The organism is Chromohalobacter sp. 11-W (genome assembly GCF_029889905.1).
Taxonomy (GTDB): domain Bacteria; phylum Pseudomonadota; class Gammaproteobacteria; order Pseudomonadales; family Halomonadaceae; genus Chromohalobacter.
In genome coordinates, this window is record NZ_JARANZ010000008.1 from 57672 (window position 1) to 113885 (window position 56214).

56 protein-coding genes (2 of these 56 running past the window's edge) are annotated in these 56214 nt (G+C 62.0%); 28 read left to right on the forward strand and 28 right to left on the reverse strand.

What is annotated here, in order from left to right; translation table 11 throughout:
- A protein-coding gene (locus OP494_RS12340) for a glycosyltransferase family 2 protein (protein ID WP_280541145.1) crosses the window boundary here: on the reverse strand, positions 1 to 926 show its 5' portion. It extends 37 nt beyond the left edge of the window; 926 of the gene's 963 nt are visible here — the first part of the coding sequence; its start codon is at positions 924 to 926; its stop codon lies off the left edge, out of view.
- Positions 927 to 1415: 489 nt separating this feature from the next.
- Between OP494_RS12340 and glnA the strand changes: the two genes are divergently transcribed.
- The 10 genes from glnA to OP494_RS12390 all read left to right on the forward strand — a co-directional run bounded on the left by glnA (position 1416) and on the right by OP494_RS12390 (position 12413).
- Positions 1416 to 2825 (forward strand): glutamate--ammonia ligase, encoded by a 1410-nt coding sequence (gene glnA / locus OP494_RS12345; RefSeq protein WP_280541147.1) that lies wholly within the window; start codon positions 1416 to 1418, stop codon positions 2823 to 2825.
- Between the two features lie 198 nt (positions 2826 to 3023).
- Positions 3024 to 3644 (forward strand): DUF4124 domain-containing protein, encoded by a 621-nt coding sequence (locus OP494_RS12350; protein WP_280541148.1) that lies wholly within the window; start codon positions 3024 to 3026, stop codon positions 3642 to 3644.
- Between the two features lie 161 nt (positions 3645 to 3805).
- Positions 3806 to 4900, forward strand: a complete 1095-nt coding sequence (gene glnL, locus OP494_RS12355; RefSeq protein WP_280541149.1) for a nitrogen regulation protein NR(II) — start codon at positions 3806 to 3808, stop codon at positions 4898 to 4900.
- 15 nt (positions 4901 to 4915) lie between these two features.
- The gene (gene ntrC, locus OP494_RS12360; protein ID WP_280541150.1) at positions 4916 to 6325 is read left to right on the forward strand and encodes a nitrogen regulation protein NR(I); all 1410 of its coding nucleotides are present in this window, start codon (positions 4916 to 4918) and stop codon (positions 6323 to 6325) included.
- Between the two features lie 126 nt (positions 6326 to 6451).
- A complete protein-coding gene (gene phnD, locus OP494_RS12365; protein WP_280541152.1) occupies positions 6452 to 7432 on the forward strand; it encodes a phosphate/phosphite/phosphonate ABC transporter substrate-binding protein in 981 nt (326 codons plus the stop codon).
- A 64-nt stretch (positions 7433 to 7496) separates the two neighbouring features.
- A complete protein-coding gene (phnC, locus tag OP494_RS12370; RefSeq protein WP_280541153.1) occupies positions 7497 to 8318 on the forward strand; it encodes a phosphonate ABC transporter ATP-binding protein in 822 nt (273 codons plus the stop codon).
- Positions 8315 to 9124: a phosphonate ABC transporter, permease protein PhnE gene (gene phnE / locus OP494_RS12375; protein ID WP_280541154.1), complete on the forward strand. Its 810-nt coding sequence runs from the start codon at positions 8315 to 8317 to the stop codon at positions 9122 to 9124. Before phnC ends, phnE (OP494_RS12375) begins: the two co-directional genes overlap by 4 nt.
- The gene (gene phnE / locus OP494_RS12380) at positions 9121 to 9954 is read left to right on the forward strand and encodes a phosphonate ABC transporter, permease protein PhnE (protein ID WP_280541158.1); all 834 of its coding nucleotides are present in this window, start codon (positions 9121 to 9123) and stop codon (positions 9952 to 9954) included. Before phnE (OP494_RS12375) ends, phnE (OP494_RS12380) begins: the two co-directional genes overlap by 4 nt.
- Positions 9955 to 10189: 235 nt before the next feature.
- Entirely contained in the window at positions 10190 to 11053 is an 864-nt protein-coding gene (locus OP494_RS12385) for an oxaloacetate decarboxylase (protein WP_178998325.1), read from the forward strand.
- Between the two features lie 22 nt (positions 11054 to 11075).
- Positions 11076 to 12413, forward strand: a complete 1338-nt coding sequence (locus tag OP494_RS12390; protein ID WP_280541161.1) for a deoxyguanosinetriphosphate triphosphohydrolase — start codon at positions 11076 to 11078, stop codon at positions 12411 to 12413.
- Positions 12414 to 12443: 30 nt separating this feature from the next.
- On the opposite strand, the gene OP494_RS12395 is transcribed toward OP494_RS12390, so the two are convergent.
- Both OP494_RS12395 and OP494_RS12400 read right to left on the reverse strand, forming a co-directional pair.
- The gene (locus OP494_RS12395; RefSeq protein WP_280541163.1) at positions 12444 to 13364 is read right to left on the reverse strand and encodes a MalM family protein; all 921 of its coding nucleotides are present in this window, start codon (positions 13362 to 13364) and stop codon (positions 12444 to 12446) included.
- 109 nt (positions 13365 to 13473) lie between these two features.
- The gene (locus tag OP494_RS12400) at positions 13474 to 14835 is read right to left on the reverse strand and encodes a maltoporin (protein ID WP_277811382.1); all 1362 of its coding nucleotides are present in this window, start codon (positions 14833 to 14835) and stop codon (positions 13474 to 13476) included.
- 613 nt (positions 14836 to 15448) lie between these two features.
- Between OP494_RS12400 and OP494_RS12405 the strand changes: the two genes are divergently transcribed.
- Positions 15449 to 17077, forward strand: a complete 1629-nt coding sequence (locus OP494_RS12405; protein ID WP_280541167.1) for a sodium:solute symporter — start codon at positions 15449 to 15451, stop codon at positions 17075 to 17077.
- A 52-nt stretch (positions 17078 to 17129) separates the two neighbouring features.
- Entirely contained in the window at positions 17130 to 17615 is a 486-nt protein-coding gene (locus OP494_RS12410; protein WP_280541168.1) for a hypothetical protein, read from the forward strand.
- Positions 17616 to 17620: 5 nt separating this feature from the next.
- Here the strand turns inward: OP494_RS12410 and OP494_RS12415 are convergent, their stop codons facing one another.
- Positions 17621 to 18544 carry a nuclease-related domain-containing protein gene (locus tag OP494_RS12415; protein ID WP_280541170.1) on the reverse strand — a complete coding sequence of 308 codons (924 nt, stop codon included), beginning with the start codon at positions 18542 to 18544 and terminating at the stop codon, positions 17621 to 17623.
- Positions 18545 to 18692: 148 nt separating this feature from the next.
- Here OP494_RS12415 and OP494_RS12420 point away from each other — a divergent pair, with 148 nt between their 5' ends.
- A complete protein-coding gene (locus OP494_RS12420) occupies positions 18693 to 19574 on the forward strand; it encodes an NAD-dependent protein deacetylase (protein ID WP_280541172.1) in 882 nt (293 codons plus the stop codon).
- A 52-nt stretch (positions 19575 to 19626) separates the two neighbouring features.
- Here the strand turns inward: OP494_RS12420 and OP494_RS12425 are convergent, their stop codons facing one another.
- From OP494_RS12425 to OP494_RS12490, 14 genes are all read right to left on the reverse strand, one after another.
- On the reverse strand, positions 19627 to 20034 hold the full coding sequence (locus OP494_RS12425; protein ID WP_280541174.1) for a YbaY family lipoprotein: 408 nt from the start codon (positions 20032 to 20034) through the stop codon (positions 19627 to 19629).
- Between the two features lie 44 nt (positions 20035 to 20078).
- Positions 20079 to 20453, reverse strand: a complete 375-nt coding sequence (locus OP494_RS12430) for a translation initiation factor Sui1 (RefSeq protein WP_280541176.1) — start codon at positions 20451 to 20453, stop codon at positions 20079 to 20081.
- A gap of 88 nt (positions 20454 to 20541) precedes the next feature.
- On the reverse strand, positions 20542 to 21219 hold the full coding sequence (locus OP494_RS12435) for an HAD family hydrolase (RefSeq protein ID WP_280541178.1): 678 nt from the start codon (positions 21217 to 21219) through the stop codon (positions 20542 to 20544).
- A 181-nt stretch (positions 21220 to 21400) separates the two neighbouring features.
- Complete coding sequence (locus OP494_RS12440) at positions 21401 to 22708, reverse strand: TRAP transporter large permease (protein WP_280541180.1); 1308 nt, start codon at positions 22706 to 22708, stop codon at positions 21401 to 21403.
- Entirely contained in the window at positions 22705 to 23295 is a 591-nt protein-coding gene (locus tag OP494_RS12445; RefSeq protein ID WP_280541182.1) for a TRAP transporter small permease subunit, read from the reverse strand. The genes OP494_RS12440 and OP494_RS12445 overlap by 4 nt, the downstream gene beginning before the upstream one ends.
- 73 nt (positions 23296 to 23368) lie before the next feature.
- Positions 23369 to 24385 (reverse strand): TRAP transporter substrate-binding protein, encoded by a 1017-nt coding sequence (locus tag OP494_RS12450; RefSeq protein ID WP_280541183.1) that lies wholly within the window; start codon positions 24383 to 24385, stop codon positions 23369 to 23371.
- 56 nt (positions 24386 to 24441) lie between these two features.
- Complete coding sequence (locus OP494_RS12455) at positions 24442 to 25551, reverse strand: LacI family DNA-binding transcriptional regulator (protein ID WP_280541184.1); 1110 nt, start codon at positions 25549 to 25551, stop codon at positions 24442 to 24444.
- Positions 25552 to 25816: 265 nt separating this feature from the next.
- Complete coding sequence (locus tag OP494_RS12460; RefSeq protein ID WP_280541185.1) at positions 25817 to 26575, reverse strand: SDR family oxidoreductase; 759 nt, start codon at positions 26573 to 26575, stop codon at positions 25817 to 25819.
- A 160-nt stretch (positions 26576 to 26735) separates the two neighbouring features.
- Positions 26736 to 27713, reverse strand: a complete 978-nt coding sequence (locus OP494_RS12465) for a D-glycerate dehydrogenase (protein ID WP_280541186.1) — start codon at positions 27711 to 27713, stop codon at positions 26736 to 26738.
- Positions 27714 to 27754: 41 nt separating this feature from the next.
- Positions 27755 to 28720 carry a sugar kinase gene (locus OP494_RS12470; RefSeq protein ID WP_280541187.1) on the reverse strand — a complete coding sequence of 322 codons (966 nt, stop codon included), beginning with the start codon at positions 28718 to 28720 and terminating at the stop codon, positions 27755 to 27757.
- Between the two features lie 502 nt (positions 28721 to 29222).
- Entirely contained in the window at positions 29223 to 29933 is a 711-nt protein-coding gene (dctP, locus tag OP494_RS12475; protein ID WP_348521702.1) for a TRAP transporter substrate-binding protein DctP, read from the reverse strand.
- A gap of 19 nt (positions 29934 to 29952) precedes the next feature.
- Positions 29953 to 30273, reverse strand: a complete 321-nt coding sequence (locus tag OP494_RS12480; protein ID WP_280541191.1) for a hypothetical protein — start codon at positions 30271 to 30273, stop codon at positions 29953 to 29955.
- Between the two features lie 55 nt (positions 30274 to 30328).
- A complete protein-coding gene (locus tag OP494_RS12485) occupies positions 30329 to 31777 on the reverse strand; it encodes an aldehyde dehydrogenase (protein WP_280541192.1) in 1449 nt (482 codons plus the stop codon).
- Between the two features lie 116 nt (positions 31778 to 31893).
- Positions 31894 to 32724, reverse strand: a complete 831-nt coding sequence (locus tag OP494_RS12490) for a p-hydroxycinnamoyl CoA hydratase/lyase (RefSeq protein ID WP_280541194.1) — start codon at positions 32722 to 32724, stop codon at positions 31894 to 31896.
- Between the two features lie 91 nt (positions 32725 to 32815).
- On the opposite strand from OP494_RS12490, the gene OP494_RS12495 reads away from it, so the two are divergent.
- A complete protein-coding gene (locus OP494_RS12495; RefSeq protein WP_280541196.1) occupies positions 32816 to 33310 on the forward strand; it encodes a MarR family transcriptional regulator in 495 nt (164 codons plus the stop codon).
- A 34-nt stretch (positions 33311 to 33344) separates the two neighbouring features.
- On the opposite strand, the gene OP494_RS12500 is transcribed toward OP494_RS12495, so the two are convergent.
- The 5 genes from OP494_RS12500 to OP494_RS12520 all read right to left on the reverse strand — a co-directional run bounded on the left by OP494_RS12500 (position 33345) and on the right by OP494_RS12520 (position 37500).
- Positions 33345 to 34406: a TRAP transporter substrate-binding protein gene (locus tag OP494_RS12500; protein WP_280541198.1), complete on the reverse strand. Its 1062-nt coding sequence runs from the start codon at positions 34404 to 34406 to the stop codon at positions 33345 to 33347.
- Between the two features lie 48 nt (positions 34407 to 34454).
- Positions 34455 to 34934, reverse strand: coding sequence for a DUF3237 domain-containing protein (locus OP494_RS12505; protein ID WP_280541200.1), 480 nt, complete (start codon positions 34932 to 34934; stop codon positions 34455 to 34457).
- A 27-nt stretch (positions 34935 to 34961) separates the two neighbouring features.
- Positions 34962 to 36281 (reverse strand): TRAP transporter large permease, encoded by a 1320-nt coding sequence (locus OP494_RS12510; RefSeq protein ID WP_280541202.1) that lies wholly within the window; start codon positions 36279 to 36281, stop codon positions 34962 to 34964.
- A complete protein-coding gene (locus OP494_RS12515) occupies positions 36278 to 36859 on the reverse strand; it encodes a TRAP transporter small permease (RefSeq protein WP_246923869.1) in 582 nt (193 codons plus the stop codon). The genes OP494_RS12510 and OP494_RS12515 overlap by 4 nt, the downstream gene beginning before the upstream one ends.
- Before the next feature lie 137 nt (positions 36860 to 36996).
- Entirely contained in the window at positions 36997 to 37500 is a 504-nt protein-coding gene (locus OP494_RS12520; protein ID WP_246923866.1) for a MarR family winged helix-turn-helix transcriptional regulator, read from the reverse strand.
- A gap of 239 nt (positions 37501 to 37739) precedes the next feature.
- Here OP494_RS12520 and OP494_RS12525 point away from each other — a divergent pair, with 239 nt between their 5' ends.
- Positions 37740 to 39560 (forward strand): feruloyl-CoA synthase, encoded by a 1821-nt coding sequence (locus OP494_RS12525; protein WP_246923863.1) that lies wholly within the window; start codon positions 37740 to 37742, stop codon positions 39558 to 39560.
- 207 nt (positions 39561 to 39767) lie between these two features.
- Complete coding sequence (locus OP494_RS12530; RefSeq protein WP_246923860.1) at positions 39768 to 40715, forward strand: Gfo/Idh/MocA family oxidoreductase; 948 nt, start codon at positions 39768 to 39770, stop codon at positions 40713 to 40715.
- Between the two features lie 81 nt (positions 40716 to 40796).
- Here OP494_RS12530 and OP494_RS12535 read toward each other — a convergent pair whose 3' ends face one another.
- Positions 40797 to 41948 carry a DcaP family trimeric outer membrane transporter gene (locus tag OP494_RS12535; RefSeq protein ID WP_246923858.1) on the reverse strand — a complete coding sequence of 384 codons (1152 nt, stop codon included), beginning with the start codon at positions 41946 to 41948 and terminating at the stop codon, positions 40797 to 40799.
- Between OP494_RS12535 and OP494_RS12540 the strand changes: the two genes are divergently transcribed.
- Positions 41947 to 42159 carry a hypothetical protein gene (locus OP494_RS12540; protein ID WP_246923855.1) on the forward strand — a complete coding sequence of 71 codons (213 nt, stop codon included), beginning with the start codon at positions 41947 to 41949 and terminating at the stop codon, positions 42157 to 42159. The two genes, OP494_RS12535 and OP494_RS12540, sit on opposite strands and share 2 nt — an antisense overlap.
- A 259-nt stretch (positions 42160 to 42418) precedes the next feature.
- On the opposite strand, the gene OP494_RS12545 is transcribed toward OP494_RS12540, so the two are convergent.
- Complete coding sequence (locus OP494_RS12545; protein WP_246923852.1) at positions 42419 to 43204, reverse strand: IclR family transcriptional regulator C-terminal domain-containing protein; 786 nt, start codon at positions 43202 to 43204, stop codon at positions 42419 to 42421.
- A gap of 103 nt (positions 43205 to 43307) precedes the next feature.
- On the opposite strand from OP494_RS12545, the gene OP494_RS12550 reads away from it, so the two are divergent.
- From OP494_RS12550 to pcaG, 11 genes are all read left to right on the forward strand, one after another.
- Positions 43308 to 44645: an adenylosuccinate lyase family protein gene (locus OP494_RS12550; RefSeq protein ID WP_246923849.1), complete on the forward strand. Its 1338-nt coding sequence runs from the start codon at positions 43308 to 43310 to the stop codon at positions 44643 to 44645.
- A 155-nt stretch (positions 44646 to 44800) separates the two neighbouring features.
- Positions 44801 to 45622: a CoA transferase subunit A gene (locus OP494_RS12555; protein WP_035414865.1), complete on the forward strand. Its 822-nt coding sequence runs from the start codon at positions 44801 to 44803 to the stop codon at positions 45620 to 45622.
- Positions 45623 to 45624: 2 nt separating this feature from the next.
- On the forward strand, positions 45625 to 46395 hold the full coding sequence (locus OP494_RS12560) for a CoA-transferase subunit beta (protein WP_301546096.1): 771 nt from the start codon (positions 45625 to 45627) through the stop codon (positions 46393 to 46395).
- A 10-nt stretch (positions 46396 to 46405) separates the two neighbouring features.
- Entirely contained in the window at positions 46406 to 47611 is a 1206-nt protein-coding gene (gene pcaF, locus OP494_RS12565) for a 3-oxoadipyl-CoA thiolase (RefSeq protein WP_246923842.1), read from the forward strand.
- A gap of 10 nt (positions 47612 to 47621) precedes the next feature.
- On the forward strand, positions 47622 to 48791 hold the full coding sequence (locus OP494_RS12570) for an alpha/beta fold hydrolase (RefSeq protein WP_246923839.1): 1170 nt from the start codon (positions 47622 to 47624) through the stop codon (positions 48789 to 48791).
- 95 nt (positions 48792 to 48886) lie between these two features.
- Positions 48887 to 49909, forward strand: a complete 1023-nt coding sequence (locus tag OP494_RS12575) for a TRAP transporter substrate-binding protein (RefSeq protein ID WP_246923837.1) — start codon at positions 48887 to 48889, stop codon at positions 49907 to 49909.
- 18 nt (positions 49910 to 49927) lie between these two features.
- The gene (locus OP494_RS12580; protein ID WP_246923834.1) at positions 49928 to 50452 is read left to right on the forward strand and encodes a TRAP transporter small permease subunit; all 525 of its coding nucleotides are present in this window, start codon (positions 49928 to 49930) and stop codon (positions 50450 to 50452) included.
- A complete protein-coding gene (locus OP494_RS12585; protein ID WP_246923832.1) occupies positions 50445 to 51731 on the forward strand; it encodes a TRAP transporter large permease in 1287 nt (428 codons plus the stop codon). The genes OP494_RS12580 and OP494_RS12585 overlap by 8 nt, the downstream gene beginning before the upstream one ends.
- 180 nt (positions 51732 to 51911) lie before the next feature.
- The gene (pcaQ, locus tag OP494_RS12590) at positions 51912 to 52889 is read left to right on the forward strand and encodes a pca operon transcription factor PcaQ (protein WP_246923829.1); all 978 of its coding nucleotides are present in this window, start codon (positions 51912 to 51914) and stop codon (positions 52887 to 52889) included.
- A gap of 155 nt (positions 52890 to 53044) precedes the next feature.
- The gene (gene pcaH / locus OP494_RS12595) at positions 53045 to 53785 is read left to right on the forward strand and encodes a protocatechuate 3,4-dioxygenase subunit beta (RefSeq protein ID WP_035414860.1); all 741 of its coding nucleotides are present in this window, start codon (positions 53045 to 53047) and stop codon (positions 53783 to 53785) included.
- Between the two features lie 3 nt (positions 53786 to 53788).
- A complete protein-coding gene (gene pcaG / locus OP494_RS12600) occupies positions 53789 to 54421 on the forward strand; it encodes a protocatechuate 3,4-dioxygenase subunit alpha (protein WP_084076006.1) in 633 nt (210 codons plus the stop codon).
- Between the two features lie 48 nt (positions 54422 to 54469).
- Here the strand turns inward: pcaG and OP494_RS12605 are convergent, their stop codons facing one another.
- From OP494_RS12605 to OP494_RS12615, 3 genes are all read right to left on the reverse strand, one after another.
- On the reverse strand, positions 54470 to 55414 hold the full coding sequence (locus OP494_RS12605) for a threonine/serine dehydratase (RefSeq protein ID WP_246923827.1): 945 nt from the start codon (positions 55412 to 55414) through the stop codon (positions 54470 to 54472).
- Complete coding sequence (locus OP494_RS12610; protein ID WP_246923824.1) at positions 55405 to 55953, reverse strand: thioredoxin family protein; 549 nt, start codon at positions 55951 to 55953, stop codon at positions 55405 to 55407. Before OP494_RS12610 ends, OP494_RS12605 begins: the two co-directional genes overlap by 10 nt.
- A 235-nt stretch (positions 55954 to 56188) precedes the next feature.
- Positions 56189 to 56214, reverse strand: partial view of a helix-turn-helix domain-containing protein gene (locus OP494_RS12615; protein WP_280541215.1) — the 3' end only. It continues 859 nt past the right edge of the window; only the last 26 of its 885 coding nucleotides appear in the window; its start codon lies beyond the right edge, outside the window — the gene reads right to left on this strand; it ends in the stop codon at positions 56189 to 56191.

Here is a 56214-nt window from a genome sequence, read left to right on the forward strand (position 1 = left end):
GTCATCATCGCCGCGCCGGTGGCGGTCAACTGCAAAGCGTGCAAGCTCCAGCGGTACCAGTAGACGCGGTACGCCTTGCGCGGCGCCGCGGTGCCGTCGCGCCAAGCCATGAGCCCGGCGGGGAGCGCACTGAAGGTCAGGCCGGCCATCCCGGCCCCTGGCGATAAGGGCAGCCACAGCAGCAAGGCCAGCGGTAAGCTCGTGCCCTGGAGGAGCGCGGCACTGACACGGGGAACGAGAAAACGCGGGTGGCGTGCGATGCTGGGGATATAGAGACAATGCCGCTGGTGGCGATGCTGTCGACGCCACCAGGGGCCGAGGCGTCGCGGGGCCGCATGGTCGATCAGCAAAGGTGCGTCCTGCCAGCAGAGGTGCGCTTGGCAGCGCCACAGGCGCACGAGGATATCCAGGTCGGCGCCTGCCTCGAGGCGGGGGTCATGGCCTCCGAGACGCTCGTACCACTCGCGGGTGATGGCCAGTTGCCCGGTGGGCCAATCCCAAGGGTGGTCGTCGAGGCCGCGTTGCGTGCGGCTGAGATACCAGCTGGCGAGCGGCGGCGGCAACGGGGTGGCTGGGTATTGGGCGCAGACGATGGCGTCGGCGGCCTGGTAGCTGAAGGCGCGGGCGAGCCCGGCAAGCCATTGCTCGGGCACCTCGAGCGCTGCGTCCAAAAAAACCAGCACCTCGCCATTGAGGTAGGTGGCGCCATGGTGACGAAGCGCTCCTTGTCCATGTTGGGGCAGCACGGCGAAGCGGACATCACGTTCAATCAGCAGGCGCTGGGTGGGCTCATCAAGCGTCGTGAGCTGTACCAACGTCTCGGTGTGCCCGCTGAAGCCGGCGATACTGCGTGCCAGGGCGCTCAAGCAGCGCTCCAGGTGCTCGGGGGTATGGCTGGCGTCGATTAGCAGACTGTAAGTGCGCATCGCTGGGAGTGCCTTGGGATCAGAGCCCGTGTCGGGGGTGCTGCTCAACAGACTGGGGGGTAGCGCGAACCCTGGCAATCATCGCCGGGGCTGGTTTTTCTACAGCAATACTGACTACGAGCCTGCGCGTGTTCAGGCCGATATAGTGCGAGGCTCAATCGGCGATCAGAGGCTCGAGCACTCTTTTGCACCAAAGTGGTTCATTAAGGCGGTGTGGTGCACCTTTGTGGGGCTTTAAAGTGTCTCTGCACTTTAATGTGGCGCGCTTGGCGCCAAAGTGGTGCTGACCGGTGCGCAAAGATGGTCTATTTTTTCTCGGTGGATCATGCGTTTATCGAGGGCGCACTTAGATGGCTCAAAGGTTGGCATGCCTTCTGCATTGCAAAACGTAAAGTGCATACCCGTGGGCAGTTGCCGGCGGGCGTGCTACAAACGACGCTGAACACGCAAGCAAACGACCCGAGCCGTGGGCTCATAGTGGAGGAAATCATGTCCGAGAAGACCCTCGCCCTGATCGAAGAACACGATATCAAGTGGGTGGATCTGCGCTTTACCGATACCAAGGGCAAGGAGCAGCACGTCACGATTCCGGCCGGCGCCGTCGATGATGAGTTCTTCGAGGACGGCCAGATGTTCGATGGCTCCTCCATTGAAGGCTGGAAAGGTATCAACGAGTCCGACATGATCCTGCGCCCGGAAGATGGCAGCGGTTATCTCGACCCGTTCACCGAAGACGCTACCCTCGTGCTGCGTTGCGATATCATCGAGCCGGCCACCATGCAGGGCTATGAGCGTGACCCGCGCTCCATCGCCAAGCGCGCCGAGGCGTACCTGAAGTCCACCGGGCTGGGCGACACTGCCTTCTTCGGGCCGGAGCCGGAATTCTTCATTTTCGACGAAGTGCATTGGAACGCCGACATTCAGGGCGCGATGTACAAGATTACTTCCGAGGAAGGCGCCTGGGCGACCGACTCCACCAATGTGGAAGGCGGCAACCTGGGGCACCGTCCGCGCGTCAAGGGCGGTTATTTCCCGGTGCCGCCGGTGGATAGCTTCCACGACATCCGCAGTGCAATGTGCAACACCCTGGAAGCCATCGGCCAGTCGGTCGAGGTGCATCACCATGAGGTGGCCAACGCCGGCCAGAACGAGATCGGCGTCAAGTTCAACACCTTGGTCAAGAAGGCCGACGAAGTTCAGGAAATGAAGTACGTGATCCACAACGTGGCCCACGCGTACGGCAAGACCGCGACCTTCATGCCCAAGCCGCTGGTCGGTGACAACGGCTCCGGCATGCACGTGCACCAGTCTTTCTGGAAAGACGGCGCCAACATGTTCGCTGGCGACGAATACGCCGGGCTGTCCGAAACCGCGCTGTATTATATCGGCGGTGTCATCAAGCATGCGCGCGCCCTGAACGCCTTCACCAACGCTTCGACCAACTCCTACAAGCGCCTGGTGCCGGGCTTCGAAGCGCCGGTAATGCTCGCCTATAGCGCGCGTAACCGCAGTGCGTCGATCCGCATTCCGTATACCGCAAGCCCCAAGGGCAAGCGTGTCGAGTGCCGTTTCCCCGACCCGACCGCCAATCCGTACCTGGCATTCTCCGCGCTGCTGATGGCGGGTATCGACGGCATCAAGAACAAGATCCATCCTGGCGACGCGATGGACAAGAACCTCTATGACCTGCCGCCGGAAGAAGGCAAGGCGATCCCCACCGTGGCCGAGAGCCTCGACCAGGCGCTGGAAGCACTGGATGCCGATCGCGCTTTCTTGACCGAGGGCGAGGTGTTCACCGATAGCATGATCGACGCCTACCTCGAACTTAAGCAGGAAGAAGTCGACCGCCTGCGCATGGCGACGCACCCGATCGAGTTCGACATGTACTACAGCTGCTAATCGCGTACTACAGCTGCTGATCTCGCACGACAGCGACTGATCGCCGCTGACCGAGGCCCCGTCCGATGTGACGGGGCCTTTTACGTTATGGCGTGTGCCTGATGGAAGTGCGTCGCCCCTATGGCGCCGATACCTAGTGTGGTTGAGTAAACAAGGTGCGCTAGACTGAGCGTTCGGTACAGGCACGAGGAGAAAGGCATGCGCCAAGGGTGGGCCACCGCGACATGGTTGAAAGGCGCTGGGGCGTTGCTCGTAGCAGTTGTGATGGGTGTGTCGTCGGCGCAGGCGACACCGGTCTATCGCAGCGTCGATGCGCAAGGCAATGTGACCTTTTCCGATCGCCCGGTAGGAGAGAAGGTCGATGTCGGCACGGTGAACACGGTGCCTGGCCAGCCGCGCGAGACACGCAACCGCCAGGCGCCGCGGGACGCAGCGACCGAGGCGGAAGCGGATGCCGCGGCGTCATTCACCGCTTACGAGCGTCTTGCCATTGCGGCTCCCGGCAACGAGACGACCTTGCCCACCGGCGCGGCGGGCGATACCCAGGTGCGCGTGGCGATCACTCCCGAACTGCGCGAGACGGACAAGCTGCGCATTGTTCTCGATGGTGAGGCGAGCGCCCCGGCACGACATGCAACCACCTTCTCGGTCAGCGGGCTAGTGCGTGGGGAACACACCCTGCGCGTTGAAGTTATCGATGCCGAGGGCCGTGTGCGCCAACGTAGTGCCCCGATCACGCTGTATGTGCAACGTGCCAGCGTGTACTTGCCCGCCAATCCCAACAACCCCCGCAACACCGGTGGCAGCGGCAGCCAGTGAGCCGATTTGGCGCCTGGCGCTGTCTACCGTCCTCTTTTTGCACTATTTTGGTGCGTTACAGGCTCTTGTGCCGATGACTGCACTGCCCTATGCCGGGCGGTGTCAGACTGGCGCGCTTCTTGCACTGATAACGTACATGGACGATGGATAATGGACGGGTCATGCCAGAACCTCCTTTGCCACAATATTCGGCCGAACCACTGCATTCGGTCGAACCCAAGCGCTTGCTGGAACACCTGACGACGGCGGTGGTGCTGCTCGACGGCGCCCTGCATGTACGTTGGATGAATCCGGCCGCCGAGTCGTTGCTGGCGACCAGCCGGTTGCGTGTCATGGGCCAGCGACTGGAAAGCCTGGCGGGCGTCGAGGGCAGTGTCGAAGCGGTGTTGCTCAAGGCGCGTGACGAGTTGCATCCCTTCACTCAGCGCGAGGCATGCCTCGTGTTGCCGTCTGGCGATTCGGCGACGGTGGATTTTACCGTGACGCCGATGTCCGCGGATGAGCTTCTGATCGAGATCGAGCCGCGCGACCGGTTGTTGCGTATTTCTCGCGAGGAGGCGCTGATCGCGCGTCAGGAGACCATCAAGGTGCTTACCCGTGGACTGGCACACGAGGTCAAGAACCCGTTGGGCGGCATCCGTGGTGCGGCGCAGCTACTCGAGCGTGATCTGCCCGACCCGCAGCTCGCCGAGTTCACGCGGGTCATCGTCGAGGAGGCGGACCGCCTGCGCGATCTGGTCGATCGTATGCTGGGACCCAACAGCATGAGTCGCCACGAACCGCTCAACATCCACAAGGTGCTCGAGCGCGTGCGGACCTTGCTGGAGGCCGAGCATCCGCGCATCGAGTACGTGCGCGACTACGACCCCAGCCTGCCGGAGCTGGATGGCGACGAAGCGCAGCTGATTCAGGCGGTGCTCAATGTCGCCCGCAACGCCGTCCAGGCGATGGAAGAGCATGGCATCGACGGCCCGCGCTTGATCTTGCGCACCCGGGCTCGGCGGCAATTCACGCTGGGTGCCGAGCGCCATCGGTTGGTATGCGAGCTGGGCATTCTCGATAACGGCCCCGGCATTCCCGAGACGCTGCGCGAGACGTTGTTCTACCCCATGGTCTCGGGGCGGGCCGAGGGCAGTGGCCTGGGCCTTTCCATCGCGCAATCGATCCTGCATCAGCATCAGGGCCTGATCGAGTGCGACTCGGTGCCCGGGTGTACCGAATTCCGTTTGTTGATTCCGCTTGATAGCCATCATTGAGGCTCGGGAGACCCTATGACTGACGTCGCACGTATTGTGATCGTCGATGATGACCGCGCCATTCGCTGGGTGTTGGAGCGCGCGCTGGCTCAGCCGGATCTCGACGTACAGAGCTTCGAGCGTGCCGATACCGCGCTGGAACAGATCCTGCGGCAACCGCCCGATGTGCTGCTGACCGATATCCGTATGCCGGGGCTCGATGGGTTGGACCTGATGGCGCGGATTCGCGAAAGCCACCCGGATTTGCCGGTCATCGTAATGACCGCGCATTCCGACCTCGACAGCGCCGTGGCGTCGTATCAGGGCGGCGCCTTCGAGTACCTGCCCAAGCCGTTCGATGTCGATGAGGCGCTGGCGTTGGTGCGCCGTGGCGTGGCGCATGCCCGCGAGCGGCGTGCGCCAGCGGCGGTACCGGAAGGCCTGTCGGCGGAGATCATCGGTGAGGCGCCGGCGATGCAGGAGGTCTTCCGCGCCATCGGACGGCTTTCTCAATCGCATATCACGGTGATGATCAACGGCGAATCGGGCACCGGCAAGGAGCGTGTCGCCCAGGCGTTGCATCAACACAGCCCGCGTCGTGGCGGGCCCTTCATCGCGCTGAACATGGCGGCGATTCCCAAGGATCTCATGGAATCCGAACTCTTCGGCCATGAGAAGGGCGCTTTCACCGGGGCGACCTCGCAGCGTCGCGGGCGCTTCGAACAGTCCGATGGCGGCACGCTATTCCTCGACGAGATCGGCGACATGCCCGCCGAGACGCAGACGCGGCTGTTGCGCGTGCTGGCCGATGGCGAGTTCTACCGGGTCGGTGGTCATACGCCGGTCAAGGTCGACGTGCGCATCATCGCCGCGACCCACCAGCATCTGGAGCGCCTGGTCGAGGACGGGCGCTTCCGCGAGGATTTGTTTCATCGCCTCAACGTGATTCGTATCCATCTACCGCGTCTTTCCGAGCGGCGTGAGGACATTCCACGCCTGGCGCAGCACTTCCTGGCCGACGCCGCCAAGGAGCTTTCCACCGAGCCCAAGGTACTGACCCAGGAAGCCGAGCAGCACCTCACGCAGCTGCCGTGGCCGGGCAACGTGCGCCAGCTCGAAAACACCTGCCGCTGGCTGACGGTGATGGCATCGGGCCGTGAGGTGTTGGTCGAGGACCTGCCCCCGGAACTGCGCGATATCGAGGGCACCGAGAGTGCCGGCGGCGATTGGCGCGGCGCCTTTCGCGAATGGGCTGACCGTGCTCTGGCGGCGGGGCATACGCATCTGCTCGAGGAGGCGGTGCCGGATTTCGAGCGCATCCTCATCGAGACCGCGCTCAAGCACACTGGGGGGCGCAAGGGCGAGGCCGCCGAGCTGCTCGGCTGGGGCCGCAATACACTGACACGTAAGCTCAAGGTGCTGCTGCCGGCGCTGGCGGACGATTGAGCGCCGCGCGATTGGCTCGGGCTGTCGCCCGATCGTCATCGTATCGTCATCCACATGTCGCGGGATTGTCATCCATGGGAGCGAACAATGAGGAGGTCCACATTGTTCGCAACCAGGTGATAATTCATGCTTACGCAGACGCTTCCCCTGTCTCGTCCCGTTCTGGGGCTGACGCTGACCATTGCGGCGCTTGCCGCGGGCATTTCCACCGCCCAGGCCGATTTCCGGCTCAGCGATCGCTACACTGACAATGATGGCGATCTCGTCGCAGATATTCCCGAAGATGAAGCCCAGTGGCGCGATCCGGATACTCTGGTTTTCGCCTATACGCCGGTGGAGGATCCTGCCGTGTATGCGGATGTGTGGTCTGGCTTCCTGGATCATATGGAGGAGGTCATCGGCAAGAAGGTGAAGTTCTTCCCGGTGCAGTCCAACGCCGCTCAGATCGAAGCGATGCGCGCCGGACGCTTGCATGTCGCCGGCTTCAATACTGGCTCCAATCCGCTTGCGGTGGCCTGCGCGGGCTTTCGGCCCTTCGCCATGATGGCCGCCGATGATGGCTCCTTCGGCTACGAGATGGAGATCATCACCTATCCCGGCTCCGGCATCGACGAGGTCGAGGACATCAAGGGCAAGACCCTGACCCATACCTCAGAAACGTCCAATTCCGGCTACAAGGCGCCTACCGCGCTCATGGCCTCGGAGTTCGGCATGACCTCCGGCGAGGATTACGAGGTCGAGTTTTCCGGCAAGCACGACAATTCGATTCTCGGTGTCGCCAATCACGATTACGAGGTTGCCACCATCGCCAACTCGGTCAAGGATCGCATGATCGACCGTGGCGTGATCGACGCGGATCAGATCGAGGTCATCTACCAATCGGATACCTTCCCGACCACGGCGTACGGGGTGGCCCACGACCTCGCGCCCGAGCTACAGGAGGCGATCAAGGAAGCCTTCTTCGACTTCGACTGGGAGGGCTCCGCACTGGCCGAGGAATTCGGCAAGAACGGCGAATCTCAATTCATCCCTATCACCTTCAAGAAAGAATGGTCGGTGATCCGGCAGATCGACGCGGCAAACGACGTGCAGTACCAGTGTTCGTGAGCCGTCGGGTGGCGGGCGGCGTCTTGCATGTCGTCGTCTGCCGCCATGGTGCTGGGAGGGTGACATGCTAGAACTCCAGCAACTTTCCAAGACGTATGCCACCGGTGACACGGCGCTGCGGGATGTCTCTTTCGTCGTGCCGCGCGGTCAGGTGATGGGCTTGATCGGGCCTTCAGGCGCCGGCAAGTCGACGCTGATTCGCTGCATCAATCGCCTGGTCGATCCCAGTGCGGGCCGTATCCTGCTCGGCGATACCGATCTCGCTCAGGTTGGGCGCAGTGAATTACGTCGCCAACGGCGGCGCATTGGCATGATCTTTCAGGAATACGCCTTGGTCGAGCGCCTCACCGTCATGGAAAACGTGCTCTCCGGACGCCTGGGTTATGTACCGTTCTGGCGCAGCTTCACGCGGCGTTTTCCAGGGCACGATATCGAGAATGCCTATCGTCTGCTGGATCGCGTGGGATTACTTGAACAGGCCGACAAGCGTGCCGATGCCTTGTCGGGCGGACAGCGCCAGCGGGTGGGCATCGCCCGAGCCCTGGCGCAGGAGCCGGCGTTGCTGCTGGTCGATGAGCCGACCGCGAGCCTGGATCCCAAGACGAGCCGCCAAATCATGCGCTTGATCATCGAGATCTGCGACGAGCGTGAATTGCCGGCCATCGTCAATATTCACGATGTGCCGCTGGCGCAGCAATTCATGCATCGCCTGATCGGCTTGCGCGCGGGCGAGGTGGTCTTCGACGGCACGCCGGCGGCGCTCGATGAAGCGGTACTGGGCGATATCTACGGTGCCGAGGACTGGACGGCGATGCGCCGTGAGCACGAAGAAGACCAGGCGGCCGAGGCGGACGCCACGCGGCGTGTGGCGGAGGTCGCACGATGAGCCTCGAGACGACCTATCCGACGCGCTGGCGGCGCCCGCCGCGGATGTTGCGCGACCGGCGCTGGCGATTCGTCGTACAGGGCGCGGTGCTCGCTTATCTAGTGCTGGCGATGGGCTCGTTGGACATCGAGTGGTCGCGGGTGGTGGAAGGCCTGGCACGCGGGCAGCGCTTCGTGGAGGGCTTCTTGCAGCCCGACTTTACCAGCCGCTGGAGCGATATCCGTCAAGGGCTGATCGAAAGCCTGACCATGACGCTTACCGCGACGGTGGTGGGGGTCTTGATCTCGGTCCCCATCGGTATCGGCGGGGCGCGTAACCTGGTGCCGGCGCCGGTATATGGGATATGTCGCACGATCATTGCCGTCAGCCGCTCGCTGCAGGAGATCATTATCGCGATCTTCCTGGTGGCGATGTTCGGTTTCGGCCCGCTAGCGGGTTTCATGACATTGTCGTTCGCCTCGATCGGCTTCATCGCCAAGCTTCTCGCCGAAGATATCGAAGAATGCGATGTGCACCAGATCGAAGCGGTGCGTGCGGCGGGAGCATCATGGTGGCAGGTGCTGCACTATGCCATCCAGCCGCAAGTCATGCCGCGCCTGATTGGCCTGTCGATGTACCGATTGGACATCAACTTCCGCGAAAGCGCGGTGATCGGCATCGTCGGTGCCGGCGGCATCGGTGCCACGCTCAATACCGCCATCGACCGTTACGAATACGACAGTGCCGGCGCCATCCTGCTGATCGTTATTGTCATCGTCATGCTATCCGAGTATGGCTCCAGCTATTTGAGAAGATTCCTGCAATGAAGCCGACCCTCGTGACCCCCGACGCACCGGCTGCCTACGCTGATGTGTGGACCTTTCGCACGCCACGGACGCGGCTCGCTTTGTGGTGCGGGTGGCTGGCGCTGGTCGCGCTGTTCGTCTACTGCTGGCAGGTCATGAACGCCGATACGATGTGGGTATTCGTGGCCGATGCGCCGACCCAAGCCGTCGATATCGGTTCACGTATGTGGCCACCGAGTTTGAGTTATCTGCCCGAGCTGATGAAGCCGCTGTGGGATACGCTCAATATCGCCACCCTGGGCACGCTGGGCGGAGTGCTCATGGCGGTGCCGGTCGCCTTTCTCGCGGCGCGCAATACCACGCCATCCTCGATCTTGATCAGGCCGCTGGCGTTGTGGGTGATCGTCGCGTCGCGCTCGATCAATTCACTGATCTGGGCCTTGCTGCTGGTGGCTATCATCGGGCCGGGGCTGCTCGCCGGCGTGGTGGCGATTGCGCTGCGTTCCATCGGCTTCGTCGGCAAGTTGCTCTACGAGGCCATCGAGGAAACCGATATCCGCCAGGTCGAGGCGGTCAGCGCCACGGGTGCGAGTTCCATGCAGCAGCTCAACTACGCCATCGTGCCGCAGATACTGCCGGCGTTCTGGGGGATCACCATGTTTCGCTGGGACATCAACATCCGCGAGAGCACCATTCTGGGGCTAGTCGGCGCTGGCGGCATCGGCCTCAAGTTGCAGTCGTCGATCAATGTGCTGGCCTGGCCGCAAGTAGCGACGATCCTGCTGCTCATCCTGGCCACGGTGATCGTCAGCGAGTGGGTCTCGGCGCGGGTGCGCCATGCCATTCTGTGATCTTTACGCCGTCGACACGCGCCATGCCCCGTGCATCTTGCCGAGCGGCGTAATATCCTTCTCCTCCTAACGTCTAATCCGATATGCTTTCCCGCCTGGTCTGACAGGTGACGCGTCAGCGGGAAGCATGTCTCATGCGCCAGCCACGCTGGCCGTGTTCAATCCGACCGCCGTCGTCCGCGCGGGCCTTTCGCCCGCGCGCCGCACGGCCGTCGCGTGACAATAGGAGTCCCGAGTGGCAACCCCCTCGCAACACGATCTACGTAATGACTTTCGCGCCTTGCTGGCGTCCGATCAGTGCTTTTTCACCGCCTCGGTATTCGATCCCATGTCGGCACGCATTGCCGCGGACCTGGGCTTCGAAGTGGGCATTCTTGGGGGCTCGGTAGCCTCGCTGCAGGTGCTGGCGGCGCCGGATTTCGCCTTGATCACCTTGAGCGAGTTCGTTGAGCAGGCGACCCGCATCGGCCGCGTGACGCGGCTACCGGTGATCGCCGACGCCGATCACGGCTATGGCAACGCGCTCAACGTCATGCGTACCATCACCGAGCTCGAGCGGGCCGGGGTAGCAGCGTTGACCATCGAGGACACCTTGCTGCCGGCGCAGTATGGGCACAAGTCCACCGATCTCATCCCGCTCGACGAGGGCGTAGGCAAGATGCGTGCGGCGCTGGAGGCACGCATCGACCCGGCGATGGCGATCATCGCGCGCACCAATGCCGGTCAGCTCGACGATGATGCCGCCGTCGAGCGTGTGTGTGCCTATCAGGCGGCGGGCGTGGATGCCATCTGCCTGGTGGGCGTGCGTGACTTCGATCATCTTGCGCGTCTGGCTGCACCGCTGGATATCCCGCTGATGCTGGTCACCTACGGCAACCCCGAACTGCGTGATCGCGAACGTCTGGCTGCGCTCGGCGTGCGCGTGGTGGTCAACGGCCATGCGGCTTATTTCGCCGCGATCAAGGCGACTTACGACTGCCTGCGTGAGCAGCGCGACATCGCCGCCAGCGAATTGAGCGCGTCGCAGTTGTCCACGCGTTACTCTACGCTGGACGAGTATCGTGCCTGGGCGCGCGATTATATGGATGTGAAAGAGTAGGCCTCGACAACCGGAGAGTGCGATGACCGCCATGCAATGGGAGCGCTTGCTCGACCCGATGCGTCTCAACGACAAGCACGGGGGCTCGCGCGAGGAGATCGGGCGCAGTCCGTTCCACAAGGACCACGACCGTATCGTCTTCGCCGGCTCGTTCCGGCGCTTGGGGCGCAAGACCCAGGTACACCCGCTGACCGACAACGATCATATCCACACCCGCTTGACGCATTCGTTGGAGGTGGGCTGCGTAGGTCGTTCTTTGGGCATGATCGTCGGCGAGCAGTTGCGCGAGCGGCTACCGGAATGGATTACGCCCGCTGATTTGGGGGTCATCGTGCAGGCGGCCTGCCTGGGGCATGATATCGGCAATCCGCCGTTCGGGCATGCCGGTGAATATGCCATTCGCGACTGGTTCAAGCGCGCCGAGGCGGAGGGCAGCGGGTTGCTGGCCGAGCTTTCGCCGGCCGAGCGAGAAGATCTGCTGACCTACGAGGGCAACGCCCAAGGGTTTCGCATCGTCACTCAGATCGAGTACAACCAGTTCAACGGTGGCATGCGCCTGACTGCCGCCACGCTGGGCACGATGCTCAAGTATCCGTGGACGGTGGAACGCGCCTCGCGGGCCGGCAAGTTCGGTTGTTACCAGTCGGAACGCGAGCAATTGGGCGAGGTTGCCGAGCGTCTAGGCTTGTTGCCGCGTGGCGAAACCGCCTGGTGTCGGCACCCGCTGGCCTATCTCGTCGAGGCCGCCGACGATATCTGCTATGCGCTGCTGGATCTCGAGGACGGCCTGGAAATGGGCATCCTGCGCTACGACGAAGTCGCCGAGGTGCTCATTCAGATCGCCGGAGGGACGCCGTCGGGCTATGACGATATGCGTGCCCGGGGCGTGTCCCAGCGTCGACGTATTGCGGCTTTGCGCGGCGCGGCGATGGAACGTGCGGTGAACGATGTCGCGGCAGTATTCGTGCAACATGAGAGTGCGCTGCTGAACGGCACCCTGAATGGCGACCTGCTCGAGCTGTGTCATCCCGATCTGGGCTGGGGAGTAGGCACGGCCAAGCAGATCGCCCGCGAGCGAATTTTCCAGAACGAACGCAAGGCCAAGCTGGAGATCGGTGCCTACACGACGCTGGGCATTCTCCTCGAAGCCTTCATCGGCGCGGCGTATGAGCTTCACCACAGCGGCGAGTCTTCCTTCAAGCACCAGCGCGTGCTGGCGTTGATCGGGGAGAACACGCCCAAGCCGTCGTGGTCGCTCTATGCCAGCTATCGGCGCATGCTCGATTTCATCGGCGGCATGACCGACCACTACGCTGTCGACCTGGCCCAAGAGATGGGCGGCCGACTGCGCGGCGAGTGACGCGCTCGCCACTCGCCATGCGTTGCGGGTTTACGGTGAGACGCTGCGCAGGCGCTCGGCCAGCCAGGCGCGGGTGCCGCTGTGGCCTTCGCGCTCGGCGCGTTCGGCCAACTGCATGGCCAGCTCGATGTCATCGGCCTTGAGGGCAGCGTTGATCATCCGCCGGTAATCGAAATCGGGCGCGGAGGCGTTGTCGCTTGATACGGATGCCTGTTCGTCGCGCACATTCGCGGTGCGGGTCTCCGTCACACTATCGGCATGCGAGCGCGTGCCGAGAATCGGTGTCAGCAGGCCGCCACCAGTCTCGCGTGATTCGCTTTCCAGGGTGACGTTGCCGGTGGCGGTGTGCTCGGCGATGGGATCGGGCCCCGGGGGAAGCGCGAGGCCGCGCACACGGGCATAGACTTTCTCCGCGCTTTCATACTGCGTCGTGCCCTGGCGCGCGGCCTCGTTGCTGTAGACCACCATGTAGGCGGCATCGGGGCCGGGGGTGATGTCGAAGGTGGCGCCCAAACGCGCCCCGGCGAAACCATTGGGACTGAGGTAGTCGAATTTATCGCTGGCGACGCGCTGCGTGGGCTGAAAATCCTCATCGAGGATCAGCACCGTGGGGGCGAAGACCTGATCGTTGGCGATGGTACTGGTGAGTTTGAACGTCAGCGGCCCGCGCGTGCGCGGTAACTCGAACGCCTGGAAGTAGCTGGCCCCGTCCTCGAAGCGGTGCATCGGGGCTTGTGTGTCGAGCGTTAATGAGTGTGACTCGCCGACCGCCAAGGACCGATAAGGCAAGGCGGCAAGCGTGTCGCAGCAGTCCGCGGCGCGATTGAGCGCTTGTTGGCTTTGCTTGGCCGGCGCCACGGAGGTGGCGTCGTGGGGGACCAGCGAGGCACAGCCCGCCAGGCTGGTCAGGGCCAGTCCCGAGAGCAGGGCGACGAGGGGGCGTTGTGGCATGCGATGAACTCCCGAATGCAAAAGTGGCCCCGACGCTCACGCGGCGGGGCCCGAAGGATCGATACAGCTAACTAGTGTGTCGGCGGTCGCTTTGGTGACCGCCGAGCGATCAACTGCCCCACCAGACCTCCATCTGGGCGCCGAAGGTCAGACCGTCGGTGTCGTTGAAATCGACGTTGTTGGGGCCTGAGCCAGTGTCCAGCGAATTCGCTACGCCGGCTTCTTCGTAGGCATCACCATTCCACTTGGCGTAGGTAGCGAACAGGCGGATGGTGGGACGAATCATGGCGCCGCGTCCGGCGGACCATTGTTGGGCGAGGGTCAGCTTGGTGACGTGGTGGTCTTCGCCATTGTAGCTGCTGACGCCGCTTTGCGGCTCGATATGATCGTAGCCGAGCTCCACCGCCGTGCTCATGATGTCGTTCCAGTAGTACACCGGGCGTACGCCCGCCGAGAACCACTTACGGCCGGAGTCGTCGTCCATGTTCTTGTCTTCGTAGATGGCGGCGTAGAGCAGGTCGAGCTTGTCCTGCACCAGCCAGACATGGCCGTGATCGAGTACGCGCCACATGTCACCGTCCTGGCTGACCAAGCCACCCGCTGGTCGGCCCACGGCATTGCCGTTACTGGTGATGATGCCATCGGTGGCGTACTGTAGCGCGACGGTGTTGGAACCGCCGAACCAGTTCGACTGGGTGTGCTCGATGGTGCCCATCCACCCCTTGTCGCCGTCTTCGTAGTCGATATTGTTATTGTCGTAGTAATTCTCAAGCCACTCTGGGGTTGAGGCACGGCCATAGTCGACACCCAACTGCAGCGAACCGCCGGGATTGGTGGCAATGTCGGTCATACGTATGTCGACGGTGTCATCGGAAAGACGCTGGCCCTGGTCGGGAAAGTTGTCGTTGTCCGAGCCCGAGCTTCTCACCCAGGCAAGGCTGAGGTTGCCGACGCCCAAGTCGATGTCCGAGATCCCTACGCCCGGACCGGAGACATCCCAGTAGTAGAAGTCGTTCATGTGGATGTCGTGGCGCTTGTAGAAGCGCTTACCGGCCCACAGCGTAGAGCCGTCGGGTAGACCGCTGACGGCGTTGGTGCCGGTCACGTACATTTCGCGCAGGGCGATATCGTTGTCGGCATCCTGCAGTGATTCGGAGTCGTTGTCCTGCGCGGTGACGTAGGCGACGCGGCTGGCGAAGTCGAAGCTCGTGCCTTGCTGGTCGAAGAGATTGGCGCCCAGGCCCAGCTCGGCGTAGGTTTCACATTCGTTGCCGAGACGGTACTTGGCCGGTGCCCCTGCCGCCTTGAAGCAGGTCTGGCTGCCGCCGCCGGCAGTGGAGCCGATGCCCGAACGTGCGTACCCGAAAAAATTGGGATTGATATCGGCATGGGCCAGGGCCGGCATGACGCAGGAAGCGCCGATCAGGGCCGCGAGTAGCGGTCGGCGTGTGAACTGGCGTGAGTCTCTCATGAGATGTCCCTTGTGATGTTATTGGTCATGGTGACGTTGAATCGTTTCATGGCGTGTAAAACGCGATGCTTCGTGCGCGTCGCTCAGCGAGCCGTGAGACCCGGCGCTGAGATCGCTGCGCAGGGGGGATTGCTACCTCCTGAACGGTGAGTGGACGAGATGAGCGTTTTCTGGCCCGCGTGAAGCGGTAGCGCAGTGGCGTGTCGACAGCGTCGGCATGAGGATTCCTTTGTTGTTGTTCTCGAAGCGTCGTTATTTTCTAGGTGCGATGACCGAATGATGTTTTCGTCATGTACGACATTATTAGCACGGTGTCGTAAGTTTTCATTTTGACTATGGTATAAACGCCACTAAAGTTTAATCTCTAAACTTACTGGGATGATGTGGCAGCACTTTTCCGCTTAAATTGCAGATTTTTGCGCGTTTTATATAGAAGTCCAAGTTACTTAGTTTTTTGTATTTATTACTGCGATGAAATATTACGCAAAAAGCGTTTGCTTGCCTTCTTGCCGAAGATGCATATGACCTGGAAATACCGCGAATCGGACTTTCCGGCAGCGCCCTCGAAAGCCTGCTAATTTAGACAGTCAGGTGGGAACATGGGGACGGGGATGTGAGCGAGTTTACCTGGCTGGATAGCGTCGTCTTGGTGGTGTACATCCTGCTCGTGGCGCTGATCGGTGCGCGCTTCGGGCGCTCTCAGGCGAGTACCCAGGATTATTTCCTTGGCGGGCGCCGCATTCCCAGTTGGGCGATCGGGTTGTCGGTGATGGCCACCCAGGCCAGCGCGATCACTTTCATCGGCGCGCCAGGATGGGGCTTCGACGGTGGCCTGGAGCGCCTGGTGACGTTCATCAACGTACCGCTAGCGATGGCGGTGCTGATCGTGTTGCTCGTGCCGGTTTTCCATCGCGCGGGCATCTACAGCATCTACGAGCTGCTCGAGCGGCGCTTCGGTCCGGCTACACGCAGTGTCAGTGCCGGTTTGTTTTTAATCGCGCGAGGGTTGGCCACTGGGGTGGTGCTTTATGCGCCGGCGCTGGTGCTCTCGGTAGTGACCGGATGGAGCGTCAATCTGACCATCGTGGTGATGGCGGTGCTGGCGGTGAGCTACACGGTGCTGGGTGGCATCAGTGCTGTTATCTGGACCGATGTGATCCAGATGTTCGTGCTCTGGCTCGGCGCCTTGGTCAGCATGGGTTTGATGGTAGCTAGCCTGCCCGGGGGCTGGAGCGATGTCTTCGCCTTCGGCGCGTCGCACGGTATGTTCAATACCCTCGATCTTTCGCTCGACCCCAGTGTCACCTACTCGCTGTGGGCGGGGCTTTTCGGGGGCATCTTCCTGCATATCGCCTATTTCGGCACCGATCAAAGCCAGATTCAGCGGGTATTGACCAGCCCCGATGTTCCGCAAGGCCAGCGTTCGCTGTTGATTGGCGGCTATCTGCTGGTGCCACAGATGCTGCTGTTTCTGTTCATCGGGGTGATGTTGGCGACCTACTACGACCAGCATGGCCTCACCGCGCCCGAGAACCTCAACGAGTTGTTTCCGCGCTATGTGGTCAGCGCCTTTCCATCCGGCCTGGCTGGCTTAGTGATGGCGGGCGTCTTCGCCGCGGCGATGTCGAGTCTCGACTCGGCTCTCAATTCGCTCTCGGCGGTCAGCGTGCGTGATTTCTATACGCGCTATGTCAAACCCGAGGCTAGCGAGGCTCATTATCTCAAGGCGTCGCGTTGGGCAACGGTCTTCTGGGGACTCTATGCGACGGTCTTCGCTTTCTTCGCGGGCAACCTGGGGCCGGTGATCGAAGCAGTCAATCGCATCGGGTCGTGGTTTTACGGCGCCTTGCTGGGGACTTTCCTGCTGGCCATACTCAGCCGTCGCACCAACGCCCGAGGCGCGTTGAGCGGGCTGCTGTTGGGGATGTTCGCCGTGTGGGGCGTCGAAAGTCTCGGCGATATCTCATGGCTCTATAACAACCTCGTTGGCGTGATGGTCTCGCTCGGCGTGGGGTATCTCGTCAGCTTGACGGCGCCTGCGCCGAGTGCCGCGCAACTCAGCGATGTGGTTATCGAGGAAACCGCGCCGGACATGCAGGCAATGCTGTCGACACGGGCCGGTAATGCGCGGCCGGTCACCGCAGAGGCGCGCGTGACACGTCGTCGCTGCCTGGGATTGGTGGCCTGGTTCTGCGTACTGCTGGCGGGGTTGGTGCTATTGCAGGTATGGGCCAATGCATGAGGCGCACTCTGCACCACTAAGCTTGCCATGGCGTCTCGATGAGGACATGGCCATGCCCCGCTTGCGGCGCCTGGGGGCAGAGACCTTCGAAGCGGCCAAGCTCATGCTGTGGGCGCATGGCCTGGGGCGCGATGCGCGCGATAACCCCGCTGGATGGCTGCTGTGTCATCCGCAGGCGCGGCGAGCGCTGCTCTGGCCGCAGTCGCTCTCGCAGGCGCACGAAGCTGATGTACCGACTGCGTCGTTGCGGTTGGCTGCGGCGTCTCCACCCTCGTCGGAGGCGGTGATGCGGTTATGGTTCTGGGAACGTATGGTGGCAAGACGGCACTGGCGCGTGGCGCTACGCGAGGTGCCGCCGCGAGCGGTGCTCCTGCCCGTGTGGTTGGGGTATGTCGGGCGCAGGGCCAAGGCCGGAGGCCGCCATCGTCTGGTGGTGCTCAGTGGGCTGTCCGGCGAGCCGTTGCCCGTGCTCAAGAGTGCGGTGCTGTGGGAGCTGGGACAGTTGGCCGATGCGCGCGAAAACGACGCCTCGGCATGAGGCGTTCAAGAGGTGGTTGTAGGGTCTCGAGAGGATGTGCCGCGAGGTTCGGCGTACTTCACCCGCTGATCGAGTGCCTGCACAACGCGCTGGTGCTGGTCGTCGTTCATGGGCTTGAGCGGGGTGCCATCGAGCAGGGCGGCGAGTCCTTCGCCGTTGACGACCATCAGCCCGTTGGGGGCTTTCTCGATCTCTATCTCCCAGCCGGGTAGGACCAGCACACCTTGCACGGCGATGTCGCCCAGGGAGTGGCGCGTCAGCCATTGGCGGCACCAGCTCGCGGCCATCCGTGTGTGCGCCAGGGACTGACGTTCGCGCCAGCCGGGAAAGCGCAGGCGTTGCCCGGCCACTACCACCTGGGTGCGGGCCTCGCCCATGATATCCAACGGCGGAGTGCGGGCACTGACCTCGACCACGAAGACGCCATGTGGGGTGACCACGACATGGTCGATGGCAAAGCTGTCGGTGGGCACATCGTGGAACACGAAGTAGGGGTGCGCCTCCGGACGGATCAGGCGCTCCAGTTCTTGGCCCACGGCCAGCTCGCAGGCCAGGCCCAGCTTGAGGCGGCGAATGCGCTGCACGTCGCGAATCAAGCGAAAACATAGGACCAACGCCAGCAAGGTGGTCAAAAGCCCGTAAAGCGCCCATTCCAGCCAACTGTGACGGTTGGCGAACAGCATGCGTCCCATGCCATAGACCAGCGGCGCCAGGGTGATGATGGGTCCCAGTGCGCCATCCAGGAAGAGCGCGGCATAAGCGCGGTCGAGTCGGTCGCGTAGCGACTGAGCGGACTCGCGCAGTGTGCGCCCGTCATACGGCGATACGAGCGCCCCGTCTTCCAGGTGGCGTAGTGCCAGCACCACGAGCGCGGTGGCGCCGAGTGGGGCGAGAAAAATGATCGGCAGTACGTATTCCAGCCAAGCCATCACGGTCATCCTGGTCGAGAACGTGTTACATGAACGCCCATTCTAGCTAGCTTGTCGGGGATCGGCGATGTCGACGAGCGATGGGCGCTTGTCGCGACGCGGGACGCCGGTTGTATCATGGGACATCGGCTTTGCCCGGGAGATCACGATGTCCGATTCCTCAACGTCGCCATTGGCGACCTTTCTTTCCCGTCATTCGCGGTTGTTCGTGCTCACCGGCGCCGGAATGAGTACCGATAGCGGCATCCCCGACTATCGTGATGAGCAGGGCGCCTGGAAACGCTCGCCGCCGATGACGCATCAGACGTTCATGCACAGCGATACCGCGCGTCGCCGTTACTGGGCGCGAAGCCTGGTGGGGTTCCAGGCGCTCTCTGAGGCGCGGCCTGGACGCGCGCATCGTGCGCTCGCCGCGCTGGAGCGTGCCGGACGCATCGAGCAACTGGTCACGCAGAATGTCGACGGGCTCCACCAGCGCGCCGGGTCGCGGCGCGTGATCGACCTGCACGGTCAGGCCGACGTGGTGCGCTGCATGCACTGCGGGGCGACCCAGATGCGTCATGCCGTGCACGCCGCCCTGGCGCGTCTCAATCCCCAATGGACGGGCCTGGAGGCCAGCGTCGGGCCGGATGGCGATGCCGACCTAGCGCATGACGACTTCGGCGATTTCTCGTTGCTTTCATGCGCACGTTGCGGTGACGGTATTTTCAAGCCCGATGTGGTGTTCTTCGGCGACAGCGTGCCACGCTCCCGGGTAGACGCGGCCTTCGACGCCCTTGAGCGTGCCGATGCGATGCTGGTGGTAGGCTCGTCGCTGATGGTTTATTCGGGCTATCGCTTCGCGCGGCGAGCGGCAGAATCGGGCAAGCCGATGGCCTGCATCAACATGGGGCGCACACGCGCCGACGCGCTGTTCAGCCTCAAGGTCGAAGCGTCGGCGGGCGAGACGCTGGATTCCGCGCTGCGTTCCCTGGAAGCCACTATGCTCACCGAGGGACTGGTTTCTCCAGCCCCGGCGGCCAGGACCTAGCCCGGCATCGAATGTCGCGGCGCGTCCGCCCCGCTCATTTTCGTTCCATCCATCAAGGTGAAGCGGGCTCCAGCGTCACGGTCGGTGTAGTGCCGGCCTCGCCGTTGAAGACCTCGACGCGCTCACGGTTGAGATGCGTCAGCCGCCCTTGGTCGCGCACTTCGGCCTGCAAGACGTACGTATGCGCCGCCTCGATGGCGCCCTGGTCGTATTGCAGCGTGACCTCGGTCGCGGTGGTGTCGACGCGTGTATAGCGGCTTTCCGCCACGGTGGCGCCGTCGTCGCTATCCTTCAGCGTGACATCGAGGATGGCATCGTCCGACAGCTCGGGCGGTTGGTCGAAGACGACTCGGGCATCGAGCGTGCTGAAGTTGGGGCCGCTGGCGCAGCCCGCGAGGCCAAGCAGCAATAAACCGGTGAGTACGGCATATAGGCTACGCGGCACGTTAGGCAAGGACATGAGGGCCTCCTCGCACAGGGAAGGAAAAGCAGTCGACGGAGCGTTCAACCGCCAGCCAGTTTGACGCGATAGCCGCGCGCTTCGAGTTCTGCCTTGAGCGTTTCGCGCTGATCGCCTTGAATCTCGATGATGCCATCCTTGATGGCGCCGCCAGTGCCACAGCGCTGCTTGAGCGCCTTGGCCAGGCCCTTGAGCGCATCGGCCTTGAGCGGCACGCCTTCTACCAGGGTCACGCCCTTGCCTTTGCGCCCCTTGGTCTCACGGCGCAGGCGGACGGTTCCGTCGAGGCTTGCCAGGCGTTCTTCTTCTGCGGTTTCGGCACAGCGACACTCGGCCAGCGGTGCCCGGCACTCGGGGCAGACCTCGCCGTGTTCGGTGGAATATACCCGTCCGCGTAATTGATCCTGCAGCGATGCCATGCGGGCCTCCTGAATCGATGTGTCGCGGGCCTCCATGATAACGCGCCATGCCGGTGGGCACGATATCGGTCGACGCCATCCGGCAGGGTCAGTGAAGCACGGCTTCCAACTGTTCCAGCCGCGCCACGGCGCTGGGTAGGTCGCGCATGTCATGCAAGGCGATAGCGCCTTCGGGAGTGGTCTCGCGCTCGGGGAAGCGGTTGATGTGGATCGTGCGCATTCCTGCCGCCAGGCCAGCCGCGACGCCTACCTCGGCATCGTCGATGACTACGCAGCGTTCGGGAGCAGCGCCCATTTCGCGCGCGGCATGCAGGAACAGATCGGGATCGGGTTTCCAGCGCTCGATGGTGTAGCCGCTGTAGAGGCGATCCCCGAAATAGGCGCGCAGGCCGGTGCTGTCGAGGGCGCGGCGAATCTTGTGCTCCGGGCCGTTGGAGGCGACGCAGCGGGGATGCTCGGCGAGTCGGTCGAGCGCCTCGCGGATCCCCGGAATCGGTTGCAACTCGGTGCTCATGCGCGCCTGCATGGTGCGGCGCATCTCTGCCTCGGCGGCCTCTCGGGTGGTGGCATCCAGCGCGCCGAAACGGCGCTCCAGCTCGGCGACGATGTTGGCGAATCTGACGCCTCGAAACTCTTCCATGTATTGGGGCGCGGCGAAGGGTAATCCGGCGCGGGTCAGGACATCGGACATGACGTCGGCGAGAAGGGGTTCGCTATCGACCAGGGTGCCATCGCAGTCGAACAACAGGCACAGCGGATGAGACATGGTGGAGCCTCGAGGGCATAGTGGATTAAACCGTTCATTGTCCCAAATATCGGCAGGCGACGCCCAGTCTTGAGAAAGTACACTGAGTTTGCGAACGGTGTTTCTAAACGCTATCTAGAACTTTAGTTGCCCCTGGCCGTGATGGCAAGGCCAGGGAAGCGTTCAAAGCGATTGCCCGCGATTATACGAAGTCCGGCGTCAGCCAGCGCGGGATGGCCAGCACTATTTGCGGAAAGAGGATCAGCAAGACGATTACTGCCAACATCACCGCCAGGTAGATAAGCGTCGTGCCCAGCGCCTTGAGCAGCGGGATACCCCCTATCTTCGCCGAGATCATTAGGCAGAGGCCGTAGGGCGGCGTAATTAGCCCCAGCCCCAGGGCCATAACGCCGACCACCCCGAACTGCACCGGGTGCACACCGGCCTGCATCGCCAGTGGCTGGAAGATCGGCGCCAGGATCGCCATCGCCGGCAGCGAATCCATGAAGGTGCCGATGACCAGCATCACCAGCGCCATGATAATTAGCAGCGTGGTCGGATCACTGATGGTGACGCCGGCCATTAGCTTGGGCGGAATCTGGTAGAAGCTGATCAGATAGCCGAATATCGCCGCGCCGACCAGACTGAACAGCGACAGCGAACACAGCCGCACGGTGCTGGTCGACGCCTCGATCACGTGCTTGAAGGTCAGTTCTCGGTAGACGAAGAAGCCCAGCACCATGGCGTAGAGCACGGCGATTACGGCAGCCTCGGTGGGTGTGGCCAGGCCAAGGGTGATGCCACCGATGATGACGATGGGGATCCCCGCCGCCAGCAGGCCATCTTTGCCTGAACTCATTAGCTCGGAGAACGTCGCGCGCTGGCGCACTGGGATGTCATAGCGGCGTACGTAGAGCAGGTTGAGTAAAAGTTGAGCAACGCCGATCATCACCCCGGGCAGGATGCCGCCGAGGAACAGCCCGGCGATCGAGGTGTTGGTCAGCGCGCCCCACACGATCATGTTGATCGATGGCGGAATGATGATGCCCATCACCGACGAGGCGGCGGTGACGGCCACCGCGAAATGGGTCGGATATCCTTCGCGCTTCATCGCCGGGATCAACACCGTGCCGATCCCCGCGCTGTCGGCGGTCGACGATCCCGATACGCCGGCGAACAGCATGCTGACCATGACGTTGACGTGTGCCAGCGCGCCCTTGAAATGCCCCACCAGGCGCATGCACAGGGTAATCAGCCGGTCGGTGATGTGCGCCGAATTCATCAGGTTGCCGGCGAGCAGGAACAGCGGCACGGCGAGCAAGACGAAGGAATCCATGCCGTTGTACATGCGCTGGAACATCACCCACATGGTCAGCCGCGGGTCGAGCAGGATCATGCTGAAGGCGGTCAGCACCAGCGACATGGCGATGGGGATGCCGGCGACGATCAGTACGCCGAGCAGCGCGAACAGCAGCCACGGCAGGACGAAGGTCCATTCCATCGGCATCATGAGCGCGGTCCTCCGGGCTGTTCGCTGGCGGCGAGCGCAGCGTCATCGTCGCTGGTCAGTTCATCCAGTTCATTGGGGGTATTGAGAGCGGCTTCCATCGCGCTCATGCCGCGCAGCGCGGCATGCAGCAGCCGCTCGAGGCTGTACAGCACGATGAACACGCCACACACGCTGAATGCCGAATAGACGTAGATCATCGGCAGGCCGGACGCAGTGGCGCTACGCCGCAGGCCGGAGATGGCGAAGTCCTTGCCGTAGACGATGAAGATCACGCCCACGGCGAAGCAGGACAAATCGCGGATCAGACGGGTCGCCAGGTCGGCCCGCGTACCGCGCGGAAACGCCTCGAGCACGAAATGATCGGCATGATAGACGCCGATCGCTGTGCCCAGCATGATCAGCCACTGGAACGCGAAGCGGCTGAACTCCTCGGTCCAGTAGAGCCGCGGCAACAGCGGCAGGTTCCGACTGACGATCTGGTAGATGATCAGCAGGATAAAGCCCAGCAGCAACGCCAGCAGGACCGCGTTGAGCAGGCGCTCGAGCCCCCGGTTGAGCCGTGACAGGCCATGCAGCAGTGCGGCCATGGCGTTGTCCTCATGGTTGATGTGAAAAAGCGGAAGCAAAGGCGGGGCACCGTTCACGGTGCCCCGCGGCGGCTCACTTGCCGGCGTTGATGATCTTCTGGTGCAGCTCGCTTAGGCCCATCTCGTCGATGACCTTCTTAAGCGGCTCGTCGACGATCTCCATCATCCGCTGACGATTCATCGGGTAGAGCGTGGCGCCCTCTTTCTTCAGCGTTTCGAGCGCCTCGGCGTCCTGCTTGAGCTGAACATCACGCGCATAGCTGGCAGCCTGCTGGGCAGCTTCCATCACCGCCTGCTGCTGGCTCTCGTCAAGCCGTTCCCAGCTCATCTGCGACATGGTCAGCAGGCGCACGGTGATGTCGTGCTCGGATAGGCCGATATGCGGCGCGACTTCGTGAAAGCGCATGCGCTCAATCCACTCGGCCTCGTTGAGCAGGCCGTCGATCGCACCTAGTTGCAGGCCGGTGTAGATCTCCTTCCAGGCCATTACCGTGGGCTCGGCGCCCAACGCTTTCCAGGCGGTGATCAGCGGCTTGGTGGGGTTGGTGCGCAACTTCATGCCCTCGAGGTCATCGAGGCTCTCAAGAGGACGCGTACTGACTATCTGACGCTTGCCGCCCCCGAAGAAGGCCAGCACCTTGACGCCAGTCTCATCCTCGATCTTGTCGGCGATCTCGCGGCCCACCTCGCCGTCGAGCACCGTACGCCAGTGCTCGACGTCGCGATACATGAACGGAATCGAGAACACATTGGCGGTATCCGAGAAATCGGTGATCAGTCCGGGATTGATGATCGACAGGTCCAGCGCGCCGGCCATCTGCTGTTCGAACATCTCGGTTTCGTGGCCGAGCACGGAGTTGCCCATGATTGTGACGGAGACATCTCCGTCAGTCTTGTCTTCGATCAGTTCCTTGAAGCGTTCGGCCCCAAGCTGATAGGCGGTGTCCTCGGTGCCGCCATGGCCGAAGCGCAAGTCCACGGCCTGGGCACCACTGGCTAGTGTCATACCGAGCGTTAGCGCGACGACGCCAAGTGCACGCTTGGTGAAGGAGTGGCGAGATAGGGTTGGATCGATCCAGTGCTGAGTCATGATGTCACCTCGTTCATTGTTGTATCCGCCTCGGGCGGTCTGGCGTGACGCCTCGATTAGGCGTCGAGAGTGGCGTGTGGATAGCGTCGATACGGTGCTTCCCCAGGGGCGGGAATGGGGTCGCATGAATGACGTACTTGCAGGCGTGGTGTCAGGATCACTTGTTCGCGAGCGCCGCCAGGATTGGCAATGCGCCGCATGGCCAGTCGCGCCGCTTCCTCGCCGATGGAGAAAGGATGTGTCGCAACACTGGTCAAAGGAGGCAGACTCAGAGCCGCTTCCTCGATATCGTCGGTACCTATGATCGCGCAGTCTTCGCCGGGTATCAGGCCCAGCCGCTGAAGTCCCAGCATGGCGCCCAGAGCCATTAGGTCGTTGTGGCAGATTACGGCCGTGGGACGAGGAGTTTCTTGCATCAGTGCCTGGATGCTCTCGAAGCCGGCGCGGCGTGTCACAGGTCCACGCACGATGCCCAACACATCGCCGAGTCCCTGCGCATGCATGGCGTCGTGATAACCTTGATGGCGGGCGCGTGTGGCGGAGTGCTCGGCTTCGCCGCCGAGAAATACGATGCGCCGGTGACCGAGCGCCACGAGATGATCCACTGCTTGGCGTACGCCGAGTTCGAAATCGGTGCCGGCGTAGTCGAACGGGGGCGCGCCAATATGGCGTAGCACCTGTACGCAAGGCATGTTCCAGTCCGCCAGTTGGGTGAGCAGTGTGGGATCGGTACCTTCCGCAGGACATAACAGAAGGGCATCGACTCGGTGCTCGCGCATGCGTTCCAAAAAGCGCTGCTGCCGCTCGGGAGAATCTTCGCTATTGGCCAGGAACGAGACATAGTTCTCGCGGTGCAGGACCGAATCGATGCCCGCGACCATGGCGCCGAAGAACGGATTGGCAATGTCGTAGACGACCACGCCGAGGGTAAAGGTACGGCTGGCACGCAGTGCTGCGGCACCACGGTTGTAGACATATCCCAAGGCCTTGATCGAAGTCTGCACCTGCGTGCGGGTGGCCTCCGCTACCAAGGGGCTTTCACGTAGCACTAGCGAAACCGTTGAACGTGAGACGCCAGCATGGGCCGCGATGTCCTGCAGCGTGACGCTTTGACGCTTGCTATTGCGATCACGGGGGGATGATGTGGTGCCGGGGGACCTGTCCATAGCTGAATTGCCTCTTTTTTGGATCGATCCAAATCTATTAATCAGCCTAGAAGAGTCGTCCCAACGTCCCTATTCACCTTTAGTCCAAATGCAACCGGAGTCGTAGGTGGCGGGACGTGTCGTCAGTGTCGAAAACGCCCAGACCGGACGGCGTGGGCGAGAGAGGGGCAACTTCTTGGAATGGTGCCAAGAGTGTTGGATACAGGACCGTATGTGCTCAAGCTTGCAGCTAAGCTTCCTGTCGTGGGCCATCCAAGAATGGGTCTTAAAGCGATTGCCCGCCGGTCAGCTCGATGCGTTCGCCGTTGAGCCAGTTGAAATCGCTCGACAACAGGCTCGCGACTGCGGCGCCGATATCATCCGGCTTGGCGGTGCGCCCGAGTGGCGTGATTGAGCGGAAGTGGGCGTTGAGCGCTGGGTCGTCACGGACCACGCCGCCGGCGAAGTCGGTTTCCACGGCGCCGGGGGCGATGGCGTTGACCGTGATCCGGCGCTCGCCGAGTTCCTTGGCCATGTAGCGCGTAGTCACCTCCAGTGCGCTCTTCATCGCCGAGTAGGCGCAGTGATTGTCCAGCACGAAGCGCGTGGCGGCGGTGGAGACGTTCAGGATGCGTCCGCCCCGGGCAATCATCGGCAGCAGGGCTTGGCTGAGCAGGAAGGGGCCCTTGAAGTGAGTGCGGTAGAGGGCGTCAAGATCGTCCTCGGTGGTCTCTTCGTAGGGCGCGAGAATGCCCTCGCCCGCGTTGTGGACCACGGCATCCAGTTCCGTGCGGCCGAAGGTGTTTTCCAACGTATCCGCCACGTTGGCCTTGAACTCGGCGAAGGCGGTGCTATCGCCGATGTCGAGTTTGAGCATCGCCGCTTTGCCACCGGCGGCCTCGATTTCGCGGGCGACCGCCAGCGCTTCGTCACGATGGTGGCGGTAGGTGCCGATGACGCCGACGCCGGCAGTCGCGAGGTGCAGTGCCATGCTGCGGCCGAGGCCTCGGCCGGCGCCGGTGATGAGGGCAATGCTGGAGGACATGGAGTGGCTCCCGAATCGGAAAGTGCGCGGCGTTGGGGCCGCTGTCAGTGAGCACTGACTGGGGGTGGGATGCCAGGTTTCAAGCGTGCGTGCCATGAATCGAAAACGCCTGCACCGAAAGGAGCAGGCGTGAAGGGGGCGTACGGCGTATGGAGAGACGTCAGCCGCGCGGTGTGACGTCGTTGTAGGGGCTCGGCGGTTGCTGGCCCTCTAGGGCGGCGATGACGTTGTCGACGGCGCGCTGGGCCATGGCCTCGCGCGTTTCATGCGTCGCCGAGCCGATATGCGGCAGGGTGACGACGTTATCCATCCGCGTGAGCGGCGAGTCGCCGGGCAGCGGTTCCTGAGCGAAGACATCCAGCCCCGCAGCGTGGATCTCGCCGTTGGAGAGCGCCTCGATCAGCGCGTTCTCGTCGACCACCTTGCCGCGGGCGATGTTGATCAGAATCGCCGAGGATTTCATGCGTTTGAGAACGTCGGCATCGATCAAGCCGGTGGTCTCGGCGGTCAGCGGCACGTTGACGCAGACGAAGTCGGCCTGCTCGAGCAAGGCGTCGAATTCACAGTGCGTCGCGCCGAGCTCTTGTTCCAGTGCCGGCTTGGGCGAGGCGTGGGTGTAGAGCACCTGCATGCCGAAGCCCAGCGCACCGCGGCGCGCGATAGCCTGACCGATGCGCCCGAAACCGATCATGCCTAGCGTCTTGCCGTGAACATCGGTGCCGAAGTGGGACTCGCCGATACTGCTCGTCCATTGGCCTTGCTTGACCATGTTGGCCAGATCCACCGCGCGACGGGCGCTGGCCATGATCAGCAGGAAGCCGGTGTCTGCGGTGGTTTCGGTGAGCACATCCGGGGTGTGGCAGAGCAGGATGTTGCGCCGGGTCAGCTCGTCCACGGGGTAGTTGTCGACCCCCACCGAGATGCTCGAGATGGCTTCCAGGTGCGGGGCGCTATCGAGCAGCTCGGAGGTGATCGGCAGGCTGGCGCCCAGCAGGCCGTGCGCTTCGCTCAGCGCTTCACGAAAGGCGGGGTCGTCGGCGCTTTCCAGGTGGTCGAAATAATCAACGTGGAAGTGTGTGCGCAATTGGTCGAGATGGTGCGGTTTGAGTCGCCCGAAGGCGAGGATGCGCTTGGTCATGCAGGACTCCTGATCGTGAAATACAGCATGGTGGCGTGTCGTCACGCCATTGGATGTGCGGCTTCCAGGTCGCGCAGTCGGTCTCGGTGCGGCAGGCCTTCCATGTCACCGACGACCTGAACCTGTTCGGCGCCAATGAGATTGCCGCGATGCGCGGCTTGGCGTGGCGAGCCCCCGTCGAGCAAGGCGCTGATCACGCCCACCGCGAAGCCATCGCCAGCGCCCACGGTGTCGACGACGTGGGCCGCCGCCACTCCCTTCACCATGCCAGCATCGTCCGCCGTGCGCACGTAACTGCCTTCCGGGCCGAGCTTGATGATGACCCCGCTGGCGCCTCGATCGAGATAATAGCCGGCGATGTCGTGGGCGTTATCGAGGCCGGTCAGGCGCTGGCCCTCGGCGAGCCCCGGTAGCACCCAGTCGGCGTGTGCGGCCAGCGCATTGAGGGTCTCGCGCATCTCGGCTTCGCTGTTCCACAGTGAGGGGCGCAGGTTGGGGTCGAAGCTGATCGTGAGGCCGGCCTCGCGGGCGCGTTCCAGCATGTGAAAGGCGAGCTCGCGCGTGCTCGGCGACAGCGCCGGAGGCAGGCCGGTGGCGTGCAGATGGCGCACACCCTGGAAGTCGAGATCGCCGACGTCGGCTACGCTCAGGTGGCTGGCGGCACTGCCGCGCCGGTAATAGGCCACCTTGGGGTCCTCGCCGTGTTCGGCGCGTTCCTTGAAGACCAGGCCGGTGGGGTGCTCGGTATCGGTACTCAGATAGCGGCAGTCGAGATCTTCGCTTTCGAGCGTGCGGCGGATGAAAGTGCCGAAACCATCGTCACCGACGCGGCTGATCCAGGCGACGTGAAAGGCCAGTCTTGCCAGGCCGATGGCGACATTGGTATCGGCGCCGGCGATGCGCCGCTGGAAGCGCTCGACCTCGGCCAGGTCGCCGGGCGTTTCGGCGATGAACAGCGTCATCGCTTCACCGAAAGTCAGGATATCCGGTGTAGTGGAGTCGATCATGAAAAGATCCTGAGAGAGTATCTACAAAAGGACTGCGCTCGACAATCCGGCGTTAAAATCGACCTCAAAATACTCATTTACTCCATGTAAACTCCGTTTTTTCGGTCGATTTTGCCTTGTCTTGACGTCGCTCGCCTATTTTGTAAACACCCTCTGAAAGAAGCTGCAAAAGCGGTTGCCGAGGGCACGGCATCACGACGGGTCGAGCGATCGTCGATAGGAAAGCTCCATCATAGAAACACTAGGGCATCACGACAATCGAACATACCTACGCTTTGTCTGAAAAATGCTTGCGCTCGCCCATACGGCGTTAAAAATCGACTCAAAATGCTCATTTACCCCGCGTAAACTCCGCTTTTTCGCCGATTTTTGCCTTGTCTGGCCGTCACTCGTCGATTTTTCATACAGAGCTTAGACTTTGGTCGGGAAGGGCGGAAGGAGACGCTAAAGGGGAGCGAAAGGAAGGACACTGCGCGGGGCGTTGCGCCCCGCGCATGGGCGCTTATTGCGTTTGCTTGGTGTACTTGTCGACGAGCTGGCTGGCGTCGTCGTAAAGGCCCTGGCCATCGAAGCCGGCGGCGTTCATGTCGCTTATCCACTGCTGGATGGTCTCGTCGGCGGCCGCTTTCCACTTATCTTGATTGGCCTCGGCAATGTGAATCATCTGCCCCTCGCCACTTGCGGCGATATCTTTGATGGCGGCTTCCTCTGCCTCATCCATGACATGTCCGATGCGCTGGGCTTCCTGAATCCCCGCGTTGTCGTCGATGACCTTCTGCAATTCGGGCGACAGGCTATCGTATTTGTCCTGGTTCATCGCCAGCACCATCATTGCCGTATATAGGCCATGCTTACCATCGAAGAAGGTGTGGTTCTGGGCGACATCCAGTACGCCCAGGGCGGAAGCGCTTTCGAAGGGGAGCGAAAAGCCGTCAATCACGCCACGCGAGATCGCCTCGGGTATCTGCGGGAAGGGCATTCCCACGACCTGGGCACCCAGGTTGGCAAAAAAGCCATTCATGGCCTTGGAGGGCGCGCGCAGCGTTAATCCTTGCACGTCATCAGCGTTTTCTACCGCCACCCCTTTGGTGTGTATCTTCCCCGGTGTATGGGCGAAGACGGCAATAGGGTAGACGCCCTGGAATGAGTCCTGCATATGCGTCATGGCGTACTCGTGGGCGGCCATGCTGGTGGCTTCTCCCGTGGTGGGCATGAACGGCAGGTCGAAGGCCTCAGACGCAGGGAAAGCGGTTCGGCGTGTAGCTCAAAAGCGTCCAGGCGATGTCAACGACACCGTCTTTGGCCTGATCATAAAGCGAGTTGGCCGATCCACCGAGCTGCATGGCGGGGAAAATCTCGACCTTGATGGCACCATCGGATTGCTCCTCGATGCGTTTCGCCCAAGGTTCCAGATACTGCGTCTGGACCGGAGTGGTCGGCGCCGCGAAGTGATGAAGGCGTAGCGTCACGGTATCTTGTGCCTGGCCAGTGCTGGCCAGGGTGAGACCGCTGAGGAGAACGAGACCGGCGAGCGTATGTTTTGTTGTCATCATCTTAAGCTCCATGGGGTGTTGGCGTGCCAGTGTGCGATGTCTAAAGGTGTGACCGTTATATGGGATAGTGCCGGGGACCGAGCTGAATGGTCATCCAGCGCAATTCCGTGAATTCCTCGATACCGGCCTTGCCACCGAAACGCCCGTAACCGCTGGATTTGACGCCGCCGAACGGCATTTGCGGTTCGTCGTGCACGGTGGGGCCATTGATGTGGCAAATGCCCGATTCGATGCGTTGGGCGACGCGCATGGCACGTGCCGTGTCGCGGCTGAAGACTGCCGCCGAGAGGCCGTATTCGCTGTCGTTGGCGACGCGCAGGGCGTCTTCTTCGTCCTTGACGCGCATCATCGCCACGACCGGGCCGAACGATTCCTCGCCGTATAGGCGCATCGCCGGGGTGACGCCATCGATCACGGTGGGCTGCATGATCACGCCCTCGGCCTTGCCGCCGCAGGCTAGTCGCGCGCCATGCTGCTGGGCGTCATCGAGCAGGCCGTTGAGCTTTTCCCCGGCCTCGCGATTGATCAGCGTGCCCAGAGGATTGCCGTCTTCACGTGGGTCACCGGCGCGTAGCGTCTCGGCCTTACGGGCCAGCTTCTCGACGAAGGCATCGGCCACGGCATCGACGACGATCAACCGCTCGGTGGACATGCAGATCTGGCCCTGGTTGAAGAAGGCGCCGAAGGCGGCGGCTTCCACGGCGGCGTCCAGATCAGCGTCCTCGAGCACCACGAACGGGGCCTTGCCGCCCAGCTCCAGCAGCACGGGTTTGAGATGGTGCGCGGCTTTCTCAGCGATGATGCGTCCGACATTCGTGGAGCCGGTGAAGTTGATGCGCCGCACCGCGGGGTGCTCGATCAACGCCTCGACCACCTCGGCGGCCTGGGGCGGCGCATTGGTCACCACATTGACGATGCCGTCGCCCAGGCCCGCCTCGACGAGTACTTCGCCGATCAGGTGATGGGTGGCGGGGCATTGCTCCGAGGCCTTGAGGATCACCGTGTTGCCGCACGCCAATGGCGTGGCGATGGCCCGTGTGCCGAGGATGATGGGGGCGTTCCAGGGGGCGATGCCGACCACGACGCCACACGGGACGCGCACGCCCATGGCCAGGCTGTCGGGGACGTTGGAGGGAATCACGTCGCCGCCGACCTGGGTGGTCAGCGATGCGGCTTCGCGCAGCATGTTGGCGGCCACCATGACGTTGAATCCGGCCCAGCCGGGCGTAGCACCGGTTTCATCGACCATGCGGGCGATGAAGTCGTCCTGACGGGCTTCCATGGCGTCGGCGGCGGCGAGCAGCTTGGCACGGCGCTCGCCGGGGCCGGTCTGCGACCAGGCCGGAAACGCCTGAGACGCTGCTTCGGCGGCGTGCCGGGTATCTTCAACCGAAGCTGCGGCGGCACGCGTCACGACATGTTCATGCAGTGGGTTGCAACGCTCGAAGGTCGCGTTGTCCTGGGCGGCGCGGTGTTCGCCGCCAATGAGTAGCGCAAGATCCATGAGACTCCCCTTATTGTTGTCGAAGCGATATGACGTTCAGGGTTGGGTGGTATGCCGGCAGCGCCATTGGGCGCGGCGGCGTCTTGTGAGGGAACGCCACCGCGCCTTCGCGCTTGTCAGCGGTGGTAGCTTTCCAGCCCAGGCTTGATGCTCTTGTCGTCGAGAAATTGTTTGAGGCCTTGCTCACGACCGTGTTCTGGGTCGAGTTGCTGCGCCTGGTCGAGCTTGGCGTAGAGGTATTCCTCGTTTTGCTCCCAGGTCAACTCGCGACACATCTTGAAACCGGTCTTGGCGGCACGCAGGACGACGGGATTCTTGTCGCGAAGCGTGGCCGCCAGCGTCTTGGTGGCCTCGCGTAGTTCGGCCCGCGGCACGCTTTTGTTGACCAGGCCCATGTCCGCCGCCTGAGGGCCAGTGAAGGTCTCGCCGGTCATGATGTAATAAAGTGCTTGGCGATGGCCCACGGTGTCGGCCATGGCTTTGCTGACCAGGTTGCCCGGGGGGATGCCCCAGTTGATTTCGGATAGCCCGAACACCGACTCGTCGGCGGCGATCGCCAAATCACAGGCAACCAACGGCGAGAAGGCGCCACCAAAGCACCAGCCATTGACCATGGCGATGGTCGGCTTGGCGTAGTGACGCAGCAGCTTCCATTGCCATGTAGAAGCGTCACGACGGACCTTGACCTGTACGATCTCGGGGCTGGCATCGATCTCGCGGAAGTACTCCTTGAGGTCCATGCCGGCGGAGAAGGCCTCGCCCTCGCCGGTTAGTACGAGCACATGGGCATCTTGGTCCAGCTCGAGCGTTTCGAGAACGTCGATCATCTCACGATTGAGTGTGGGGCTCATGGCATTGCGTTTGTCGGGGCGGTTGAGCGCCACCCAGGCGATGCCATCTTCGACGTCGACCTTCACGGTCTGCCAGCGGTCTGCATAGTCGCTCATCACAATTTCCTGTCATGTAGTTGTCAAGTAAGTTGATATTTACCGTTTTCATCATAGTGCGCTATGCTGCGCTTGCAAAGAGGAAATCCCTATGACCAAGGTTGAACCACAGGCTTCGCATGACGCGCGCGCTTCCGCCGATGGCGCGCCAGAAACGGTACGTGTCGCCTATCTGATCGGGCGTCTCGACCGCGCATTGCGTCGCCATATCAGCGAGGCCGTGCATCCTCTGGGCCTGACCATGCAGCAATACACGGCGCTTTCCGTGCTGGCCTGGCGTAGCCCGTTGTCCAATGCCCAATTGGCGGAGAAGTCTCTGGTCTCGCCACAGGCCGCTAACGAAATGGTCAAGACCATGGAGAGCAAGGGCCTCGTGGCGCGCGCCCCCGATCCTCATCATGGCCGCATCGTGCAGATACACATGACCGACACAGGGCGGAGCACGCTCGATGAGGCGAACCAGGCCGTCGAGGCGCTCGAGCGGTGCATGCTGGAAGCGCTCAGCGCTTCTCAGCAGCGCATGTTTCAACGCCATCTCAAGTCCTCCCTAAAAGCCTTGGGAGCCGGCTTGGTCGAGCCTGAATAACGGCTCGACCGGCCTTTGTCCCCGCCACACGCTGTCAGCGTGTGTATTTATCGACGAGTTGCGTGGCGCTGTCGTAGAGCGCTTGACCGTCGAGCCCTTTCTCCTCGGCCTCGGCGATCCAGTCATCGACGACTTCCTGGCCGACCGCCTGCCAGCGCGCGGTTTCCTCGCTGTCCAGGCGGGTGATCGTGCCGGGTTGCTCGCCGCTTTGGATGGCCAGGATCTGGCGGTGGTCGGCGCGGTCCATGATCTGACCGATCTGGTAGGCCTCGCGGCTACCGGAATGCGCATCGATGACGGCTTGCAGGTCATCGGGCAGGGCGTCGTATTTGTCCTGGTTCATGGCGACGATCATCATCGTGGTATAGAGCGCCCGATCACCGCTGAAGATGGTGTGTTCGGTGGTGATATCGGCGAGCCCCATGGCGGTGATGGCTTCGAAGGGAATCACCGTGCCGTCTATCACTCCGCGCGATAACGCCTCCAATGCCTGGGCCACCGGCATGCCGATGGGCTCGGCACCGAGCTTGGCCAGATAGCGATTCACCAGCCGGCTGGGACCCCGTATCTTGAGGCCTTCGATATCTTCGAGGGAGCCGATGCGTGTCTCTTTGGTATGCAATGCGCCGGGACTGTGGGTGTGCACGGCGATGGGATGCACGCCCTCGAGTTCGTCCTGCATGTGCGTCATGGCGTATTCATGTGCGGCCTGGCTCGTCGCGGCACCTGATGTCGGCAGGAAGGGCAGGTCGAAGACTTCCGCCTTGGGGAAACGCCCCGAGTTGTAACCCAGCACGGTCCAGATGATGTCCACCTGGCCGTCCTTGGCTTGATCGTAGAGTGATGGCGGTGTGCCGCCGAGCTGCATGGAGGGATAGAGCTGGACCTCTATGCGCCCATCGGATTCTTTTTCGATGGCCTCTTTCCAGGGGAGGAAATACTCCTGATGCACGGGCGCCGACGCGGGGAAAAAATGATGCAACCGCAGGGTGTACTCGGTCTCTTGCGCCTGAACCTGGCTGGTGACAGCGATCGAGAGCGCCGCCGCAGTGGTCAATACGAAGCGACGTAGGTGCGAAGTGGCGTGTTGGGTCATGGCGAAATGCCTCATTGTGGTTGTTGTATGACGCCGGGTGGCAATGGATCAGCCCACGGCGAAAAGGTCGATCACCACGTTGTCTTGGGTGCGTGCCGCGCTGCCCAGAAACAACGTCCGGTTGAGCCAGTCCAGCCGCGTGCTGGTGGTAAAAAAGCGCGGCGCGGTGTGGAAGTAGTAGTCCTCGGGCGGTACGGCTTCGCCGTCTCGTAGCCGCTGCATGACGGCTGGCGGGCCGTGTCGAAAGCCCGTGTTTTCCACCTCGATGCGCTCGCCTTCGTCGGTTTCCAGGAAATAGCGTGCGTACAGTTCAGCTACGCCATCCGCACGTATCGTTTGCCAATCACCGCCCGCGGCGAGAATACGGCCATTGAGTCGTTCGCCGGCCACGTCGCCGCCGGTGATCGCGATGAAGCGACGCTGGCCGTGTGCGCTCTCGCCCAGTTCCCAGGGCGAGGCGACGTCCACCGTCAGGCGGGCGATGAAATCCAGCGTGGGCGTGCGAAGCGGATTAGTGGACGACATCATGAGGTCTCCTCGAGCGGTGTGGTGACGTCAATAAAGCCAGTAGACGAAACCCAATGTGATGGACGGGAAAACTACCAGCATGATGATGCGCAGCACGTCCGCCGCCAGGAATGGCAGGATGCCCTTGAAGGTCTCGGTCAGTGGTACATGAGGCGCCATGGAGTGAATGATGAAGATATTCAGCCCCACCGGTGGCGTGATCATCCCCACCTCCACGACGACCAATGCCAGGATGCCGAACCAGATCGCCACGTCGCCGGGGGGCATGCCGAAATCCATGCCCGTCACGATGGGGAGGAAAATGGGCACGGTGAGCAGAATCATCGACAGGCTATCCATGAAACAGCCCAGGACCAGGTAGCACAGCAGGATCCCCGCCAGGACGATCCAGGGGCTGATTTCCAGGCCCACGATCCAGCCCGCCGTGATTTGCGGCAATTGTGTCAGGGCGAGAAAGCTGTTGAATACGCTGGCCCCGAGGACGATGAAGAAGATCATCGCCGAGGTGACGGCCGTGTCGAGGAGGCTATCACGCAGTCCCTCCCAGCGTAGCCCGGCGCGGATGACGGCCAGCAGTCCGGTGGCGGCGGCACCGACGGCGGCGGCTTCGGTGGGCGTGAAAATCCCTGTGTAGATGCCGCCGATCACGATGATGAAGATCGCTGCACCGGGCCATACTTCGAGCAGCGAACGCCAGCGCTCACCGATCGATGCCTTGGCCTTGCTTGGGGCGCTATCCGGGAAAAAGCGCACGAACAGTGAGATCGCCGCCATATAACTGAGCGCGGCAAGGATGCCGGGGATCAAGGCGGCGGCGAACATCTCGTTGATGTTCTGCTCGGCAAGGATGGCGTAGATGACCAATACCACGGAAGGCGGAATCAGAATGCCCAGCGTGCCGCCCGCGGCCAACGCGCCGGTGGCCAGGCTCCCGCGATAGCCTTGACGCTCCATTTCCGGCAGCGCGACTTGCGTCATGGTGGCGGCAGTCGCCAGCGAGGACCCGCAAATGGCGCCGAAGGCACCGCAGGCGCCCACCGTCGACATGGCCAGGCCACCGCGACGATGGCCCAGCCAGTCGTTGGCGGCCTGAAACATGGCGCGTGATAGCCCGGCGCGTGCTGCGAATTGTCCCATCAACAGGAAGAGGGGAATGATCGACAAAGTGTGGCTGGAAAAGTGCTCGTAGGGCAACGTCTTCAAGGCATTGAGGATACCCATCGGCCCTGTCACGAGCATCGAACCCAACGCGCCGATAACCAGCATGGCGAGGCCGATGGGTATGCGGGCGCCCATCATGGCCAGCAACAAGACGAAGCCGCCTGCGCCCAGAGTAAGAGGCGTCATGAGGCATCTCCTTGTGTCGAGGGGTCGGCGTCACCCGAGAACGTGGCCAGGAGCCGGTATAGGCAGACTAGCGAGAGCAGGATGAAACCGATTATGCCGGCGATATAGCCCCACCACAGCGGGATACCCAGCAGCATGCTGGTTTCCATGTAGCGGTGCTTGTCGAGCAGGCCGTGATAAAGCCGCCATGTCATCAGGCATGAAACGACGAGGAATAGGGCCTCCGCGAGCACGGCGAGAAAACGCTGCACACCCAGCGGTGCACGCATGACCAGCAGATCCACCGTGACGTGACCACCACGCAGATGGCAGTAAGGCAGAAATAGGAACACCGCGATGGCCGTGCCCATCTCGACCATTTCATAGTCACCAGTGACGGGTCCGATCCAGCTCAGGACCGCTATGTCACTGACCAATGGCAAGCTGGAGATCCAGCGTCCGAGAATGCTGGCCACCGTCATCAGGGAGAGCGCTGCGACGATCAAGCCGCCGATGATCGCGGCGAGCCGACAAGTCGTTGCGAGGCCCCGGCGTAGGCAGGTGATACTGGCGTTGGATGTCGTCGCTAGGCTGCTCATGATTATATCTTTATCGGTTGCGTGGATCGGCCAAGGCGCGAGTAAGGTCGTTTTTTAGTTACTTTGTATAATTAATTGTCCCTGAGCAGGTGTGCAAGCCATGCCGCTTCAATTTGCCTAAAATTGCGGCTAAAGGATTAGTCGTCACCTTCCTCCGAGGCGTATACCTTCCGTAGCAAGGTCAATAATTGGCGTCTCTCTATCTCGCTAAGTGATTGAGTTGCTTCTAAATCGCTTTGCTCTGCCAAGCCTTTCAAGCGCTCGACGAGTGCCTCGCCGGTCTTGGTGAGGAAGATCCCATGCGAGCGACGGTCACGCTTGCATCGCACGCGCAAAGCCAAGCCACGCTCTTCCAGACTATTAATCAAGCTAACGACTCGCGGCGGATCAATGCTCAATGTCTGGGCCAGATTGGATTGCGTAACGCCTGGATAGCCCTCGATGACCACCAGCGAAGAGAACTGTGCCGGGCGAATGTCATGCTCGCGCATGGCCTCGTCGAAGTGCTTGAAAACCTTGAGCTGAGCCCGCCTCAGGGCATAGCCGAGACGCTCCTCGAGCACCAGCCCCTCGACGGTGGTCGGATAGGCTTCCTCGAGGGGTGTTTGCTCCGATGAGGATGTTTTCTTGGGTGTCGTCATGAGGGCTCCTTCATTCGGTTATATAGTTAATATGAGAATTATATGGTTGGGGCATTGTTTCCGATATCGGCAAGCATAGGCAACACCGGCGCCATTTGGGGGTTATCGTGCATCTAAAGTCTCATGCGGTGTGTCTAGTCAAAAAAATAGTTACCTATTATAACTATATCTATCACGTTGTTGGTGAAGAACGTACCGCTGAATAACAAGGTTCATCACAGACTAATGGAGCGCCTTTCATGTCGTCCCCTTCCGGCAGCCGGCCTTTGCCCCGTTCCGAGAGCGATACGTCCCCACAGGCGTATCGACTGTACGGTGGTGAGGTACCGGATTACCCCCGTTGCATGACCGAGCGCCTCGCGTACTGGGCACGCGAGACGCCGTCGACAACGTTTCTGGCCGAACGCGAGGGGGCGCAACGTGCCTGGCGGACGCTGACCTTCGGTGAGGCGATGCCGCGCGTGGCCTGCCTGGCACAAGCGTTGCTGGACCATGGCTTATCGGTAGAGCGGCCGTTGATGGTGCTGTCGGGCAACGGCATCGATCATGCGTTACTGGCGTGTGCCGCCATGCATGTGGGCATTCCCTATGTGCCGGTATCGCCCTCGTATGCGTTGTTGTCGGAGGACTTCGTCAAGCTTCGCCATGTCGTCGAGCTCGTGACGCCGGGGATGATTTTTGTCGACGATGAAGCACGCTTTGGCGCAGCTCTGACGGCCGTTTGCGATGAGCAGGTGACCTGTGTGGCGACGCTACCGAGCCATCGGGGGCTGTCGCTGGAGACGCTGGCGGCGACGCCGGCACGGGCCGAGGTCGATAATGCTCATGCGCGAGTGACACCGGATAGCGTCGCCAAGTTGCTGTTCACCTCGGGTTCGACTGGCATGCCCAAAGCGGTGATCAATACGCAGCGCATGCTGTGCAGCAACCAGACCATGCTCGAGAAACGTCTGGATTTCCTGAGCCGCCACAAGCCGGTGCTGGTGGACTGGCTACCCTGGCACCATACCTTCGGCGGCAACACGATCCTGGGCATGACGATCCATAACGGGGGTTCGCTGTACATCGATGACGGCAATCCGACGGCGGACGGCGTGCGGCGCACGGTGGATAACTTGCGCGAGGTCTCGCCGACGTTCTATTGCAACGTGCCCAAGGGCTTCGAGGCCCTGGTCGAGCATTTGCGTGACGATGAGGCCTTACGCACGGCCTTATTCCGTAATCTCGAGATGATGCACTTCGGTGGCGCCGTGTTGCCGGTGCATGTGCGCGAGGCGCTGGATACCTTTGGCGAGCAGACTCGTGGACGCCCCGTGCCCATGCTGACGGGGCTTGGATCCACCGAGGCGTGCCTGGCGTTCTGTACCGAGGAGGCCAGTGGTACGCCGGGCTTGATTGGTCGGCCCGTGCCGGGGATGTCGCTCAAACTGGTGGCAACGGACGACAAATGGGAAGCGCGCCTCAAAGGACTCAATGTCACGCCGGGCTACTGGCGCGACGCCGAACGCACCGCCGAAGCATTCGATGACGAAGGCTATTATTGTACCGGGGATGCGATGCGACTCGCTGATCCCGAGCAGCCTGAACGTGGGTTAATCTTTGACGGTCGCTTGAGCGAGAACTTCAAGCTGGTGACCGGTACCTGGGTCAATGTGGGCATCTTGCGATTGCAGCTCATCGAGCATTTCGCTCCGCTAGTGCAAGACGTGGTGATCGCCGGTGAAAGCCGTGACTATCTCACTGGGTTAGTAGTGCTGAACGTCCCCGCATGCGCGCAGCATATAGGCGTCGCGACGTCATCAGTGCATGACCTGGCGCACGATACCACCCTGCACCAATGGTTCGCGCAACGTCTGGCGACCTGCCGTCGAGGGCAGGCGAGTTCCACGTGTCTGGAACGTCTACTGATTCTGGATACGCCGCTTTCGGTCGATCGTGGCGAGTTGACCGACAAGGGGTCGGTCAATCAGCGCTTGGTGCGCGAACGCTACGCCGATCTCGTCGGGACACTCTATGCCGATACTCCTCGCGATGCGCGCGTGGTACTGCCGGCTTCTTAGCCGATAAGTGAGCAGTACGCGGGCCGCTCAAGACGCCATGCGCCATCCGCACTCCGAGAATAAACCTGATAACACGCAGCCATGACGTGGTATTTGCCGATACCTAGCTCATGGCTGCAACGCTTATGAAAGGTAGACAAAGCATGGCGATCCTGCGGCAATGTCCGGCAACGAGATGGGCATAATCAAAGCAGCCGAGGAGCCATGATGACTTCACCCATACGTATCCTGATGGTGGGCGAAGGCGCCATCGCCGGGATTCATATGCAAGCCCTGGCGTCCGTTCCTGAGGCCCGTGTCGTGGCCGTGGTAGGAGGTGATGCCCAAGGAGCGCGACGCTTCGCCGAGCACTGGAATATTCCGCATGTGTGCGCTGACTATACGCAAGCGCTGGCGACGCTCGAGATCGATGCCGTGATCCTGGCGACGCCGAGCCCGTTACATGCCGACCAGGCCGAGCAAGCGATCGATGCCGGTAAACACGTCCTCTGCGAAATTCCCATGAGCCTGAACCTGGCGGATGCCGAGCGCATGACAGCGCGAGCCCGTGAGGCAAATACCGTCGCTATGGTGGCCCATACGCGTCGCTTCAATGCGCCGCATCGCGAAATGAAGCGCCGTATACGAACGGGAGAGTTCCACCTGCAGCATCTGGTGAGCGAGACGTATTTCCTGCGTCGCGAAAACCTCAATATGCAAGGCGAGCCACGCGGCTGGACGGACCATTTGCTGTGGCATCATGCTTGCCATAGCGTAGACCTGTTTGCGTGGTTGCTGGACGATTTCGATTTGAAAGTCTGGGGTGGAAGAGGGCCGATTCATCCCGAGCTGGGGATTGCCATGGATATGAACATTGGCTTGAAATCACGCAATGAGACTCTGGCGACCTTGACGCTTTCTTTTAACAACCATGGGCCTTTCGGCGGATTTTATCGCTATATAGGCGAAGAAAACACGCTGATGGCCTATCGCGATGAGCTGAAGGATTATCAAGGGGAGGTGATGACTCTTGAGGGGGTGGGGTTTCAGGAACAGGATGCCGAATTCATCGCCGCCATTCGCGAATGCCGTGTTCCGGAAGCGACATTTTCGCATTGCCTTCCTACCATGCGTCTTCTCGCTAAGCTTGAAAAGATCATGGCTGACGTGTGCTAAAGCGCCACGATCTATTTTTTCTTTCATGAAAAAGGCTGGCGAAACGCCAGCCAAAATCACGATCGATCAGTGTTTACGATGTTAGAACTGGAAGATGGCACTGGCCTGCAGACGGCTAGCATCGTCGGAGTTGCCGTTAACCTGCTCGACATCGGCGTTCTGATACTCAAGACCCACTGCCAGGCGTTGAGTGACATCCCAGATCACGTTAGCGAAGGCGTAATCGATGGTCTTGAACTGTTCGCCATAACTGTCGGGCATGTCCTGATCGAGGCGCGAAAAGCCAACAGAGCTGACCCAGTCGTCGGTCCAGTTATGGTTGAGCGACACACCGAAGGCACGTGTCTCGATGGCCTCGAGTTCGTTATTGTCATTGACGTAGACATCGGGCGCGTGGCGGTGCCCAGTATTGCCGGGGTTGCCCATGTAGTTACCGATACCTTCGCCGTAAGTGGCGGTACCCTTCAGGCTGGTCATTGGCGTAAAGGGCAGGTTGAATTGCGCATTGACGCCATACCCCGTGGTTTCGTCATCCACGGTGCTGGTGATGTCATTGGTAGAGAGCTGACGGGCCACCCCGGACAGAGCAAACAAGCGCTTGTACTCATAGCGTACAGTCAAGTCGGGGAACTGGCTCTCACCATCGGCCACACTCGCATCGTCGCGGGCGATCACTGTATCCGGGTCCTCCACGGAGAAAGACAGGTTGCCCGTGCCCATTGGCTGGGTGTAGCGCAACTGCGCCTGGCGCTCGAACACGTAACCCTTGGGATCGCCCAATGCCAGCGTGCGGGGGGCACCGACGAAACTTTGGAAGTTGGTCCATGTCTGGCCCGCGAGGAAGCCATTGAGTTCGCCATATGCATGACGTAGTCCAAACTTTCCATCGGGCACGAAATGGCCTTCGAAATAGGTCGTCAAACGCCCGTAATCGGTCATGGTGTGCGTACGGAAGTTGAGGCGCGACTCATAGGCGGTGAAGTCCGTCCGACCGTCGGTCCGGTTGTCTGGATTCATGATCTCATAAGGCGTTGTGGTAGTGCCAAGGTCATAGTCGAAATCGTAAAGCATATCGAGCTTGACATAGCCGCCGAAGGCGATATCAGTCTCGGTGCCCGGTATGTTGATGGTTGAGCGATGGTTCCATGGCGGTCCCACACGGCTGGGGTCGCCGGTGACGACGGGTTGTCCCGCTTCGACGACATCGAAAGCGTGAGCGGGAGCCGTCGCCATGCCTGCCATTCCTGAAACGAGTGACACGCATAGCGCGAGTTTTGTCATCTTGAATGTTGTTATATCGGATCGCATTGGTGAGCTGCCCTTTGTAGGAAGTTATGAGCTTGGTGCGCATGAACGAGTATGCGTTTCTGAGTCGACGGGAAAATTAATTTTTCATCGCCTCCCCATGCATTTTTCTGATGACGTTTTAATGACCTCCCGCTGAATTGGCCCGTGAAAGGGAGGGGGTGATAGAGGTCAGCCATGCTTGCTTGATTGCCATCTTTATTCCCCGGCTAATGGTTTATTCGTTATATTTTGTTCGCAATACGAACCTTGATTCGTCTTGCGTACATGAAAGTTGAAAAAAAAAGCCCTTCCTGTCAATGCGGAAGGGCCGTGCGATTGGTGGGTAGAAGGTAACGCTTTGTATTGAAGCGGTTTTTACACGCTTATACTTTGGTTGTGGCAGTGTTTTTTGGCGATTAAATCAATGTTTCTTTAATTTCCAGAGCCTTTTGCTGAAGGCAGGGAAGAATGTGATCGGTGAGCCGTTCGAGGGGGACCCGAGCGGAGTTGGTCGAGACGTTCATCGCACCGATCAAACGTCCGCCTCCGCTGAAAATGGGGACGGCAAGCGACCGCAGGCCGGAGTCCAGCTCCTGGTCGACGATGCAATATCCCTGCTTTCCTGCCGTGTCGATCGCCTCTTCGAGCTGGTGAATATCGGTGATGCTACTTGAGGTATGCGCGACGAGATCGCTTTCTGAAAGGATGCGTCGACGCTCTTCGATATCCAATGTGCTCAGCAGCATTCTGCCCATCGAGGTGTAGATCGTGGGCAGGCGAGTGCCCACCGCCAGGGTGATGGCCATCAGGCGATGCTTGGCGGCGGAGCGCGCCACGTAGATCACGTCCTTGCCGTCGAGCACACCGAGAGACGAGGACTCGCCCGTTTCCAGCGTGACGTCTTCCAGATACTTTTGGATGGCGTTGTGGTAATTGTTCGCCGAGAGAAAGGCATATCCCAACTGGAGGGCCTTGGGCGACAATTCGAAATATCGCTCCTGCTTGCGTACGTACCCCAGCGCATGCAGCGTCAATAAAAAGCGCCGGGCCTTGGCTCGATTCATCTGGGTCTTCGTGGCCACTTCGCTCAAGGTCATGCGGGGGTTGGCTTGATCGAAGGCCATGATGACCTCAAGGCCGCTTGCCAATGCGGCCACGAAATCCCTGTCATCCGGGGTAAGCGCTCCGTCTTGTGATGCCATGTCGCGTATTGCCTCGTTGTCGATTGTGGGGTACGTAGGGGCAATCTATCATAAAAGTTCGAAATGCGAACATTTGTTCGATAAATCGCCGTTGGAGATTCGTATGTACGACACCCTGCTTCGCCATCCTTTCATGAGTGACGAGGGACGCGCAGCGACGCAAGCCCAGGATCTGGTCGCTGCCATGTGTACCGTCGAGGTCGCGCTGGCCACCGAGCAGGAGAGACTGGGCATCCTGCCGGGCGGAGTCGCGGCCGAGATCGAGCGAGTGCTCGCGGAGCATGTCTTCGACATGGACGCGATGGCGCACGGTACCGTGCTGGGCGGCAATGCGGCGATTCCCTTCGTCAAGCAGGCCAAGGCGGCCCTGCCCGACGAGCTCAAGGCACATTTCCACCGTGGCGCGACCAGCCAGGATATTCTCGACACCGCCTTGATGTTGCTGCTCAAGCCGCGCCTCGAGGCATGCCTCGCTCTCATGAAACGTAGTCGCAAGGCCGGTTGTGCGCTCATGCGTCGACACGCCGGCACGCCTATGGTCGGGCGTACGCTGATGCAGCAGGCGTTGCCGATCACCTTCGGGGTCAAGGTCGCGCAATGGGCGGAGAACCTGGCGCAGGCCGAACGACGACTGAGAGACGTGACCGAGACCGGGCTCTATCTGCAATTCGGTGGCGCGGTGGGCGTTCACTCGGGACTGGATGCCCAGGGGCTGGAGGTGATGGATCGCGTGGCCGAGCGGCTTGGGCTGGCGTCGCCGTTGCTGCCCTGGCATACCAATCGCCAGCCGATCCTGGCCTTGTCCGGTGCCGTCGATGCGGTGGCGGTGGGGGTCGAGAAAGTCGCCCTGGATGTCTCCCTGCTGACCCAGTCCGAGGTGGCCGAGGTCAGCGAGCCGGCGGTCCCCGGCGCGGGGGGCTCGTCGTCGATGCCGCACAAGCGCAACCCGGTGATCTGCGCCCGACTGCGGGCGGCGGCTCGTCAGATTCATGGTCAGGCCGTGACGCTCAGCCATGCCGGCGCGCAACCCCTCGAGCGTGGGCTCGGGGAGTGGCATGCCGAGTGGGCGCCGATGCTGGATGCGGTCCTGCTGATGGAGGGGGCCCTGGTATCCCTGGCCGAACTCTGGGAAGGCCTGGAGGTGCATGCCGAGACGATGCGCCGCAACCTGACGCTGATGGGCGGCGCGATCATGGCGGAGCCCGCGGCGCGCCTGCTGGGTGACATCCTGGGGGCTGACGAAGCGCAGCGCATCGCCAGGGAGGCCGCCGAGACGTCGCGCCTTGAGCGCCGCGAATACGCCGAGGTATTGCTCGCCCACCCGGCGGTGGCGGGGCGGGTCGAGGCACAGCGGCTACGGCGTTGTGTCGACCCGGGTTTATACATTGGTAGTAGCCAGGAGCAGGTCCAGCGTGCACTGGCGGTCCTGGAGTCGATGTAACTCCCTGTTTTTGAATTGATATTCGGCACCTGGCGAGGTGGGTAACGGCATGCCGTTGCCCACCTCGCGCGTTTGACCCCCTGCGGTAATCCCGATAATTTTGTTCGTATCACAAACCAGTGTTCATTAAGCGAACAACTTGCGAGGCAATCCGCATGGCCGAATTTCTTAGCCTGCATGACGCTGTGGCGCGCTACGTCGAGGATGGCGCGACCGTGGCCATGGAAGGCTTCACCCACCTGATTCCTTTCGCCGCCGGGCATGAAGTCATTCGCCAGCGCAAGCGTGATCTGACGCTGATCCGCATGACGCCGGACCTGGTCTACGACCAATTGATCGGCGCCGGCTGCGCCAAGAAGCTGATCTTCTCGTGGGGCGGCAACCCCGGGGTGGGCTCCTTGCATCGCCTGCGCGACGCGGTGGAGAAAGGCTGGCCGCACAAGGTGGAGATCTTCGAGCACAGTCATGCGGCCATGGCCTGTGCCTTCGAGGCCGGCGCGGCGGGCCTGCCGCTGGCGGTGCTGCGCGGCTATGTGGGCAGCGAGCTGCCCAGCGTCAACGACCAGATCAAGTTCATCGAGTGCCCGTTCACCGGCGAACGCCTCGCGGCGGTGCCTTCGGTGCGCCCGGACGTGTCCCTGGTGCATGCGCAGAAGGCCGATCGCAAGGGCAATGTCCTGGTGGAGGGCATCATCGGCGTGCAGAAGGAGGCGATTCTGGCGGCGGGCAAGAGCATCGTCACCGTCGAGGAGATCGTCGACGATCTCGAGGCCGGTCCCAATGCCTGCGTGATCCCCGGCTGGGCCATCGACGCCATCGCCGTGGCCGAGAAGGGCGCCTATCCCTCCTATGCCCACGGTTACTACCCGCGCAACAACCGCTTCTACAAGGAGTGGGATACCATCGCGCGCGACCGTGACACCTTCCAGACATGGCTCGACGAGAACGTCTTCAACGCAGGGGGGCAGGCCCAATGAGTATCGAGTACACCTCCGCGGAAATGATGACCGTGACGGCGGCGAAGGCGCTGGAGAACGGCATGACGTGTTTCGTGGGCATCGGCTTGCCGTCCGAGGCCGCCAACCTGGCGCGCCTGACACATGCACCGGACGTGGTACTGATCTATGAGTCCGGCACCCTGCAGACCAAGCCGGACGTGCTGCCGCTTTCCATCGGCGACGGCGAACTTTGCGAGTCGGCGCTGACCACCGTGTCGGTGCCGGAAATGTTCCGCTACTGGTTGCAGGGCGGCAAGATCGATGTGGGCTTTCTGGGCACCGCGCAGATCGATCGCTACTGCAACCTCAACACCACGCTGATCGGCGATTATCAGGCGCCCAAGGTGCGCTTGCCCGGCGGCGGCGGGGCACCGGAAATCGCGACCTGTGCCGGCGAGGTCTTCATCACGCTCAAGCATTCCAAGCGGACCTTCGTCGATCAGGTGGATTTCATCACTACCCTCGGCTTCGGCCGCGACGGCAAGGCGCGTGATGGGGTGCCCAATATCGGCCGCGGCCCGACTCGGGTGATCACCGACCTGTGCGTGATGAAGCCCGACCCCGAGACTCGCGAGCTGGTGGTGGTATCGCTGCATCCGGGCGTGACCGTCGAGCAGGTGCAGGACGCGACCGGCTGGGAGATTCGTTTCGCCGAGCAGCTCGACACCACGCCGATGCCTTCCGCGAATGAGCTCGACGTGCTGCGGGATCTCAAGGCGCGTACCGAACGCAAACATGCCGGCGAGGCATGAGGAGAATTCGATGAGCGATGTTTGGTTGTGTCACCCCACGCGTTCCGCCGTGGGACGTTTCGGCGGCTCGCTGGCCAGCGTCCGCCCCGACGACCTGGCGGCCACGATTTTCCGGGCCGTGCTGGCCCAGGCGCCGGACCTCGATCCGGCGGCCATCGATGAAGTGATCATGGGCTGCGCCAACCAGGCCGGTGAGGACAATCGCAACGTCGCGCGCATGTCGGCGCTGCTGGCCGGGCTGCCGACCAGCGTGCCCGGCACCACCTTGAATCGCCTGTGCGGGTCGGGCATGGATGCCGTGGGGACGGCATTTCGTGCCATCAAGGCGGGCGAGTTCGAGCTGGCGCTGGCCGGCGGCGTGGAGTCCATGTCGCGCGCGCCGTTCGTGATGGGCAAGGCCGAAACGGCGTTCTCGCGCAGCCAGGCGATCGAGGACACCACCATCGGCTGGCGTTTCGTCAATCCGTTGATGAAGAACCACTTCGGCGTCGAGTCGATGCCCGAGACCGCCGAGAACGTCGCCGAGCAGTTCCACGTTTCTCGCGAGGATCAGGATGCCTTCGCCGTGCGCTCGCAGCAGAAAACCGAGCGCGCCCAGCAGTCCGGGCGTCTGGCGCAGGAGATCACGCCGGTCGAGGTGCCGCGTCGCAAGCAGGAGCCCCTGATCGTCGATCGGGACGAGCATCCGCGCGCAGGCACCACGCTGGAAAAGCTGGCCAAGTTGCCCACGCCGTTTCGCGATGGCGGCAGCGTGACCGCGGGCAATGCGTCGGGTGTCAACGACGGGGCGGCGGCGATGCTGGTCGCCAGCGACGCCGCCGTCGCGCGCCATGGTCTCACTCCGATGGCGCGGATCCTGGGCATGGCCACCGCCGGCGTCGAACCCCGCATCATGGGCATGGGCCCGGTACCGGCGACGCGCAAGCTGCTCGAGCGTCTGGGTATCGGCATCGATGAGGTCGACATCATCGAGCTCAACGAAGCCTTCGCCGCCCAGGGGCTGGCATGCCTGCGCGAACTGGGCGTGGCCGATGACGATCCGCGCGTCAATCCCAATGGCGGCGCGATCGCACTGGGGCATCCGCTGGGCATGTCCGGGGCGCGGCTGCTGCTGACCGCGGCGCACGAGCTGCACGTACAGAACAAGCGTTACGCCCTTTGCACCATGTGTGTCGGTGTGGGCCAGGGCGTGGCCACTTTGATCGAACGCGTTTGAGGAGAACGGCATGGCTTTCTTGACGGTGGCGGAGCGCACGATCGCCTATCGCGATAGCGGTGAAGCCGCGCTGCCGGCGGTGCTGTTGGCACACCCGCTGGGCATGAGCCAGGACGTGTGGGAGGACGTGGTCGCCGCCTTGCGTGGCCGTTTCCGCTGCGTGACCTGGGATCTGCCTGGCCATGGCGCCAGCAGTGGCCTGACCGAGGCGGTCACGCCCCGCGCGCTGGCCGAAGACGCCCTGGCCCTGGCCGACGCGCTGGACGTGACGCGCTTTCATTTCGTGGGCACCTCGATCGGCGGCGTGGTCGGTCAGCAGTTGCTGATCCAGTGTCCCGAGCGTCTCGCCGATGTCGTGCTGACCAACACCGGCGCTGTCATCGGCACTCCGGACAACTGGTATGCACGGGCCTCGCGCGTGCGCCAGGAAGGCCTGGCCGCCATGGCCGACGAGATCGTTCCGCGCTGGTTTTCCGAGGCGTTCGCGCAAGGCGATACGGCCACCTATACGGGCTGGAAGACCCAGCTTGCGCGTACCGATGGCGAGTCCTACGCGCGGCTTTGCGAGATGCTGGCCGACACCGACTTCAGCGGACAACTGCGCGGGGTCGCGGGGCCGGTGCGCTTGCTCGGCGGGCGCGAGGATCTGTCCACGCCGCCCGAGACCCTGAAGACGCTGGCTTCCCAGTTCGGTGACGCGCGTCTCGAAGTACTCGAAAACATCGCGCACGTGCCGAGCGTGGAAGTGCCCGAGGCGATCGCCAAGCGTCTGCGTGCCTGGCTGGGTGATGAGCACGTCGACGAGAACGGTGTGAGCTATGCCGCCGGGCTGGAAACGCGCAAGCAGGTACTCGGCGACGAGCACGTGGCGCGTGCCAGCGAAAATGCCACCACGCTCGACGCGCCGTTCCAGAACATGATTACGCGCATGGCCTGGGGCGAGCTGTGGGGCAACGATGATTTGAGCCGCACCGAGCGCAGCATGATCACCCTGGCGGTGCTAGCAGCGCTGGGGCGCGACGGAGAGCTGGAACTCCACCTGAAAACCGCCCAGCGTATCGGCCTTAGCGAAGCACAATTGCGCCAGGCACTGATGCATGTGGCGATCTATGCCGGCGTGCCGGCTGCTAACCATGCCTTTTCGATGGCCAAGAAACTGGGCTGGGGCAAAACCCTATAACGAAAATCTCTGCCTGGAACTGGCCTTCTTCGGAAGGTGGTGGAACCGAGAGGCCTTATTGGGCCTCTTTCGAGATAATAAGAGGAATCAACGCCATGAAACGTACGCTCACTTGCATGCTTACCCTCTCCTTGACCGCGGCTGCAGTGTCGACCGCCCATGCGGAAACGACACTGCGCATGTCGCATTTCTGGCCGGGGGCTTCATCCATCAATAAAGATGTGTTCGAAGCCTGGGCCGAAGCAGTGGAAAAAGACTCCAATGGCTCCTTACAGGTCGAGAACTACCCCTCGCAGACCTTGAGCCAAGCCGATGAAACCTATGAAGCGGCCGTCAACGGGATCGCTGATATCGGGATCACGGCACAGGGCTATACCAATGGCCGCTTTCCGCTGAGTCAGATCGTAGAATTGCCGGGCGTGGCGTCGTCGGCGCCGGAAGGAGCCTGCGTGCTGCAAACGCTCTATGACGATGGCAAGATCGATAGCGAATATGACGATACCCATGTGTTGTTCATGTTCACCACCGGGCCTGGGTACATTCACACGCGCGAGACGGACGTGCAGACACCTTCGGATCTCGAAGGCCTGCGTATGCGTAGGCCCACGTCCGTGGCGGGCAACATCCTCAACAACATGGGCGCCGAGCCGGTGGGCATGCCGGCCCCGGAAATCTATACCTCCATGCAACGTGGTGTCCTGGATGGGCTGAGCTTTCCTTGGGAAGGGATGAAGACCTTCCGCCTCAATGAGCTGACCGAGTATCACACCCAGGTACCGTTCTACACGCTGATCTTCGTCGCCACGATGAGCCAGGACACATATGACAGCCTGTCCCCTGAGCAACAAAAGGCCATCGACGAGAACTCCGGCATGAAGTGGGCGGAAAAAGCCGGAAAGGTCTTTGCCGCCGATGATAAGGCCGGCAAAAAAGAAGCCGAAGAAGCCGGGCACACCATTCGTGTCATCGACAATCCGCTCGAGAATTCGGAATGGGCAAAGCCGCTCAAGGCAGGCATCGACCAGTACCTCGGTAATCTCGAGTCGCGTGGTCTCGATCAGGCGCGAGATGTCTATTACGCAGCGCTCGAAGCGCGCAAATCCTGCTCAGCCGAATAAGGCCTAGGAGAGAACGGTATGCAGCAAGGGCTCACTCGGCTCAGCCACTGGCTGGGTTACCTGTGCAGGCTCATTGCCGGCGTGGCGCTGCTGGCATTGTTGTCGGTCACCATCCTCGACGTGGGACTGCGCTATCTGGGCCGGCTGACCGGGGGCGCGGTCTCGCTGAGCGTCTCCGGCAGCGTGGAACTGGTCAGCTATCTGTTGCTGTTCTCCCTGCTCGCGGCCATGGCCGCGAGCGTCGAGAAAAGCCAGGTGGTCGTCGAGGCGCTGACGCACCGTATGAACGATGCCCTCAAGGCGCGTCTGCACGGTTTCTACCTACTGGGCTTCATGGTGCTTGGGATTATCTTGTGCGTGGGGCTGATCAATTCGGCGCTCGGTGCGATATCGCATGGTGAAGTCACGCAAGACTTGAGAATTTCCATGGGGCCCATTTATTTTTTTGCCGCCTTTCTGAGTGCACTACTCAGCCTGCGCAGCTTGATGCATGTCTTGCTGAGCGGCGTCTTCGGCCAACAGGAGGAAAGCGCCAATGGGTAGTGAAATGATCGGTGGCCTAGGTCTGGCGTCATTGCTGGTGTTGATGATGCTGCGTGTGCCGGTGGCGCTGTCGATGTTGATCGTTGGTGTCGTGGGGTTCTCGCAGATCATCAACATGGGGGCCGCCTTGTCGATGGTTAAATCCGTGCCAGTGGAAGTGCTGTCTAACTACAGCTTCAGCGCGGTTCCCATGTTTATTTTCATGGGGGTATTGGCGGCGCACTCAGGCATGGCGGGTAAGTTGTTCAATTCCACCCGTGTGATCTGCGGTGGCTGGAAAGGGGGCCTGGCGATCTCGGCGATTGGCTCCTGCGGTATTTTCTCGGCGATTTCCGGGTCGTCATTGGCCACGGCGAGCACCATGACCCGCGTCGCGCTGCCCGAAATGGAGCGCTACGGTTACAACCGGGGCTTGGCCACCGGTGCGCTGGCCGCGGGCGGAACGCTGGGGATCATGATTCCGCCGAGCATCGCTTTGTTGATCTACGCCATTCTTACCGAGCAGTCGGTAGGCGATATGTTCATGGCGGGTCTCATACCCGGTTTGATGGGGCTTCTGTTCTATTCGCTAGCCATCACCATCGTGATGCGACTCAAGCCTTCGCTTGCCGTCGCGGGAGAGTCCACTTCCTGGAGCGATAAGGTTAAATCCCTGGCGGGATTGTCACCTTTCTTTGGTGTCTTTCTACTGCTCATATTGGGCATTTATTTTGGTGCTTTCACGCCCACAGAAGGCGCAAGTGTGGGGGCATTCGCGACATTGCTTTACGCCTTGGCCAAAGGTATGCGAGCCAGGGGGTTGTGGCAGGCCGTGCAGGAAACCTTGGCACTTTCCTCGGTGGTGTTTTTCATGCTGGTAGGCGCCGAGACGCTGGGCTATTTCATTTCGGTCTCGCGTATTTCCTTTACCATCAGTGAGTTCCTGTTAAGCATGGATCTTACGCCGCTTGTCGTGCTGCTATGCATCTTGTTGCTGTATTTCATCCTCGGGATGTTCATGGACTCGATCGCCATGCTTGTGATCACCGTGCCGGTAGTATTCCCGATCATTCAGACTGTGGGCATCGATCCGGTATGGTTCGGCATCGTGACCGTGCTGACCGTCGAGTTAGGGTTGATAACGCCCCCGGTGGGGATGAACGTCTTCGTTATCAAAGCCATGGCACCCCACGTGGGGTTGGGCGAAATCTTCAAGGGCGTGGCGCCTTTCATCGCCGCTGATTTCGTGCGCTTGGCACTATTGATCGCATTCCCTGTTCTCAGTCTATTTCTCATTTGATCTCAGGAGTGGAAAACGCTAGCTGCCTCGGTGGTTGGCAATCCCGTTGATTAAATAACGGCACTTAGTGATTGAGTTCAGGGACTGACACTGATCCTCAATCTCATCGCCATGGCCGTTACCAAGCGCCTGCTGGTATCCTCCTCTCACTGATGTCGACCTTGGCGAGGGCGAGTGATCGTGGCTCGTACAGGTGTCGCGCCCCTGCCCGTGATTCGTGAGGAAACCGCGATGCTGAGCGCTCGCGTCAAGCTACGCCATCTCATGGCGTTTCAGGAAGTCGCGCGATTGCAGAGCCTGGCCAAGGCCGCGCAGGCGCTTTCCATTACCCAGCCGGCGATGTCCAAGACGATTCGCGAGCTGGAAGAGATCCTCGAGACGACGCTTTTCGAGCGCAGCCCGCAAGGCGCTACTTTGACTACCGCCGGCTTGACCCTGCTGCGCCACGCCGGCCCCGCGCTGCGCAGTCTGGGCGAGGGCTTCCAGGCGGTGCAGGACGCCGCCCAACAGGAAGCGGTGGTGCGTCTGGGCGCGCTGTCGACCGTCGAAGAGGGCCTGCTCCCTCGGGCGCTGCATCGTCTGCATGCCCAGGCTCCGCAATGGCGCGTGCAGGTAGTGACGGGGCCCAGTGCGTATCTGCTCTCCCGCTTGCGGATGGGAGAGCTGGACGCGGTGGCCGGACGCATGAGCGAGGCACGCGAAATCCGCGGCCTGCAGTTCGAGCACCTGTATTACGAGCCGCTGGTGCTGGTGGCTCGCGCCGGGCATCCGCTGTTGGGGCAGGATGTACTGGATGCTGAAGCGTTGATCGCCAATGCGTGGATCGTCCCACCGACGTCCACCACCCTGCGCGATCAGGTCGAGCGTTTCTGGGTCGAGCAGGGAGCCGCGCCGCCGCGTATCGCACTGGAAACCCTGTCGCTCTCGTTGAGCCGGCGGTACGCCCTGGCCAGCGACGCCTTGTGGGTCGCGCCTCTCGATGCGGTACGCGAGGATCTCCGCGATGGCCGCCTGGCACGCTTGCCCGTGCGTCTGGAATCGCGGGGCGGCTCCGTGGGGGTGTGCACCAATATCGCCCTGCCGCGCAATCCCGGCGTCGACGCCTTGAGCGCCTGTCTGCGCGATATCGTCGCCGAGATGGCCTCGCCCTCGACATGACTCATTCCTTGGTCGAATAGACCTTTGGTCGATATATCCAATCAGTTATGGGGGTGGGCGGCCATTTCAATTGGCAGCCGGAGCCCAGCGCGGACAATGAGGCATGACATCGTGGCGTTCGCTTGCGCCGCGGTCCTTTCGATCAGGAGATTCGCATGCCTCGCAACGATAATAAACGCTTCGTCGAGCGCGACCGTAACTGGCATCCCCCGGCCTACGCGCCGGGCTACAAGACGACGGTGGCGCGCTCTCCCAGTCAAGCCTATGTCAGCATGCAGGCGCCCAGCGTCTCGGAGCTCGGCGGCCCGGATTTTACGCGCCTGCGCATGGGGCCTCACGATAACGACCTGCTGCTCAACTTCCGTGCCGACAACGAGGCCCAGGCTGGATTGCCCATCGGCGAGCGGGTCATCGTGTTCGGCCGTGTCGTCGATCAGTTCGGCAAGCCGGTGCCCAACACCCTGGTGGAAATGTGGCAGGCCAACGCCGGCGGGCGTTATCGCCACAAGAAAGACGGTTACCTGGCGCCGCTCGACCCCAATTTCGGCGGTGTGGGGCGCTGCCTGAGCGACGACGAGGGCTGGTACCGTTTCCGCACCATCAAGCCTGGCCCGTATCCCTGGCCCAACGACATCAATAGCTGGCGCCCGGCGCACATCCACGTCTCGGTGATGGGGCCGTCGATCTCCACGCGCTTGATCACGCAGATGTATTTCGAGGGCGACCCGCTGATTCCGCTGTGTCCCATCGTACACACCTTGCGTGACCCCGAAGCGGTGGAAACCATGACCGGGCGTCTCGACATGGCACGCAGTCGCTCGATGGATTGCCTGGCCTACCGCTTCGATCTGGTGATCCGCGGTGAAGTGCAAACCTATTTCGAGAATCAGGGGTAAACCATGCAACAACCGAACTCACAGCCCTGCGCTGCAACCATGCTGCGTGAAACTGCGTCGCAGACGGCCGGCCCCTACGTGCACATTGGCCTGGCCCTGGATATCGCCGGCTTGCCGCCGCGCGAGGAAGAAATCTGGAATCGGCTCGCTTCGCCGGAGGCCGACGGCGAGGCCATCGAACTCGTGGGCCGCGTCATCGACGGCAACGGCGACCTGGTGCGCGATGCCTTGCTGGAAGCCTGGCAGGCCGATGCTCATGGCAACTACCAGTGCGAGTTCGATCTGCAAGCGCCGTTCAACAGCTTCGGACGCACCGCGACCACGGTGGAAAACGACGGCGAGTGGTGCTTTCACACCATCAAACCGGGCCAGGTCGCGCGCCGCGATGGCCGCCTGATGGCACCGCACGTCACGCTCGCCGTGTTCGCCCGCGGCATCAATATTCAGCTGCATACGCGGTTGTACTTCGAGGATGAGGCCGAGGCCAACGCGGCTTGCCCGGTGCTTAATGCGGTGGAATCTCCCACGCGCCGCCAGACCTTGATCGCTACGCGTGAAGAGGGTGAGGGCAAGCCCCGCTATCGCTTCGACATTCGCCTTCAGGGCGAGGGCGAGACGGTGTTCTTCGACTTCTAGGCACGTGACCCGAGCACGTCGCTCCAGCACGTACGTCAAAGACGTCGCTCACAAAAAGCCGGCCAGCTCATCGCGCCCCAGGTTGGCGCCGGTGACGATGACCACGATATCGCCTTGCGGCGGTAGCGTGGCGGCGTTTTCCAACAGGGCGGCCACGCCCACGGCAGCGCCGGGCTCCGCGACTAGCTTGGTCTGGTAGATCAAGTGGCGCATGGCGCGGTGGATGGCGTCCTCGTCCACCGCGACGAGCTCGGTGACGTGCCGGCGACTCAGCGGATAGGTGTGCTCGCCGACGATGGCGGCGGCGAGACTTTTGGCGCAGCTTTGCACCTCACTGAGCCTGGCGGGGCCGCCCTGGGCCCAGGCATGCGCCATGCTCGCCGCTCCGCGGGGTTCCACGCCGATCAGCGAGAGCTTAGGCCGCCGCGTCGACGTCGCCACGCCGATGCCCCCGATCAGGCCGCCGCCACCGACCGGGCACAGGATCGCCTGGGCGTCCGGTGCCTGCTCGAGCACCTCGAGGCCCAGCGTGCCCTGGCCGGCGATGATGCGCTCGTCGTCATAGGGATGCACCAGCGTCAGCCCGCGCTTCTCGACCAGTTCATGCATCAATGTCCAGGCCGCGTTGATATCGCCGTGCAGGATGACCTCCGCACCCAGCGCGCGGCTGCCCTCCACCTTGAAAGAGCTCGCATTCTCGGGCATCACGATGGTCACGGATATGCCCATCTGACGTGCCGCCCAGGCTAGCCCCAAGGCGTGATTGCCGGCGGATACGGCCCCCAGTCCGCCGGCGAGTTCCTCGTCACTCGCCGTGCGCAGCCAGTTCAGCGCACCGCGTGTCTTGAAGGAGCCGGTGTGCTGAAATGACTCGGCCTTGAGCCACACGCGCCGTTCCAGACGCTCGGACAGCGTCTGGTCGAGCAACAGCGGTGTCGGCGCGAGGGCCTCGGCGATCCGCTCCCGCGCGCGTTGGAGATCTCTTACTTCCATTTGATGTTGCAGCCCATGGAGGGTATTTGCTGGGCCGCCGGCGCACGGTCGGCGAGCACCGCATCGGCGGCGGCGCGCAGGTCCTCTCCGGTGACCGGCGTCTCCTTGCTGGGCCGGCTGGCATCGAATTGTCCTCGGTAGGCCAGCCGGTGCTCGTGGTCGAAGAGGAAGAAGTCCGGGGTGCAAGCCGCCTCGAAGGCGCGCGCCACATCCTGGCTTTCATCCACCAGGTAGTGAAAGGTATAGCCGCGCGCGTTGATTTCCTCACGCATGCGCTCGGGGCTGTCATCCGGATGGGCGTGGAAGTCGTTGCTGTTGATGGCGATCACTGCCAGGCCCTTGGCCTGGTACTCGCGAGTAAAGTCGGCGAAAGCATCCGCGATGTGCTTGACGAACGGGCAGTGGTTGCAAATGAACGCGACCAGGACCGGCCGCCCGGCGAAATCGGCGCTGTCGACTTCCTTGCCGTCGGCATCGGGAAGCCGAAACGTCGGCAGTGGCGAGCCCAGCTCGATCATGGTGGAAGGTGTCAATGACATTGGGGACCTCCTGTACGCGATGAATACTACCCAGCCTGGCAACAGGCGAGATGCATGCATTCATTCTAGGCGCGGTTGGCCCCTCAAGGGCAAGGATGCCTCTGAGATGGTCATTGTCTAGGCGCGTCGGGCGTCTACTGGCGGATTGCGCTACGGCATGCTCTTCGGACTGGGGGAAGTGGGGCATGCGTCAGACGCGACATAGCGTTTTTGGATCCAATGCGCGCGGACAAGCCTATGCCTGACGCTGGCGAAACTCCT

Coding starts and splice junctions, on each gene's coding strand:
- OP494_RS12515 (WP_246923869.1), bottom strand. CDS start 36,859: ATGAGCAGCCTAGCGACGACATCCAACGCCAGTATCACCTGCCTACGC.
- OP494_RS12525 (WP_246923863.1), top strand. CDS start 37,740: ATGTCGTCCCCTTCCGGCAGCCGGCCTTTGCCCCGTTCCGAGAGCGAT.
- OP494_RS12430 (WP_280541176.1), bottom strand. CDS start 20,453: ATGGCATCGCTGCAGGATCAATTACGCGGACGGGTATATTCCACCGAA.
- OP494_RS12420 (WP_280541172.1), top strand. CDS start 18,693: ATGTCCGATTCCTCAACGTCGCCATTGGCGACCTTTCTTTCCCGTCAT.
- OP494_RS12400 (WP_277811382.1), bottom strand. CDS start 14,835: ATGAGAGACTCACGCCAGTTCACACGCCGACCGCTACTCGCGGCCCTG.
- OP494_RS12440 (WP_280541180.1), bottom strand. CDS start 22,708: ATGATGCCGATGGAATGGACCTTCGTCCTGCCGTGGCTGCTGTTCGCG.
- OP494_RS12605 (WP_246923827.1), bottom strand. CDS start 55,414: ATGGAAGTAAGAGATCTCCAACGCGCGCGGGAGCGGATCGCCGAGGCC.
- OP494_RS12510 (WP_280541202.1), bottom strand. CDS start 36,281: ATGACGCCTCTTACTCTGGGCGCAGGCGGCTTCGTCTTGTTGCTGGCC.
- OP494_RS12585 (WP_246923832.1), top strand. CDS start 50,445: ATGGGTAGTGAAATGATCGGTGGCCTAGGTCTGGCGTCATTGCTGGTG.
- pcaF (WP_246923842.1), top strand. CDS start 46,406: ATGAGCGATGTTTGGTTGTGTCACCCCACGCGTTCCGCCGTGGGACGT.
- OP494_RS12610 (WP_246923824.1), bottom strand. CDS start 55,953: ATGTCATTGACACCTTCCACCATGATCGAGCTGGGCTCGCCACTGCCG.
- OP494_RS12395 (WP_280541163.1), bottom strand. CDS start 13,364: ATGCCACAACGCCCCCTCGTCGCCCTGCTCTCGGGACTGGCCCTGACC.
- glnL (WP_280541149.1), top strand. CDS start 3,806: ATGCCAGAACCTCCTTTGCCACAATATTCGGCCGAACCACTGCATTCG.
- ntrC (WP_280541150.1), top strand. CDS start 4,916: ATGACTGACGTCGCACGTATTGTGATCGTCGATGATGACCGCGCCATT.
- OP494_RS12500 (WP_280541198.1), bottom strand. CDS start 34,406: ATGACCCAACACGCCACTTCGCACCTACGTCGCTTCGTATTGACCACT.
- OP494_RS12555 (WP_035414865.1), top strand. CDS start 44,801: ATGGCCGAATTTCTTAGCCTGCATGACGCTGTGGCGCGCTACGTCGAG.
- phnD (WP_280541152.1), top strand. CDS start 6,452: ATGCTTACGCAGACGCTTCCCCTGTCTCGTCCCGTTCTGGGGCTGACG.
- pcaH (WP_035414860.1), top strand. CDS start 53,045: ATGCCTCGCAACGATAATAAACGCTTCGTCGAGCGCGACCGTAACTGG.
- OP494_RS12425 (WP_280541174.1), bottom strand. CDS start 20,034: ATGTCCTTGCCTAACGTGCCGCGTAGCCTATATGCCGTACTCACCGGT.
- OP494_RS12455 (WP_280541184.1), bottom strand. CDS start 25,551: ATGGACAGGTCCCCCGGCACCACATCATCCCCCCGTGATCGCAATAGC.
- OP494_RS12540 (WP_246923855.1), top strand. CDS start 41,947: ATGCCTGCCATTCCTGAAACGAGTGACACGCATAGCGCGAGTTTTGTC.
- glnA (WP_280541147.1), top strand. CDS start 1,416: ATGTCCGAGAAGACCCTCGCCCTGATCGAAGAACACGATATCAAGTGG.
- phnC (WP_280541153.1), top strand. CDS start 7,497: ATGCTAGAACTCCAGCAACTTTCCAAGACGTATGCCACCGGTGACACG.
- OP494_RS12460 (WP_280541185.1), bottom strand. CDS start 26,575: ATGTCCTCCAGCATTGCCCTCATCACCGGCGCCGGCCGAGGCCTCGGC.
- OP494_RS12465 (WP_280541186.1), bottom strand. CDS start 27,713: ATGACCAAGCGCATCCTCGCCTTCGGGCGACTCAAACCGCACCATCTC.
- OP494_RS12415 (WP_280541170.1), bottom strand. CDS start 18,544: ATGGCTTGGCTGGAATACGTACTGCCGATCATTTTTCTCGCCCCACTC.
- OP494_RS12470 (WP_280541187.1), bottom strand. CDS start 28,720: ATGATCGACTCCACTACACCGGATATCCTGACTTTCGGTGAAGCGATG.
- OP494_RS12450 (WP_280541183.1), bottom strand. CDS start 24,385: ATGACTCAGCACTGGATCGATCCAACCCTATCTCGCCACTCCTTCACC.
- OP494_RS12350 (WP_280541148.1), top strand. CDS start 3,024: ATGCGCCAAGGGTGGGCCACCGCGACATGGTTGAAAGGCGCTGGGGCG.
- OP494_RS12435 (WP_280541178.1), bottom strand. CDS start 21,219: ATGTCTCATCCGCTGTGCCTGTTGTTCGACTGCGATGGCACCCTGGTC.
- OP494_RS12535 (WP_246923858.1), bottom strand. CDS start 41,948: ATGGCGACGGCTCCCGCTCACGCTTTCGATGTCGTCGAAGCGGGACAA.
- OP494_RS12390 (WP_280541161.1), top strand. CDS start 11,076: ATGACCGCCATGCAATGGGAGCGCTTGCTCGACCCGATGCGTCTCAAC.
- phnE (WP_280541154.1), top strand. CDS start 8,315: ATGAGCCTCGAGACGACCTATCCGACGCGCTGGCGGCGCCCGCCGCGG.
- OP494_RS12490 (WP_280541194.1), bottom strand. CDS start 32,724: ATGAGCGACTATGCAGACCGCTGGCAGACCGTGAAGGTCGACGTCGAA.
- OP494_RS12485 (WP_280541192.1), bottom strand. CDS start 31,777: ATGGATCTTGCGCTACTCATTGGCGGCGAACACCGCGCCGCCCAGGAC.
- OP494_RS12495 (WP_280541196.1), top strand. CDS start 32,816: ATGACCAAGGTTGAACCACAGGCTTCGCATGACGCGCGCGCTTCCGCC.
- pcaG (WP_084076006.1), top strand. CDS start 53,789: ATGCAACAACCGAACTCACAGCCCTGCGCTGCAACCATGCTGCGTGAA.
- OP494_RS12575 (WP_246923837.1), top strand. CDS start 48,887: ATGAAACGTACGCTCACTTGCATGCTTACCCTCTCCTTGACCGCGGCT.
- OP494_RS12580 (WP_246923834.1), top strand. CDS start 49,928: ATGCAGCAAGGGCTCACTCGGCTCAGCCACTGGCTGGGTTACCTGTGC.
- OP494_RS12445 (WP_280541182.1), bottom strand. CDS start 23,295: ATGGCCGCACTGCTGCATGGCCTGTCACGGCTCAACCGGGGGCTCGAG.
- OP494_RS12480 (WP_280541191.1), bottom strand. CDS start 30,273: ATGATGACAACAAAACATACGCTCGCCGGTCTCGTTCTCCTCAGCGGT.
- OP494_RS12530 (WP_246923860.1), top strand. CDS start 39,768: ATGACTTCACCCATACGTATCCTGATGGTGGGCGAAGGCGCCATCGCC.
- OP494_RS12550 (WP_246923849.1), top strand. CDS start 43,308: ATGTACGACACCCTGCTTCGCCATCCTTTCATGAGTGACGAGGGACGC.
- OP494_RS12505 (WP_280541200.1), bottom strand. CDS start 34,934: ATGATGTCGTCCACTAATCCGCTTCGCACGCCCACGCTGGATTTCATC.
- OP494_RS12410 (WP_280541168.1), top strand. CDS start 17,130: ATGCCCCGCTTGCGGCGCCTGGGGGCAGAGACCTTCGAAGCGGCCAAG.
- OP494_RS12570 (WP_246923839.1), top strand. CDS start 47,622: ATGGCTTTCTTGACGGTGGCGGAGCGCACGATCGCCTATCGCGATAGC.
- OP494_RS12520 (WP_246923866.1), bottom strand. CDS start 37,500: ATGACGACACCCAAGAAAACATCCTCATCGGAGCAAACACCCCTCGAG.
- dctP (WP_348521702.1), bottom strand. CDS start 29,933: ATGCCCACCACGGGAGAAGCCACCAGCATGGCCGCCCACGAGTACGCC.
- phnE (WP_280541158.1), top strand. CDS start 9,121: ATGAAGCCGACCCTCGTGACCCCCGACGCACCGGCTGCCTACGCTGAT.
- OP494_RS12545 (WP_246923852.1), bottom strand. CDS start 43,204: ATGGCATCACAAGACGGAGCGCTTACCCCGGATGACAGGGATTTCGTG.